Here is a 57,671-nt window from a genome sequence, read left to right on the forward strand (position 1 = left end):
ATTTAAAAAAATTGTTATTGCTGAAGTTTTTCGTCTTCATTTAAATGTTTATATTATTGACTTTTTATTACTTATTTCACTTGTTGGATTTTTCCGAAATGCTGGCCGTAACCTTATAAGGAACCTTCGATTTGTGCTCTCTTCATATGCTATTTTAGAAAGGGATATTATGATGAAAAAAAGTAGTATAAATATAAGCATATCAATTTTAATACCTATTTTATTTATGATATGTTTTATTAATATTAAATACAGAATCGTATTTACTGCATTATTTGGAGCTTCGATTTTTAATAAAACAAAAGATAATCCGTTAAATAAACAAAAAACCTTGCAAGATTTTTGTAAGGTTTTTTGAATTGGTATATACATTAAAGAGAAAAATTGAATTTCTAATTATAATTAAGACCAAACCCACTGATCATTTTGATAAGCTTGAGTGTTGGTTTCATCTACTTTTTGAATATTATCTATAACGGTTACATCTGCATCGATATTACCCCGTCCCAAAGCCAATTCCATATTAATTTTCACTTTTTCACCTAGTCTAAATTGTTGTCCTTGAGTTAAACGAACTTCGATAATTTCTTTTTGGCCATATTGATTAATATAAGGAACTATTACATAATTAAATTCATTAAATTTATTTCCAATTTCTATAATTTCGCCTGTTACATGGCCATTTACTTCACTATTCAAAACAGGGTTACTTTGTACCTGAGAATCATTAACCTTTTCAATTTCGTCTATTACCGACCACTCATTACTTCTTTCAGCGTTCGCCATATGCACTTTCACTTTTTCATCTGCATTAAATTTTTGACCTTTTGTCAAATAAACCGTAACATTTTTTTTTTGAACCCCATCTTTTCCAGTATATTGAACTATAACATAATCTAATGATTGAAATTTACCTACTTTTGTAATAGATCCTATTTCATATTCGTATGCGAAGACATGTTCTAAATAATCCCCCTGATGCAATGTATCAGTCCCTTGAACTTTTTCAATAGACTGTGCAATCATATAACTCTCAAAATTACGCATCATCGCACCAGTAGCTTTTATATCATCACCAACTTTTATATTAGGATTAAAGTTAGTTGTAGTAATACTAAAACGATTAGTATTATCAATATTCGTATTGGATCCTTTCACTTCAATATAGATAGTATTCCCTGAAACTTCCACTACACGTCCTTCTATTGATGAAACATTTGATTCAACAGCTGCACTTGCTTTTGTTACCTCTAATCCTGGTAAATTTGTTCCTGAAAGAGCTGCAATTCCTAATGCACCAGCTAAAATAATTTTTTTCATATCTTATAACATCTCCATTCCAGTTGTATTTAAATGCACAGTTAGGTTTAATCCGTAAATAACCTTCATATAACACCTAACATGTAACTATTATAGTTACAATAAGAATAATTATCAATTACAATTAAAATGCAATTTTGCATAATAATAAATTTTAGTTTCATGATTTATCTATTTACTAAGGTGAAGGTAAAAAAATATGTAAATGTATACCTTTTTAAACGAATGTCGATTTCTAAATAATTTATTTCATTAATTTATATAAATAAATTAATTAATTTCCTATGAAAAGATATTTGTAAGTACATTTATTTTACATAATAAAGATATCATGAATAAAATTTTACTAAAGGCATCTTTGGATAGCATAAGTGAACAAGGCTTGCTGGAATTAATGAACTAAGAGCAATATTTAAAATAAGATTGCAAAAAGCAGAGAGTTTAAAAGTTTAATAAAAATTTTATATTTGCCCTACATTTTATTTAATTAATTTTCTCTATCCTATATATATGTTGGAATTCATATAACACCTTTCTGTTAAAGAAGGAATTGTACTTAGCTAAGCATTAGATAAAAAAAGTGATAATGAAAGGTAAATGTATAATGAGAAAAATAAAAAAGTTAATTGTTCCAATTAGCTTCAGTTTATTGCTAATTGGATGTAGTGGTAAAGAGTTGAATGGGAATTGGAGATTAGCGGATAATGACACTACTTGTCCAGTTTCTTATCAGTTTGATAAAAAAATCGAAGTTAATCCAAAAACTAAAAAAAAGAAAACTATATGGTTAATAGAGATGCATACTCAAAAAATAGCAAATGAATATAAAAATTCAGGAACATACACTTGGCTTGATAATAAATGGATAAATATTGATTATGGAAACAATTTTACTCAAAAACAAAAAATGGTACAAGATAAAGACAAATTAACAATTTATTTTCCATGGGTGGAAAAAGTATGTACTTATAAAAAATCAAATTAAAATGCTTTCAAAATTATAGAAGAAACTATAGATTGATAAAGAAACTTTAGATGTATTGCTAAAAAGCAATTCCTACATTATATATATTTGATAGTATGTAATGGAATTCCAGCGGGTTTTGCTTTTTTTCCATTCAATGATACGTTATCCCAAACTTGACTGTATGGGATAACCCATATATATAATGGAGCTACATTTTCAACGAGGGAAAATATTAATATGACGCTAGTAAGGTATTTAAAAATATGTTTTATTAGAGGTATTCTGCGTTTCCCTCCTGAAAATGATAAGATTTCAATGTAGAAACGTGAAATTGTATAGCCATTCAGAAAATACTAAAAGGGTTTGTCTTCTTAAAGGAATAATAGGAATTCGAACTATTTTCAAAAAAGAATGAATTACAAATTATTAATTTTACAGATAAAATTAATAGAGCAATCAAGTTTTGTATTTGAATATAAGAAATTAAAAGGAGAGATAAAATAAAATGAAGCCGATTACAATTCTAATAGTTGATGATGACTTGGAGATTGCTGAATTAATTGAAATACATTTAAAAAAAGAGGGCTACCAGGTTATAAAAGCAACCGATGGAGAAGAAGCAATTGGAATTATTCAATCGCATTCAATTGATTTAGTAGTTCTAGACATCATGATGCCAAAAATGGATGGTTATGAGGTTACGCGTCAAATTCGTAGTAAACATCATATGCCAATTATTTTCTTAAGTGCGAAAACATCTGATTTTGATAAAGTGACAGGTCTTGTACTAGGCGCAGATGATTATATGACAAAACCCTTTACACCAATTGAATTGGTTGCACGTGTGAATGCTCAACTCCGCCGATTTCTTACGTTAAATCAACTGAAAGTACAAGAAGAGAAAACATCTGTTTTAGAGGCAAGTGGCGTTGTTATTGATGTTGAGAAACGAACAGTAGATGTATATGGAGAACGAATTGAATTAACACCAAAAGAGTTTGATATTTTATATTTATTGGCGAGTCATCCGAAAAAAGTATATAGTCTTGAAAATATATTTCATCAAGTATGGGCAAATGATGATTATGATGATAGTTATAGTACAGTTACGGTGCATGTTCGTACTTTACGAAAGAAACTTGGAGAAGATAAAAGAAAGGACAAGTTAATAAAGACGATATGGGGAGTAGGTTATACTTTCAATGGCTAAAATAGTGAAAAGTTTTCGATTTAAAATGATTGCTTTGTTCGCACTAAGTATGGTGTTAGCAGCTTGCGGAACATATATTATTTATAAAATATTAGGGTTTTCTTTAAGAATGATGATTAGTGATCAAGATTATGCAACCCACTTTTTATTACCGTTAAATAGTGTGAATGGTGATATGTATTTCTCTTTCCTTTCCTTCATCTTGCTATCTATTTTATTCTTTTTCTTTTTAACGAAACCTTATTTAAAGTATTTTGATGAGATTTCTAATGGTATTCATCATCTTGCTAAAGGAGATTTTACACATAAAGTTTATATTTCATCAAAAGATGAATTCAGCGATATTGCACGCGCAATTAATATTGCAAGTGAAAAATTAAAAGGGGCGGTTGAACGAGGAGAATTTGCAGAAAGTAGTAAAGATCAGCTTGTTGTTAACTTAGCTCATGATTTAAGAACCCCCTTAACATCTGTGCTAGGTTATTTAGATTTAATTCTCAAAGAGGAGAATTTAACGAAAGAGCAGATTGAATATTATTCTACGATTGCATTTGCGAAATCACAACGACTTGAAAGTTTAATTGATGAGTTGTTTGAAATCACAAGAATGAATTACGGTGTACAACAATTAGATAAAAAAACAATTAATATAAGTGAATTGCTCGTGCAATTAGATGAGGAATTATATCCATTATTAGGGAAAAATAAATTAGAGGCTAGATTACATGTTGAACCCCATTTAACTATCAACGGTGACGGGAATTTGTTAGCACGAGTATTTGAAAATCTTGTCACAAATGCGGTTCGATATGGAAATAATGGAAAGTTTGTTGATATGAATGGATACATTGAGGATGGAGACGTTGTTGTACAGATTATTAATTATGGAGAAAGTATTCCAGAAGAAGAGTTACCCTATCTTTTTGATATGTTTTATACAGGTGATAAAGCAAGAACCGTGCAGAAAAACAGTACAGGGCTTGGATTATATATTGCAAAAAACATTGTTGAACAACATGATGGGAAGATTTCTGCTGAGAGTAATGTAATTCGAACAATATTTGAAGTAAGATTGCCAAAAGAACAAACTTGAAAAATTTAATAAATATTTAATTTTTACCCCACTTTTTATTTAATTAATTTCTTCTATCCTATACATAGGTTAGGGAAAGGAGAAATTAAAAATAGCAAGTGGGGTTTTTATATTGCACACCGTATGTGCTGGGTTTATATAACAAGATGATTTTAAAAAGATATGTTTCTATTTTGAAGTCTAATATGTATCATTCCCGAAAAAAGTAAATTGTTCCCCAAAATACAATATAGAAAAAAGTGAGGATAATATGAAAAAAATAAATAAAGTAATTATCATTGGTGTGGTAACAATTGGTATAGGAGCTGGGGCGTATATGACGTTTGCCGGGAGTTCTGAACCAGTTATGACCTATAAAGTATCTGAAGTACTAGAGAAACAAATTGAGAATCAGCAAAAATTTGCTGGTGAAGTAATTCCAAATGGAATAGAGACCATTTCATTTGATCCAACAAAAGGTACGTATGATTTGGCTGTAAAAAAAGGGGATGAAGTAAAGAAAGGGCAACTTCTGTTTAAATACAATGATCCAACTGTTAAACAAGGTGTAACAGAAGTAGAAATGCAAAAGAAAATTGCCCAAAAAGAAGTAACATTACAGACAAAACAAATTAATGTAGCAAAACAAAAACTACAAAAAGATAAAAATGCTGGTCTTCCTGCGGAAGCAGTAAAAGCATCAGAGATAGAAATTCAACAATTAGAATCACAACTTGAAATGAAGAAGTTTGAAGTAGAAAAAGCGGATGAAATGATTAAAGCAGCAAAAGAGAAAGTAAACACACTTTCTGTTACGAGTCCTGCTGACGGTGTAATTGATGATATTGTTACAACTTCTAATGAAAGAAACGGTATGAGCGGGATTACACTTCGCCATGCAGGTCCATTTAAAGTGCAAGGTCAACTATCTGAATTTGAACTTGCTAATGTAAAAATTGGACAAGAAATAACAGTTTCATCAAAAACTGTAGCGGGTAAAACATGGACAGGAAAAGTAACAGAAATTGGTTCTACACCATTAAAAAGTATGGATGAAAACAAAACAGTTTCTAGTTATCCATTTACTGTGACGTTAGACAATAGTGAAGACTTACAAAATGGTTTCCACGTATACGTAGAAACTAAATCAGGCGAAGCAAAGGGCACAGTTATTCCAAAGACCAGCATTTTAAAAAAAGGTGATAAAAACGTTGTCTTTGTTGTAAAAGACGGAAAAGCAAAAGAACAAGTTGTTACGGTTGAATTTGAAACAGGTAATGAAGCAAAAATTTCTGGAGTGAAAAAAGGAGAAAAAATTATCTCTAGACCTACTGTAAATCTAAAAGATGGTATGGAGGTTGCCACGCAATGATTAATTTACAAGGTATTACAAAATCATTTCAAAATGGTGAAGAATCCATTCAAATATTGCACGGAATTGATGTAACGCTAAATCAAGGAGATTTCACTTCTATCATGGGGCCATCTGGTTCTGGTAAATCAACATTAATGAATATTATCGGGTGTTTAGATAAGCCTACGACAGGTTCCTATGAATTAGCTGGGCAAAATATTTCAAACATGTCTGAAACCGAGCTTGCACATGTTCGTAATAAAGAGATTGGATTCGTATTTCAAAACTTCATGTTACTGCCACGACTTACAGCGTTGCAAAACATTGAATTACCACTTATTTATGCAGGAGTCGATAAAAAAGAAAGACAAGAGCGTTCATTAGCAGCCTTAACAAAAGTCGGTTTAGCTGATCGCGCTACCCACCTTCCAAATGAATTGTCAGGTGGGCAAAAACAACGTGTTGCAGTTGCACGCGCAATTGTAAATAACCCGAAATTTATTTTAGCAGATGAACCAACAGGAGCACTAGATACGAAAACAAGTGAACAAATTGTAAATCTATTTTATGAATTAAACAAGCAAGGTTCAACGATAATCATGATTACTCATGATCGTGAAATCGGGGAAGCCGCAGCACGTCAAATTGTCATTCGTGATGGAAACATTGTTCAAGATTGGAGGAAATAAATTTGAATATAAATGAAAATATACGTATGGCTATCTCTTCTATCTTTGCCCATAAAATGCGATCCATTTTAACAATGCTGGGAATTATTATTGGAATCAGTGCGATTATTACAATTCTCGCAATGGGGGATGGGCAAACTGCAAAGATGCAAAAAGAGCTTGCAGATAGTCAGCAGTTGGATGAAATCAATATCGAATATGTTAATCCAGATTCTCCAACAGAGATCGCCAAAATCACACCAGAAATGGTAAAACAATTAGAAGTGATACCAGGTGTAAAGGGCGTATATCCAAAGGCACGTATGGACATAAAAGCATATACGGGGTCAAAAGATATTTCTTTTGGTTTAAATGTAGCAACAGGTAACTTTATGCAAGATTCTAAGTTAAAAATCGTACATGGACGTGAGCTAACAGAGGATGAACTGAAGAAAGCAACTCCCGTTGTGATTCTCCATGAAGATTTATTTACAAAGCTATTTGATACTTGGAAAGATGATTTGTATATAGATATAAAAGGAAAACCCTATAAGATTGCTGGAGTATATGAATATGAGGACAGTTTTCAGCGACAATTTAAATCGTATGAGGGATATACAGCGATTGATAATGCACCATTAATTTCGGGGATTGAGGAATATGATATGGTGAAAATCAAGTTATCTTCTGTTAACGATCGAGAAGTGGTAGAGAAACAAGCTGTATCTGTATTAAATGAATTGAAAGCACCGGAATTTGAGCATACATTTACAGTGGCAGATACAGGAGCATATAGTCAAGGGCTGGAAGAAAATGCCCGGATGATGAAAATGGTATTCGCTAGTATTGCCGGTATTTCTTTAATTGTAGGAGGTATTGGTGTGATGAATATCATGCTTGTATCTGTTACAGAGCGTACGAGAGAAATAGGTATTCGAAAAGCACTTGGTGCAACAAGAGGAAATATATTAATTCAATTTCTTATTGAAGCTTGTATTTTAACAGCATTAGGAGGAGTAATTGGTTTTGGATTAGGTATTTTCTTTGCTTGGGTGTCGGCAATCGTAGGTGAGTGGCCACTGGTTATTTCCGTAAATCTCGGTCTATTATCTGTTGGAATATCTATATTGATTGGCATTGCCTCTGGTATACTTCCAGCAAATAAAGCGGCTAAACTAGACCCAATTGATTGTCTACGATATGAATAATAGTGTAGGTGAAAGATAAGATGTTTTAGAAAAGAGTAAATACCCCTATGAGTATTTACTCTTTTTAGAAATAGGGATTTTCATGGTATAAGCAAAAATTTAAACAATCTTAATTCTAATTTTATATAGATTTCTTGGCTGTAAATATTAAAAAGAGAGAGGAATATAAAATGAAAACGGTGCTAGAAGCAAAAAATATTAAAAAAGTATATGACACAGGTGGAAATACATTTGAAGCATTGAAAGGGATTAACTTACAAGTAAAAGAAGGAGAATTTGTTGGAATTATGGGCCCTTCTGGTTCAGGTAAGACAACCCTTTTAAATGTTCTTTCGACAATTGATCATGTAACGAGTGGTGAGATATTAATAGATGGAAAAGATATTGTAAAGATGAGTGATGATACGTTGGCATTATTTCGCCGCAATCATTTAGGTTTCATTTTTCAAGATTATAACTTATTAGATACGTTAACGGTCAAAGAAAATATTGCTTTGCCTCTCGCTTTATCAAAGGTGAAGGTCAGTGAAATTGATCAGCTTGTTCTTGAAATCTCCAAGAAGTTTGGCATTGATCATATCTTAAGTCAATATCCATATCAAGTATCTGGGGGACAGAAACAACGCTGCGCAGCATCACGTGCCATGGTTACGAATCCGAGTATGATTTTTGGGGATGAGCCAACTGGGGCGCTTGACTCTAAAGCAGCAACGGATTTATTAGAAAGTATGAAGTCATTAAATGAATATGATAACTCAACCATATTAATGGTAACGCATGATGCGTTTGCGGCAAGTTATTGTAAACGAGTGATTATGATTAAAGATGGTGAATTATATAAAGAATTACACCGTGAAGAATTAACACGTAAGCAATTCTTCCAACAAGTCATTGATGTAATGTCTTCCATTTCTGAAGATAAAGCTGATGATCTTATCTAGTATGACTATTTATAACATAATGTGTGATTAAAACAAGGTATATTTTGCAGAAATAGTTTTTAGGAGGTTAAAATAAATGACTTTAATTGAAATCGTTCAACGAAATATAAGGCGAAATTTTAAGGAGTATATACTTTATTTTGTATCTTTAGCTTCGAGTATGCTGATTTATTTTATATTTGCGTCACTTCGATATAGTACGCAAATAAAAAAAGAAATGTTTAATAATGTAATGATTAATAGTGTTCTTCAGTCTTCAAAAGTGATACTCATTATTTTTATAGCCATATTTATTATTTACTCTACTAATTTTTTTATAAGAAAACGAAAAAAAGAGATAGGGTTATATTCTTTACTAGGTATTACTAAAAAACAAATTAGTACGATGTTATTTTGTGAAACATTAATAATGGGGGGCGTAGCTTTAATAATTGAGATATTGATTGGCAGTATAAGTTTTAAGTTATTTTTAGAACTTCTAATGAGTTTGATGAAATTAAATGTGCCAATTACGTTCGAGTTATCTATAAAGGCCATAATAGACACAATTATTGTCTTTTTATCTATTCTATTATATACAGCTTGGAAAAACTCGCGCTTAATTTATCAATTTCCATTAATTGAAATGTTTCAAGCGAATCATAAAGGAGAGAGTATGCCAAAAGGATCTAAATATTTGGCATATATAGGTCTTATTTTAATTGGGTTTGGTTATGTTTTAGCATTCTTTTTCCGCGAAGTCGTAAAATTTGTGCAGAACCCTGAGGACCCTATGCGTCCGCTAATGGATCCTAAAATAATCCCGTTATCTATTTTGATTGCGATTGTTCTTGCAACCTACTGTCTATTCACGTCTTATACAGTTATTGTATTAAAGAAAATTAAAAGTAAGAGCAATATCTATTTTAATGGTATGAATATACTAAATATTTCACAGTTGTTATATCGAGTAAAAGGAAATGCCAAATTACTTGCGACTATTGCTATCTTAAGTGCCACAGCTTTAACGGCAGTTAGTACAGTTGTATCAGGATATTATGTAGGGCAATCTGAAACAAATGAAGATTTTATGCAACTGTATGGAGTTACATTATTTATTGGAAGTTTTTTAGGGATTATATTTGTACTAGCAACTGGTTCCATAATTTATTATAAACAACTATCTGAAGCGCATGCTAATCAGAAATACTATGAGATTCTTCGTAAGATAGGTGTTACGAAAAAAGAAGTAAGAAAGTCAATTTCGAAACAAGTTAGCTTTAGTTTTATTTTACCTATAATAGTCGGACTTACGCATAGCTTATTTGCTTTACCAATAATAAACAACATGCCTATATATAGTATTATGATTCCCATTTCCATTAGTATTATTGCATATTGCATAATCTATTTTGGATATTATGTATTAACGGTGTATTCGTATCTTAGAATTGTGTATAAATAATAATTTTTTGATAGTGCGTAATAAAAATAGAAATAGGTAATAAAACTTACCAAGTTCTAAATAATATAGAATAATGGGATAAACAAAAGCTGATATCTTGTAACGTATAGGGTGTACTTTTGGTAGAGTGTCATCATTTATTACTGCTCATATTGATTTATTTGATAGTATGAGATATTTTTTAGTCTTTGTTTTTTAAAATGTAAGAAACTAGACGAAGGATCTCAAGATATAACCATACTAATGTCATCATAAGTCCGACTGCGCTGTACCATTCCATATACTTTGGTGCTCCACTATGAACACCATTTTCAATTGAATCGAAATCTAGTAATAAATCTAATGCTGCAACAATAATTACAATTGCACTTATTATGATACTAATTGTCCCACCTTGGTGAATATATGGAGCAGTTACCCCTAAGATGCCCAGTAAGAAAACAATAAGATACATAATAAGAATTCCAAATGTTGCAGCCATTACAACTGAACGGAATCTTTTCGTTACTTTTACTATTCGAGCTGCATATAACACTAACATGGCAAATAAAATCGAAATTGTTAGTAATACGGCAATTAAAGCGATAGAATCACCAAAGCGCATTGTATAATATGCTGAAATACTTCCTAATAAAACCCCTTGTAATACTGCGTAAATCGGTGCGCAAATTGGGGATATGCGCGGAATGAATATAACTACAAAAGCGATAATTAGAGTAACTATTATAATTCCAATTAACACGGGTATTTTCATTGCCCCTTGTGTCATCTGTACGTAGGAATAGACAGACGCTGCAAGAAGTAAGATAAGCAAAATGAATGTTTTTACTATCGTTCCGCCAATAGTCATCGTAGAAGCATTTGACTTCTCTTTATGAAATTTGTCTTTTTTTAATATTGGATTAGTTGTTCTCATTTTTTCCTCCTAGATACACTCTACCTTTAAAGCAGATCTTATATTTCTAATTTTTTATCAATGATACGACCTGTAATAGCTGTTAAGACAATTATGAATAAGCAAGTAAAACATACATCTAAAATAGTGAAGTCTTCACTAGGATACAGTGAAGTGTCAATAAAACCATTCTTATCTATAAACCACGTACTCTTTATGGTGATTGCATATTCTCCTAATTTACTTAAAAAATCCAATACTAATGTTTGTATGATTAAAAATAAAGCAAAGAAAGTTATTGATAAAAATCTTTTACTCACTGATGACTTTATAGGAATGAGTTTTATAATTACCATGATGAAATAACAGGAAATTAATATACTCATGAAATCGATTCCCCATAAACAAACGGAAAGTATGTGATGAAAAACTCCATATGCATATAACTTATGAAATTCTTGTTGGTAGCCTTCAGATGCTCTTGTTCCAAGGTTACTCTGAGAAAAATAGTATAGAAAAATTAAGCCTATTACTAATAAAAAGATAAACATTAATGTGAAAAAAAATAAATTTGCATATATATACTTTTTTCCTGAGATGGCTGTATAACGAATCATCGTATTTTTTAGCATTTTATAGAAAGAAGGCAAAGCTATTAAAAGTAGTAAAAATGCAGCGCCACCTATGATGAATATAAATATACCTAATGTTATATCCTTTGTAAGTTGATTTGTTACCTTTGATAATCCCACCATCTTAAATAAAAGAAGTAATGAAATAGTAATAAATCCAAGGTAAAATACAGCAATTCTTTTTCTATTGCAATTAAATAAATAGCGGAAAAGTGGGTTCATTTCTCAAAAACCTCCTTAAATAACTCATGTACTGCTTTACCATGATGAAAACGAATTTCTTCTACATTTTCATGTAATACAATCCCGCCGTCTTTTAAAAAGATTACCTCATCAAATATATTTTCGATTTCCTCTATTAAATGTGTTGAAATAAGAATGGTACTATCTTCACGATAAAATTTAAGAATTAAATCTAATACATGCTTTCTAGAAACAAGATCAATTCCACCTAATGGTTCGTCTAATACATATAACTTTGCTTTCCTTGAAAAAGTTAATATAAGCTGTAATATTCCTGTTGTTCCTTTTGATAAGATAGTTATGTTCTCTTCTAGAGGTATTTTAAACTCAACTATCAAATCTATTGCATGCTGTAAATTAAAATCAGCATACATATCTCGATAGAACAACAAGGCATCTTTTACAGTCATCCATGTTTCAAAAACGGGATTGTCGGGCATAAATGAAACGATTTCTTTGGTTGATAATCCCACCTTGTTATTTTCAATTCTAATACTTCCTTTAGAAGGAAAACGTAAACCCGAAATCATTTTTAATAATGTCGTTTTTCCACTACCATTTTCACCAACAAGACCGATAATTTTCCCTTCTGATATTGTTAGGCTTACATCTTGAATCACTGTTTTTAAATCATATTTTTTCGACAGATTTTCAATTTTCAATAATTCCTTCATTCATTTCCCTCCTTTTTATTTTCCAAAGAAGAACGGAGTATTAAGAGAAGCTCTTCTTCCGTAAACCCTAAGTTATTCATTCCATTTATAAAATTATCAAGCAACTCTTTTGCCATTTCTTTGCGTAGCTCTGTAATTTTTTCTTCATTCATAGTTACAAATCTTCCTGTTCCTCTACGTGTCTCTGCAATACCTTCCCGTTCTAGCTCTTGAAACGTACGTTGAATTGTATTTGGATTCACTTGTAATTCACTCGCTAATTCACGTACAGCAGGAATTTTTTCACCTGGTGCCAAACGTCCTGTTACAATTTCTTTTTTGATGTATTCCATTACCTGAACATAAATGGGGATATTAGGAGAAAACTCAGTTTTCATTTCTTTCCTCCTCTGTATTAGTGTACTAGACAAATAGTACACTAATGTAAATTATATGTAAATAGTTATTTTGAGGACTATATAAAAGTTAAATAGTATGTCATGACTTTATGATAAATAAAAAGAGGAGGGATTTTTATGTATGTGAGGGTACGAGAACTCCTTACAGCAGAAGAACGAAAGCGTTATATGCAAATCCCCGCTGATATTAGCGAATGGACATTAAGTACATACTTTACCTTCAGTCAGCATGATAAAAAAATCATTAATCGCCATCGGAGGAATTATAATCGACTGGGTTTTGTTATGCTATTAAGTGTTTTACGATATTTAGGTTGGACTTTATCGGATATTGAACACATTCCTAACGGAGTTTTAGAATTTGTATCGAGACAAATTGGTGCTAGTACAGAAGAATGGAGGCTATATGCCCAGCGGGAAGCTACAAGGTATGAACATGTGGAAGAAATTCGAAAGGAATATGGTTTGCGTAATTTTACAACTACAGATTATCGAAGATTATCTAAATTTCTTCAATCTCACGCATTAAATAATGGAACTACTACATATCTCATTGATACAGCATTGCAAGAATTACGTACGTGGCAAGTTATACTTCCTTCAATGGCAGTGATAGAACGAGCAATATGGGAAACGCGCAAAAGAGCTGAAGAAATTATATTTAAAACGCTTACATCCTCTTTATCTCTTTTACAAAAAGAAAAAATAAGCAGTTTACTTCACTGTATACCTAATTCTTCAAAAACTTATTTAGCTTGGTTAAAAGAAATACTTGGCCGATTTTCACCAGAATCTTTTTTAAAGGTAATTGAGAGTTTAAAGTATATAAAAGGCTTGTACTTTTTTTATTATGACTTAATGTAAGTTGTGATATAAATTTCTGTTTTGTAAACAAATGTGAACAGAATTTTAATTTTTCGTTTTGTTTATTTTTTCTGAATAATACATATTGACAAAACAATAGTAGCAATATAGAATTGGTTTTGTTCACCGGTGAACATTATGCAGGGTTTTTGTTTAGTATTATTTTTATTCATTATTTCTACATCAAGATATTCTATCTCTTTTTTATGTAGTTTGAAAGATTATTGGCTATTTAAAATCAATAAAACGGTTTATATTGATAAAATTATTTAAAGGAATGATTGTATGACGAATGCTATAGCGGTAAGAAATGTACGAAAGTTTAGTTCTCAACCCTTATCTACTAATTGTGCTGAAATATTAAAACGTAGTAAGCATGCAATAATAGGTATTAGTCCGTTTAATAGTAGATTTTCTGATGAATATATTAATAGACTCATTGAATGGGCATTACATACTTTTGATGATGTTAGTGTTTTATTAGCTGGAAAAGAAGCTGCAAATTTACTTGAGGCTCTAGGAACACCAAAAGGTAAAGCGGAAAGAAAAGTTAGAAAAGAAGTATCCCGAAATAGAAGATCAGCTGAAAAGGCACTAAAAGAGCATGGTGGTAATGTAAATGCTATCCATACTTTTTCTGATTTTAATGACAACAATGCATATAGCTGCATGAGGGCAGAAGCAGAACATATTTTTTTAAGCGAAACTGATTTTCGAAATGCTTGCTTAGAAATGTCACATGCGGCCATTTTAGGTAGGGCAAGGGGTACTAATATAAATATTGATCAAATATCAAATGATATGCTAAATATTGCAGTAGAATATGTAATTGCAGAACTCCCATTTTTCATTGGTGGAGCTGAAATTTTAGGAGCTCAAGAAGCTGTACTTATTTATCATAAACCATGGGAGCTTGGTGAACAGATAGTTAGAAATGATTTTTCTATCAGGATGAAACCAAATCAAGGATATTTAATGGTACAAGAAATGGAAGATTTATCTTAGCGAATAGTAAGTATCTAATACAAGGGGGAAGAAATATGTCAAATACTATACAAACGGTAAATATATTAACAGAGGAATTTCAAGAAAATCCATATAAGTATTTTTCATACCTACGTCAGAATGACCCAGTACATTATGAACCTGAGATTGATAGTTATTTTATTAGCAGATATCAAGATGTCCGTAATATATTGAATGATACTGAAACATTTACAACAAAATCATTAGCTGAACGTGCTGAGCCAGTAATGCGTGGACCAGTATTAGCACAAATGCGTGGAAAAGAGCATGTTGCGAAAAGAAAAATTGTTTTAAGAAGTTTTATGGGAGATGCTTTACAAAAATTAATGCCTTTAATTAAAAAGAATGCAGAAGATTTACTATTTCCACACCTTCCAAATGGAAAGATAGATTTAATTAATGATTTTGGCAGAACATTTGCTGTTTATGTAACAATGGATATGATTGGATTAGATAAGAAAGATCATAAGAAGATAGGAGAATGGCATAGCGGTGTAGCTGACTTTATTACCAGTATAAATCAACCACCAGAGGCAAAAAAACATTCTCTTTGGTGCAGTGAACAGTTAGCTAATTATTTAGAACCAATTATTAAAGAGCGAAGATTAAACCCACAGGAAGACTTAATTTCTAAATTATGCAGTGCAAAATATGAAGGAATAGCTATGACTGATACTGATATTCTAGCATTGATTTTAAATATATTATTAGCTGCAACAGAACCTGGTGATAAGACTCTTGCTTTATTAATTTATAATTTAATTAACCAACCGAAACAACTGCAAGATGTATTAAGTGATCGTTCATTAGTACCATTAGCTATTGCAGAAACTTTACGTTACAATCCACCAGTGCAATTGATCCCACGTCAATTGTCAAAAGATACGGAAATAAGTGGTATCCAACTATCCAAAGGAACTACGGTATTTTGTATGATTGGTGCAGCGAACCGTGACCCTAATGCATTTGAAAGACCTGATGAATTCAACATTTATCGTCCGGATCTTGATATTAAAAAGGCATTTAGTGGTGCTGCAAGACATCTTGCATTCGGATCAGGTATTCATAATTGCGTAGGGGCAGCGTTTGCGAAATCAGAAATTGAAATAGTTGTAAATGTAGTCTTAGATAATATGAAAAATATTAAATTAGAAGAAGATTTTCAATATGTTGAAAAAGGACTTTATACACGTGGACCTATTTCCATGCCTATTCTTTTTGATAAGTTAGTTTAAAAAAACATGGCTATTTTAGTTATTAATATACTTCAATTTTTACTAAGGGGCTAAAACCCCTTAGTTTTTCTATTTTTATGAGAAGGTCAACACATATACCTTCTAAGCTGATATAACAAAAAATTAAATACATTGTTTCCATGCTTCTAAAAATTTTGTTACAACTTGTAACTCGGAATCATTAAATTGTTGGAATAACTCACTGTAACGCTCATGTGCAATTTTGTGTAATTTTTTATGAACAATGGCTAACTGTATTCCCTTATCAGTTAAAGTATAAAAGATTTCCTTCTTATTATCTGTATTTTGATGCGTCAATAAAATTTTATTATCAATAAGAACGCGAATAGCTTTAGAGATGGTTGCTTTAGAAATATTAAGTTCCATAGATAGTAGAGTGTTATTCATTTGTTGTTTACTCTCATGAATAACCGAAACAATATGTAGTTGCGTTAGAGTCCAATTTTTATTTATATTTTCATATTCACTAACTAATTCTTTTATCATCTCTTGAGATGCATATTTTTTCTTTTCTCTTGTTATGACAAAGTCTTCAATAGCTTTTAAGGTTTGTTCATGGACAAAATTTGTCATAATAATTTCCCCTATCTAGAATTATTGTTTACCGGTTAACAATATAAAGTTTACCAGTAAACAATAATCAAGTCAACAATTTAAAAAAACGACTTTTATGCATTGAAACTAACTCTTTAATATAATAGGACTTTATTAGGGTAAATTGTGAAAAATAGATACATTAAAGGTTATTACATAATTAGTTAAATTTCAATTTAGCAATTGACAATTGCTAAATGAGGATATAAAATCAAAATAGTTTACCGGTAAACAAAAAATAAAATAGACAAAGAAGGGTAGAAACATTTAAATGAATAAGGGCATAAAACAGAAAATTTACGATAATTATCTACATTTGTTACATCTCAATGAACAAAAGGCAGATAAGGATATTGAGACTTTTTTTAAGCAAGCAAAAATGGAAGAAATAGAACATGTACCGACAAATATGACAAGTATACACGTAATTGCCTGTATTGGTGAAAATCAGCCAATAAATAATATTACAATTGCAAGGAAAATGAATTTATCTAAAGCGAATATCACAAAAATTAACACCAAATTAATAAAAGAAAATTTAATCACTCGTTTTCAGTCAGTTGATAACAAAAAAGAGGTATATTATCAACTTACTCCGGCAGGACAATCACTTTGTGAATTACATCAGAAAATTCATGACCAGAAAGAAAATGAATTTTATCAGTTCGTTGATTCATTTTCTGAAATTGAACAAAACGCAATATTGAAGTTTTTACAAAATATAAACGATAAAATGTTGGAGAAATAAATTTATTATAACTTAAATAAATTAGCTAATTATTAATAATCTTTTAGGAGGGATAGCATGAACCGTGTTAAATCAAGTGCTTCTTTTCTTTTATATTTGTTGTGTATTAGTGCTTTTTTCGCTTCTTTAAATCAAAATATATATTCTCCAATAATCCCCATAATTCGGGATTCATTCCAAGTATCTATAACAATGGTTAACCTTTCCGTTTCCATATTTATTTTTATTACGGCAATTATGCAAATTGTTTTTGGTTCTATAATTGATTTTAAAGGTGCTAGGACCATTCTTATTCCGAGTATTATTTTAACAATTATAGCGAGTATTGGTTGTGCAATTACAAGTAACTTTACAGTGTTTTTAATATGTAGAATTTTACAGGCTGTAGGGACAGCTGCAATACCACTTATTGCGGCAACTACAATTGGTACTGTATTTCAAGGAGAACAACGAGGAAGTGCAATGGGTACATATCAAACCATGTTATCCATTGCCCCTGCTGTTGCACCTGTGTTAGGAGGTTTTATTGGGGAAAAATATAATTACCCAGGTGTTTTCTGGCTACTTGTAGTAGTATCTATAATTCTGTTTATCATTAATTGGTTATATTTCCCTGAAGATCGTATGGGGAGTAAAAAAGAAATGAGTGGAAAAACACTTATATCTCACTATGCTTCTATATTTAAAAGCAAAGTGGGAAGCTCCATATTAATATTAAGTTTCTTTGCATTTTTTCTTTATTTCTCCTTCATTGTTTACTTACCAATTTTATTAACAGATCATTATCAATTAAGTTTACAGGTAGTGGGTTTACTTTACTTACCAATGGCTATAAGTTTAATAATTGGCAGTATGACCTTTAAAAAAATTCAATCAAAAATTTCACAAAAAAATCTTTTTATAACTGGAAATGTAGTCTTAGCTTTAAGCGTAATATTATTTGCTGTGACACACTCGAATACTTTAATTGGTGTAACAGTTGCTTTAATTCTCCACGGAATATCAATTGGTATCCTCACTCCTTTATTCGCTACTATGATTGCAAATGAATTTGAACATAATAGAGGAAGTGCAATGGGAATGTTTAACTTTATTAGATATATGGGAATGGCTGTCGGACCCATTGTTTCGGGATTATTATTAGCACATTTCAAGCCTTCAGTTGTATTTGCTCTATTTGGCGGATTTTTTATTTTTCTCTCTTTTGGTATGCTTATACGGATTAGTAAGAGATCTATTAAAATCGTGCCAAAACAAGAAAATCTAAAATAAGAAAATGATTTATTATAAAGAATTAATAGTATATAGACTTTATAGTTAAAACATTATTCATAATAATATTATGATAAACTAAAAAATAATCTTGTTCATAATAAAAGGTGTAATACATTGTTTCTTTTTAATTTTGAATAAGGTAATTAGAAATTTCAATAAGAGAAATTAGATTTAGTAAAGTAATAAAGAAGGTGTAGAAAGGTTTTATCTTAAAAAGACAATCAAGTTATTTAATTTTAAAACCTAAAACAAGCATAACCCCGTTCTAATTTTAGAACGGGGTTAAAATATAGTTGTTTAATTTTCAATATAAGATTTTACAGCTTGCAATAGGAATTCTTCCTGTCCCATACCAGCATCCGCTGCCATTTGCACTACTTTTTGCTTGAATTCATGATCTACATGAAAAGTTAATGGCTCTACATTACTTTTAAAGTAAATTCCTTCAACATGTGGTAGTATCGTACCGGATTTCATATGAGAATGTAAGTATTTAATCTCTTCTTGAAATTGCAATGGATCAACTTGTAATACGAAAGGTTTAGTTTCTAATTTAATAGTATCAGATGAAACACTCAATCGCATATTTGTGACACCTAGCTCTTTATAAAATAAATTTATTAGATTATAAGTAATGGAATTAAATAGCTGAGGTTTTTTAAATGAAAAGGATAAATACCCTCGTTTTGTAATTACAGCTTGCTTACGGAAAGGTTCAAAGGAGTAATCATGTTCTTTATACGTGGATAGAGGGAAAATTTCTTCGTCTTCTGTAAGAATCTTGCCGTCTGCTCCATTGACTTCTATTACTCTCGCTATTTTTCCGGTATGTTGATGTGTTAATAATTGATATAAATATATATCTTCGTCTTGAATCTTAGTAATGAATGTTTTTCGCTCTTTTGATGTAGTTTTTTCATAAGTAAGTTGAAAAGTTTCAAGGTCATCCTTATCAATGATATATACTTCTTTTCCGCGTTTTTCAACCTTTGAAGCAGGTAGTTTTCCAGATTTGATATATGTAAAGACAGTAGATGGTGCTACATTAAGAATCTCAGCTGCTTCTTTTGTACTATAACCCTCAATCTCTTCGCGATTTTTTAAACGTTCAATATCCTCTAAGTAGAAAATCTTACTACCAAATTGCTTCCAGTTATCTTTATATACACATTCTATTAATCCATCTTTTTCTTTCTTTAAAATTGTCTGTACTGTTACTCCTAATAAGTCGGCTGCCTCTTTTGTTGTTACAGTAGGTTTTGTAATGAACAATAAATCCTGTGTCATGCAAGGACACCTCCATAACTATTGTTTGCTAGTGTTTTATATATGTATATATCATAACAGAATATAAGATATATTTAAAATGAGAAATAAAATTTATTAAAGTTTTTATAAATTTTTATATTTTAAAATCATTTTTGATTTTATTTATCTCTTAATATATTTTTAAATTTATTTTATTTATAAAAGGGAGTTTCGATATAAGGTATTAACTGTTAAACAGTATCTATTTACTAATAAATTATAAAAAAATATAATTATAGGAAAATAGAGAAGAATGTAGTATTCTTACAGAAAGAAAATGAATTATCATTTGTATAATGTATAGAATTAAAATAAAATGATAAGTAAGGATAATAATGATAATTATATTCATAATCTTCAATAGGAGTGGTGAATTCGAATTATGGATAAACAAAATGAAAAAGAGAACTTACCTATAATAAAGAATAAAAGTGAAAATATAGATACATATGTAGAAAACATAAGAGATATGTTTCCATTCCTGCATGATAGTCGTTATGTAGATAAGGTGGAAGAAAAGATGGAGGTTGCAGAAAAAGAGGGAAAGAGTAAATATACGTATTTAAGTGATCTGGAAGTCATTTATCATTTCGTACATTTACAAAAAGATATGGATGAGAAGAAGAATAGAAAAGAGGATACGAAAAAGAGTTATGTTTCCGAAATCTTATCATTTTGTCAGTGCATGGTGCAGCATGCAGAGGAATTCGAATTGAATGGGGAAGAGGTACAGCAAAATGATTCGTTATTAAAAACATTAAAGCCTTGGCATATTCGTAAATATAATGCTTGGTTGAAGCAAGTAGAGAACGGGAGAAATGGAGATACGTACGCAGCCGCAACACTTGCAAAAAAATCAGTACTTATACGTTCTTTCCTAAAACATCTTCATGTATTTGCTTATATTGAAAGACCTCTTCATGAAGAACTGCAGCGCGCGAATGTAAATGAACAGGATCGGCCAAATCGAGACCTATCCTATGATGAAGTGATGAAAATTTTAGGGTTTTATAAAGAACAAGGGCATTTAGTAAACTATACAATTTTACTAGCTCTAGCAAGTACCGGCGCTAGAATTCAAGAGTTGTGCACCGCGAGAGTGAAAGACTTACATTATGACGGAAAGTATTGGTTAAAAGTCACGGGAAAAGGGGATAAAGTACGTGAACTTTTCATTCCTGAGCATTTATTCCAGTGTATTAGCGAAATGAGACGGAGAAGAGGGTTCCAAACGATATTGGATCGGGGAGATGAATGTCCTTTATTCGTAAATCAAAGAGGGAATTTATATAATTCGAAAACGTTATCAAATCAGGTAACAGACATGATAAAAAAGACAAATTTAGATTTCTTAAAGTATCGTGAAAATCCTGTAACGGCACATACATTCCGTCATGCATTTGCAATCATGGCAGTTGAACAAGGAAATGCGGATCTATATCATTTAATGCAAACACTAGGTCACGAAAATATCCAAACAACAAAAATCTATTTAGAAAAGCATATGAAAAGAAAGAATAATGTGGGGGCTTCATTTGCGGATATGTTGATGTAAGGTTTTAATATATGAACCTAATTTTATTATGTGGTTTTTATATGATTAACAAGGGTGTTATTCGTATGAAAAAACAATAAGTAAGTGATTCTATTGATAAAAAAATATATTCAATCAAAAGTACTTTTGTAGTTAAGCTTAGTGACAGCTTGTAAATTAGGAGCTACACTTGGAATAGATACCATTAGCACGTGCGATTGGTTCTGTCAGTGGAGAGAGCCAATCCCTCAATGATTAATAGTTGAAGCAAACGGACTTTTAGAATTAGGTATTTTCCTAATTAATTTCATTGCTATTTCCTATTTTGGGAGTGGGAGTCTTACTGTTTAATTTAAAGTTTAGGAAAATAAAAGAGCGTGTTTAAAGTAGGAAAACAGGCTTTAAGAGCTTAAATAAGAATTAAAAGTATGAATGTGTTTTTGGATGAAGAGGTGGGGGAATTGGGATATTTAATTTTAGCATTTGTGTTTGCAGTTAGCGTATATTTCCTAATTTTTGATAATCCTTATATAACTATATTCATTATATTTTTCATCATGGTAGGGAAGTCATTGTATGACAACAGAAAGAACAGAGAATAATCAGAGATACAGAGAGAGTATGTGAGTAAAATAGTGAAATATTGATACATTTTAATCATAAAGTAGGTGATGTTCGAAAATGATTTTTGAAAATGTTAGTACGATGGGTGCGCTTGTTTTTCTATTTTTGATGATTTATCTTGCGACGGATCCTAAAGATGTAAGTTTGCTTACAATCCCAGCTTACTTCGGTGGAATGTGGGTCACTAATTGGCTTACTGAAAATGGATTTCAAGGTACCTTTATGTATATGAGTTGGATAGCAATCTACGTCATTTTAATGTTTTACCTTATATTCGCTTCGATTCGTCTAGGCATACGTAACATAAAATATATTAAAGAGAAAATAAGAAAACGTAGAGCTATAAAAAAATAACGTAAAGAGAGACCGTCCTCAAGGGCGGTTTTATTGACATACTGAAGTACAATGTAGATTATTTAACATTTGAGGAGGGTTAATTATAGAATACTCAAGAATCTATAAATTAAGAAACGGCCAAGAAAAATCAATAAAGGTAGAGTCCTGGCGTTCATTTAGAGAAGAAATGAATGTATTAGGAATTCAGGATTCAGATATTTTTCAAGTTCAGTTAGTTGAATATGGGAAAGAGAAAACGAAAAAGAATTCTCCTAAAAATTCTAGAAGAAAATAGTCTACTTACGCATAAATATCATAATTAAGCACATGTTATATACAAATATAGTGGAGGTGCAATTATGAATATTCAAAGACACGAAAGTAAAAGTAATACAAATGAAATTCTTATTTCTGCTGCTGCAAGCGCTATTGAGCAAATGAAGTATGAAATTGCCCGTGAATTAGGAGTTACACTTGGACCTGATACATCATCACGTGCAAATGGCTCTGTCGGTGGAGAAATTACAAAACGCTTAGTTCGAATGGCTGAAGAGCAATTATCAGGACAACACAGATTACATTAAGTCAAAATAAAAGGAAAAATGTTACATAAAACGGATTATTTTTCCTTTTATTTGCACTGAATCCGAAAATTAGTTTTTATAACTTAAAAATGACCTCCCAGATTCCTTTATAAGAGGTTTTATTCAACGAGGGAATACAATAAGAGCTAATTTTAAGAAAAATCATTACAAGTGGATTAAGGGCTGTTTAACATTTTCTTATTATATTTTATTGTTTTTTTAATAGTTTATTAAAAACTTATAATTAGTGAAGTCATCGCTTTAATTTACCATTGATATTGATCGATAAATAGGGGGCACCATTTCCTACACCGTAGCCTTTAGAAAAAAGAAACAACCTTTTACTATAATTGACGTTGTATGAGCTTAGCTTGATAGCGATGTGGTGCTACCCCTTTATGGAAGATACACATCTATTTTACGTTTATGAAGACCTCGTTTTGAGTTCTTTCTTAGATTTAGTTTTGATTTAAAAGTATGTTGTTTGATACACTTCTTGCAAACTACTGGATTGTTTGGCATACCATAGCATCCACACTCGTAACTGCTACAACACACTTCAGGTTTATAGTCTTTTTCTACTACCGTAAGGTCTTGACAGATATCATATAACCAACCCTTTGTATCTTTTGTCTTTCTCCATCTTTGTTTCACCAAAACTCTATTTTCATTATTTTCCATTTTAGGAGGATTCTGTTGTATTAGCTTGATAGCGATGTGGTGGTACCCCTATTAGATTATGATAGTCGATATGCTTCCTATAGCCCAGAAAAGAACTAAAAACTCTAGTTAAATCCAAAGTACTTTTTCTCAGATTTTTGAAATTCTTTTATTAAAGGGGTACCGCCACATGCCCATCAAGCTAAGGGGGACAAGAGGGTATATGTGAATGTGTTTTTTGAAATTTTTACGACTACACTAAAGGTGTGCATAACAAATAAACCTATTAAATAGGTGTTTTTAAAAATATTATGCAACTTGGAAACCTTGTGACAACGTACAATCATACACAACACCTAAGATATCAAAGACTGTTTTCTTTTCATACCGGTGAGATTTTCGTCCGTTTTTTTCTAACTGGTAAAACAAACGCAATAAAATTTTTAATAATTCATGGATGCCCTTCTTTAGTCCCTCATAAAACAATAGATAATAATTCTTTATCATATAGATGGATTTGTATTCACTCAGCTCTTTCTTTTTCTTATCTAAGAGTAACTGACGCATTTTGAACATCGTCGATGAACAGAGTAAAATACTAATGAGTTGCCCATATAAATGGCATTCTAAGCGTTCTTTCTTAATTTCTTTGCACCTGTCAATTTTAAAAAAAGATTTCCATGTTTTGAACAAAATTTCAATTTGCCAGCGTAATGAATACAAGTCATGGATATGTTCCGTTGGAACATTTTCTGTAGAAAGATTCGTAATATACACGTTGATCCCACTCAACCGTTTACTTCGTTCTTTGTAGGTAATACCTTTCTTTTTTTCTTTTTTGGCTTGTTCCTTCAACCTTTTCTCTGTTTGTTCTTTTGTTAATCGATGAATAATAACACGAGCTGGTAATTTTTGATACTGTCCAATGTATGCCTCTGAAATCTCCATTGTTTGACCAGGGGACAATTGATTCATGATTTCTTCCATATCTAACTGAATATAGAGTGACCCTTTCTTCAGGGTCCCATTTCGAAAATACTCTGGCCTATCATTCTTACGATAGATTCGAGAATTTAATTTCAAACGTGAGATATAGTAAGCTCCTTTATCATGGATATTCTGTAAATCATGTAAGTCAAAATAGCCTAAATCTCTTATATACAAGTTTTTTGGTCGAATGGTTTGTAGGCTTGTTGAACCAAAGGCTTTATCATTTTCTCTTCCTTCTCCTACATAAACGTGCAGGAACTTCCCACTCAATAAGTCATACTCTAATTGAATTTTGACTCCTGCCGTATGGCTACTTCCACCCGAACCTTGATAATGTGAAGAAAATATATCTGGAAGCTGAAATGTTGTAGAATCTAGAATCCGAATGTGCTTAAAGGTCGTGGTGTATTGATGAATTATTTCTTGTGTTGAATGAATTCTTTGAGTTAGAAGTTTAGCTAGAACTTGTTCAAGAAACTGTACTGCGGAAGCATTAAATCGTTGGTTAAGCCCTTCAGGGCTGATAAGAACACCTGTAGATACTTCAAGACAGCTACATAATTGTGTGAGTGATGTACTTGCAACCTGTTGGCTAAGCCATACACATAAAGCAACTAATTCCTTTGCTTGATATTTACTCTTTCGATGAACGAATCCTATTTCTTTAGCTAAGTGCTCTAGAACATGGGGAGACATATATTGTTGTAATTCTTCAGCAATCGGTTGAAGTTCGTCAAGAATCGGAAGATCCATAAAAAAACGCCATCCTTTCCTATAATTCTACAAAAAGGATAACGTCTTTTTTTCTTTATGAATAGTGCAAAACCTTAGCTTGATAACGATGTGGCGGTACCCCATGCAAATTAATTTAAGAATTCAGGATTTTCCTAAAATGAAAAAATGAGGTTTTTTGTCACAAGTCAGCACAAAATTTCGTTTGGTTATTTGTTTTTTGGGGTTGATGAAGACGTGTTGCTACTCCTGTAAAGGTAGTACCAAGTAACTAATAAATTATGCCTGTTTTATATAATTTTCGCAAATCACTTTGACTCATTAATTGTTATCATTATAAAATAATATAAGGATATATTTTACTAGCAGTTATATGTTTTGGTATATCCTTTTTGTAATTATAAGAAAGAAATTTAAGTTAAGACTGAAACAATAAGTTAGGAAAACTAAACTACGCAGCAGACAATGCAAAAACTCATGAAGGTCTGTCTATTGTTGAAGAAAAGAATTACTAAGAGAAAAAGGGGATAAGTTTAAAATGAATATTAATAAATCATTTAAGGGTATCGCAATAGCAGGGTTAAGTGTTAGTTTCATGCTAGTAGGTTGCACATTAAATACATATGGACTTACACAGTCAGAGTATAGAAAAGTAGATAAGTATTATGATGCAGATAAAATGGTATCTGACCTAAAGAAATTACACTATAGTGATGAACAGATTGAAAATCAACTAAGAAACGCCTTGTCTAGAATTGAGTATGAAAAGGGAAGTAAGGAAGACGAATCAAGTAGTAAAGAAAGTAAATCAAATGTATCAGACACAGAAGGTGAAAACAAGGTAAAATTATCTGAAGAAGATTACCCTTATCGTTTGACTGAACTACACTTAGAATTCCAGTATCATTTTAAAAAATTAGAAAAGAAAACTGATGAATTATTTACAAAAGAGGGTGTCTACATAGGTGAGATAGATTCCTTAATTAGTCACATTAGTTTGGACATAAACCGTTTTGAAAAAATCAAACCACCTAAAAAGTATGAAGACTACCAATTTTTAATACAAGAAGGGGTAGAAGAGATTAGAAAACACCTAATAAAAATAGAAGATGCAGTTAGACAGTATGATGCCCGTAAGTATGATGGTGAATATGATAAGGATAAAGCAAAAGAAAGCATACAAAACGGTATGTTTGGGATAGATGATGGTGTTTCTAAATGGGAGACAGTATTTAATGGGATAAACGAGAAATACCCTGATGTAGAGCAAAAGGTAAAGGAAGAGAACCAGAAACATGCGAAAGAGGGTCATCGTGAGGAAGATTTAAACGACAAAGTTAGTGGTTCAGAAGTTGATAAATACAAAGCAGCCATCGTAGAAAATACAAATAAGATGGATGAAGTTATGAGAATGATACAAAATATAGGGCATTCAGATATAAAGGATTATGAGTCAAAGAAAAGTGAAATCCAATTGAGTTTGGATATGGCAAAAATACACGTAAGAGACATCAAATACCTTGAGGCACCTAAAGGGTTAGAAGTTGAACAAAAAAAGATAAAGCAGGCAATGGATAATTACTGGAATGCTCTGCAATTACTCTCAGATGCATTAGAAGAACAAAATGATAATAAGTTGGAACAGGCAGAAAACAAAGCAGAACAGGCAATGAAACTATTTAAAAAAGCAACTGAGAGTATTAAAAGTAAAACGAACTAATCATGAAAATGGGCATATGGCGGTAGCCCTATTGCAAATTAACAAATAAAAAAGATAAGATCTGAGATTAGGATTTTATCTTTTCACAAAGAGAAATATTTTGCAAAATATCTTATTATTCAATTTCTTGTTTCCTCTAATGCTTTTCTTCTTGGTTAAACATCTATTGCGTCATACGCAAATATGTACACTTGATTAGCCAATAGTTTCCTTATACGTTATATAGGCTAAAATAACGGAAAGGTTTACTCTGATAAAATCCAAATGACTACAAATATTCCTGTAACCGCCGCAGCTCCAAAAAATCCTAACAACATTTTCCCATAAGTACCAGTAACAACTTCTTTTAAATCTGCTTTTGCCTTTTTCTTGTCTTCTCCTGTTGAAAAGAGATAACTAATAAAATGTACGACTAGTGAAACTAATGCCGCGATTATTTCTATCATTACTTATGTACCTCCCTAATATATGCGAACTATTAATTAGCCAATAATTGTCTTATACATTATATCAGCTAGGGTACATGCAAATATAACAAATTATTTGCATAACTTATTTTTAAAATGGATATATTAAAAAATATACCTAATAATTCCTTGGCGTACGAAATTCTTGTTATGTTGGCAGGACCCCATCGCTATCAAGCCAAGAAAATATAACTACCCCCAGAACAATATTTTATGCTAATTTGTAATAAAAAAGCTCATTTTTTCGTTTTGGGGCTGATTTGTATTCTTAAGTTGATGGGCATGGGGTACCGCCAGCATTTCGGAAAAAAACCACGCTAAGAGAATTTATCTAAAAAAAGAGCCGAAATTTCCCCCGCTAAGAGTAAATCGGCTCTTTCTTATTTAAAGGGCGTAAAGATTGTAAACTTGTTGAATGTAATCCCTCAAACTTATATTCTCCTAAGAAATTGATGTGTTCCCAACCTAAAGGCCATATATACGGCATTAAATCTTCTCGAAATTCGCCTGTAAGTTTTAATTCTTCTACGGCTTTTTCCATATAGACCGTATTCCATACACTTATCGCATTAATAATAATGTTAAGTGCACTGGCCCGTTGCAATTGATCTTGAAGGGCTCTTTCTCTAAACTCTCCACTCTTTCCGAAAAATATAGCCCTGGCTAAGGCATTTGTGGCTTCACCTTTGTTTAAGCCTTTTTGTATTTTTCTCCTCACTGATTTACTTGAAATATAATCTAAGGTAAAAATCGTTTTTTCTATTCGCCCCATTTCACCAAGGGCGGTTGCTAATTTATTTTGTCTTGCATAAGATCCAAGTTTCCCCATTATAAGTGAGCTAGATACTTTACCTGTTCTTACGGAGTATGCTAACCGTAAAACATCATTGTAATTTTCTTGAATTACCTTTAAATTAATTTTACCTTTTAATAGTGCCTGAACATTTGGATGTTCAGGCACACCATTAATAGTAAAAAGTTTCGTATCCATTAAGTCACGAATACGTGGTGCAAAGCGGAAGCCTAGAAGATGTGTTAATCCGAAAACTTGATCTGTATATCCGGCGGTATCGGTATAATGTTCTTCAATCATGAGGTCTGTTTCATGATGAAGTAAACCATCAAGGACGTATAGTGCATCTCGGGCATTTGTATTAATTACTTTTAAATAAAAGGAAGCAAATTGATCACTTATAAATCTATAGATAGTTGCTCCTCTTCCGGTTCCATAATGCGGTTTTGAATCAGCATGTAAAGAGCGAACGCCAATAGGTACCCGCATTCCATCTGAGGACGATGTATTACCGTCTCCCCAATATGTTGCTAATTGTCGCCTGTGTTGAAAGTTAACTAGAACAGACTGCGCTCGAACCATAGCATCATCATACATTCTCCATTGTGAAGTGTTTGCCATTTGTCTATAAGAGATTCCAGGAGTAGCCTCTGCCATTTTTGTAAGACCAATATTTGTTCCCATTGCCATCAGAGTTGCTAATACTATATTCTTCTCTTCTTGATCAGGAGATTTGTTCGTTGAAGCATGAATAAATTGCTCATGAAATCCAGTCCAGCTGGCTACTTCTAATAGTAAATCTGTGAGCTTGATTCTTGGTAACATATTATGTAGGCGGATACTAAATACTTTTGCTTCTTCTGGAGTCCCTTTATCTAATCTCTCCATATATAGCTTTCCTTGGCTGATATCAACACCTTCTAATTTTTCACTGTTTTTTGATAACCAGTCCAAACGTTCGTTTAGTGAAGTAATCCTTTCTGTTAAGTACTCCTCGACCGTTAAAGGAACTGCCAAGTAATTTTCCGCATTTACTATGTTTCTCCAATCCTCTTCAGATATTAAGTAATCATCAAATGCCTTATGCTGTCTACTTCCTGAAACAAATATATCTCCTGATCTTATGTAATTTCGCAACTCTGTTAATGCTGCAAGTTCGTAATAATGTCGATTAACATTCCCTTCGTCGTCATACACATGTTTTTGCCAACGATTTGATACAAAATTCAAAGGTGCACTCATCGGTACTTTTCGCTTTCCGTTTATGTTTAAATTATGTATAGTATGAAGCGCTTGAAGTACTGGTTCTGCCGATTTAGTTGCTCCAAACTGGAGGACCCTTAATAGGGTAGGCGCATACCGTCTGATATAGGAATATCTAGTCTCCAATAAATCTAAATAATCATAACTTATAGGTCTTGATAACTGTTTGGCTTCCTCAACCGATTCCACCATTTTATCCCACGGCATAACGTCATCTAGAGCTGTAAAAGCATCTTTTCCTACCTCTTTCGCTTCAATAAGTGCTCCACATATCTTGATAAATTGTACAAGTTTTTCATTTAGTTTTTTACCATTTACTTTTTGCATCTCATCTTGTTATTTTTTTCCTTTTAGTTGAAGATTCATCATGATACGATCGTGTATTTCAATTGCATAATCGATTAAATCTTGTGTGATTTCCAGCATAAAAGCAACTAAAATACTGTATCTTCTTACTTCATCAAACCTTCTAAAGGCATATGGTTCATATTTTGATCCTAATCTTGCAAGCTGCCGAAGGCGGTTGGAATTAATCTTGCTTGTATCAACTATAAGCCCTATATCTTTTACATATTCAAATCGCTCCACAACCTTGAGAAAAGACTCTGGTGATGGTTGAGAGGGCAGTAGTTTTAACCAAGCCAATGGCGAAATTCCATTGTTTGTGGGTAGAAGTAAAGCATCTATTTTTTTCTTTTGCTCAGATGTTAAGTCGTCATACAAAATACTGTATACCTTTTGATCTGCTTGCTGTTTGGCTTCCCAAACTATATTTTCAATTACATACATGGCAGGAAGAATAACTTTTGATTTCCGTAACATGGACAGTGCTATTTCAATTAAATGAAGTGAATTGCTGTTTTCCATAGCTTGTTGTGTAAGATGTTTCAATAGATTCTCTTCATGTTTAGAAGAAAAGTTACTGTACTCATACTCTTCACGAATTTCACTAAGATGCTCCCATAATGTGTTGCTACGATTGGCATATTTAGAAAACTCTTCTGCAGGAATCTGTAGCTGTCTTGCGATATGCTTGATTACGGACATAGGAATATCTTTATACTCAGTTAAAGCCCATCCAGGATAACGAATTAATGCCAGTTGAAGAGCGAAACCTAAACGATTATATCCTCTACGATGCTTAAATATTAAATGTAAGTCATGTTTAGAAAATGTATGAAATGTTACCAAATCCCATTCTGTTAAACGTGATAAATCCATTAACTCATTTCGTTGTGCCTCCGACAGTAATTGTTTAACTCCCATTCTTTCCTTTTTCCTCTCTTTAAGAATTTATTTTTATTTTTTAGTTTAAATCTTTTAAAGTTATGGAGAACAATGTTGAATGTACGGTTAATCCTTTAATTACTTGTTGAAATATTTTTGGAGATACTATAGGGGAATATAAAAAGAGTCAAGTTATTTTAAACATTAATTTTTTTATTTTAAAATAGTCTATATTATAGCTGTATCTTACTGCTAATTATAGCACTTAATCCAAGATAATTTAATTAGCGCATATACATATGTAAAGTCATTTATTTAGAGTGAAATTCATAAAAAAGGAGCCCTATACTCTTTGGGCTCTCTCATAAATTCTTATTCAATATTAATCTTTTACAGCTAATCTTGTATGTTTAAAGTATTAATTGTTTTTAAACTGCAGTAGATATAAATACAGAGTATACAGCGCTTTGAGTAATTCCTAGAGTAATAAACAGTGAGATAGCATCTGTTCTTGCGACTGGATTACCAGGTATTGTACTATTCCAGGTAACAGTTGCAGGTGCCACTACTGGATTTGGATTGAATACCCTTACAGGTTGCGTTCCTTTTTTATTCAAATACGCTATTATTTTGATGTGTATTTAGCTCTTTCTGCTATTACACGTTTCCGAAATTTTAGAGAATATTTACAGCTGTAATTTTGCAAGTTGAAATAGCAAACCTAACGATTGTAGTTGGATTTATAGGTAAAGTACCTAGCACTATACCAAGTCCTGTTTGTTCCACGTTAAAATCTGCTGCAGTAGAGCCAGTACTTGCTAAAAGATTCACTGTAGAACCAATAAGCGTATCTAGTAATTCCCTAATTGGTCGTTCACGACAATCACATTCGCATCCTAAATCTACAGGTGGAAGTAATGTTATAGATGGTCCTGGAGGTAAAAATCCTACTCCTGTTACATCAGAAATATTAACTACAAAGGATGTTGAACCATCTGTAACTGTAACTAAAAAATCATTTACGGAAGTAATAGTAAATAAAAAGAAAAGAGGGGGGACGTTTGGCGCGTCTGCAATAGTGCCAAGAAGCACAGTTTCCCCAATAAGTTGTTGTAAAACATTTTGCATAGGTAAAACACAGCAATCACAAAGACAACCTTCAGTTTCTCCAGTAGGCCCCGTAATTCCAGTGGGACCTGTAAAGCCAGTAGGGCCTGTAACTCCAGTAGGACCTGTAACTCCAGTAGGACCTGTAACTCCAGTAGGACCTGTAATTCCAGTGGGACCTGTAACGCCAGTAGGGCCTGTAATTCCAGTAGATCCTGTAACCCCAGTAGGGCCTGTAACTCCAGTGGGACCTGTAACTCCAGTGGGACCTGTAACGCCAGTAGGGCCTGTAATTCCAGTGGGACCTGTAACGCCAGTGGGACCTGTAACTCCAGTAGGACCTGTAACTCCAGTAGGACCTGTAATTCCAGTGGGACCTGTAACGCCAGTAGGGCCTGTAATTCCAGTGGGACCTGTTGGTAATGTGAATGATGGAATTGTTGGCAATGTAGGACCTATAAGGGGTCACCATATCAAAAAAAGAAAATTGTACGTTTAGACACAATTTAGACATAAATTAACCGGTTACCTGTACGTTAAGGAACCGGTTTTTACTTTTATATTTGAGAAAGATGTGCATTACTAGGAGAAAGTTATTTTTAAATTTTAATAGATATCCCCTTTTTAGGCTTAATTATAGGGTAGCTTCTTTAGTTCGTTATGTCGCCTTTAACACTAATAAAATAGCAGTTTTTCTTTGTCCATGTACCATAAAAAATAATTTTTTATGGTACTCATTATATTTAGATTAACGAATAACGTTTTGGGTACTAACATTTTGTATCTATTTACATTAAATATTAATAATCTGACGGATTAAAACAGCGACCATGTGCTTAAGGAATTGGATTTTTCAGTTTATTCAAAAACTAAGGGGGTTTCCAATATGTGTTATAAAAAAATAAGTGAAGGTATGTAAAAGCAGAGATTACAAAACAGAACTATGAAATTTGGTTATTAAACCTTTCTTTACTTTATATTTATTGAAATTATGTATCTACTTAGCATTAAGAAAATATCTTGTAGATTATATTTTTCAGCTTTTGAATTATATTTAGTTAATTAAATATTACATGTGGTGTAATACAGATGTATAACATATAAAATTATAACCTAATTTTTATAGATAGAGAATACATTCGTGATGATTGTCGAGAAATTTACAAATATCTTGTCACAATTTATCCCAAATTAGAAATAATGATTTACTTTGTTGCTGCTTTTTTTTACATTCATTTTGTAAGATTTATAACATTATGACGAGGTGAATGTATGGAAAAGAATTGGGGCAAAAAACGATGGTATAAGTACTTAATACAACTCATGGTAGTTGCATTAATTGTTACTTCCATACCACTGAATGGGTTGGCTGAAACGGCACCACCGTTTACACCATCTCCAAATTCAGAACAGAGTCCAGAAGTAGAAAAGAAGGAGGAAAAAGAATTACCTTCTCCACATCCAAATCAGTTGAAGAAAAACAAAACAAAAAATCAGACAAATCCAACTGAAGTAGTGGAAGAAAGAACGGAAACAGAAAAAGTTTTCGATAATAATGATGGTACATTTACGAAAAAGGTATATACAGAACCCATTCATACAGAAAAAGATGGAAAATTAGAAGAGGTTTCTCCTAAATTAGTAACTGCACCAGATGAGAAGATTGTTACAGAAAATACAAAATTAAAACCAGAGTTTGAAAAAACAGCGCAAGATGGAAAATATGTTCAATTTAAAGTAAAAGACCATACAATTCAATATGAATTAATGAGTGCAAATGGTGAAAAAGGGGAAGTAAAACCATCACCAGTTACTGCAACACATGAAAATAATACAGTATGGTATAAGGGAATTTTCCCAAATATTGATTTAAAAAGTACGACATTTAATGAAAATGTGAAAGAAGACTTTGTATTACGTGAGTATACAGGGCATCATATTTTTACATTTGCATTACAAACAGATTTAACACCTAGTTTACAAGAAGATGGCTCTATTCATTTCCAAGATGAGAAGAAAGAAAACATCTTCACATTACCAAAACCGTATATGAATGATTCAAATGTCGATCAACAGTCGGGAGAAGCTGTAACGTCAGATGCTGTTCGTTACAATATTGAAAAAACAGATGAAAAAACATATACGTTAACTGTTACGGCAGATCCGAAGTGGTTACAAGCACCTGAACGTAAATATCCGGTAAATATAGATCCTTCTATTGAGATTGATAACTTTGAAAATGCATATGTATCTACTCTTAGCCCGAATAGAAATTATTCTGGAGGAGATTTATGGGATAGTGGTCAAAATGCTTATACATTAAAAGTAGGGTATTATGACGGATCAACTGGGACAAACTTTGCATTTATTAAACCGCAAATTTCAGATTTAAAAGGTGCACAAATTGAAAGTGCAACATTCCATGCGTATGCAGTATGGCATTACTATGGAAATCAGCCCAATGGTGTATGGCTAGATGAAGTTACAGGTGGCTGGAGTGTCGGAGGAGTAAATTGGAACAACAAGCCTGGTTCTAATAATATTGCCCATGCAGATGTAGGACGAGGACAATGGGCTAAGTTTAATGTAACAAATACAGTAAAAGCATGGGTAGAAGGCGCAAGGCCAAACAATGGATTTAAGTTACATACAAATGGAAATGGACAAAACCATTGGAAGAAGTTTATTGCAGCGGAAAATGGATCCAATGCACCTTATTTAGAAGTAAACTATTCGTATGCAAAACCAAATAAACCGAGAGTACAGTCGTATTCTAATGGAAGCAGTAGTAGTTCAGGTCACTTTAACCTACAGTGGGATGCAGTCCCAGGAGCAACAGGTTATAAAGTAGCAATCTTTAATGGATATGACTATGAATATATTCCTGTTGGTAATGTGACAAATTGGAGTACGAAAGATAAGAAGATATTCCCAACACCAGAAGAAATTGCACAAGGGCATTTTGAATTCCATGAAGATGGAAAAGGTGGAGAAGCGCCAGTTAATCCAGGACCAATTTATAAAAATGCTCATTTAGCGGGTAGCCCGTACGGAGATTATAGTGGTGCACGTGGATATTGGATTCGTATTGTCGCAGAGTATCCATTTGGTGATAGCCCAATTTCTGATGAAGCAATTATGTATATACCGTTAGAACAAGTTAAGAAACCGACAGGTTCAGCTTATATCAATGCAACCGACAAACAAACAGGATATGTTTCTTTAAAATGGGACGGTGTTCCTGAGGCTGCAGGTTATAAAGTATGGGTATATAACGGAAAAGATTATGAAGCGTTTGATGTAGGAAATGCGACAACATGGACGACGCAAGGACAAAATATTTGGCCAACAAAAGATGAAATTGCAAAAGGTCAATATCTTCTTCATCATGATAAAAAAGGTGTAGAGCTTGCCTTAGACCCATCTCCTGTTTATCGAAATTCCGGTGGAATTTATGGCGGATCTACAAACTATTGGTTCCGTGTAACAGCGTATAGTAAAGCTGGACATGCTGAAAGTGAGATTTCACAAGAATTCACGCCGAGGTTCTCACAAGACTTTGGATTCTTAGGTATGTTAGACTACTGGGCATCCATTGATGTGTTAAACGGGAAAGTCAATGCGACAAATGGTAACTTCCTGATGGATGAAAAAGATATGTCCTTATCAGGGCGTGGGCCAGATGTAGCCATTGAAAGAACATATAATAGTCAGAGTAAACATATTGGCTTATTCGGTAAAGGTTGGCATAGTAGTTTAGAAGAACGCATTTGGAAAGATGCAGAAGGAAACTTACTTCTGATTTCTGCAGATGGTGCGCAAATTACATTTACCCGCACGGGAGATGGAACGTACCAAGCACCTACAGGTGTGTATTTAGATATGAAGGAAACATCGGAAGGGTATGAAGTCAAAGACAAAGATCAAACGGTTACGTTTTATACCAAAAAAGAGAATTCTGGTCGTATGGAATATGTAAAAGATAAATATGGAAATACGACAACATATGAATATGATGGTGAATTCCGATTAGCTAAAGTAAAGAATGCATCTGGAAAAGAATTGTTACTACAATATGAAGGAGCAAATAAAAAAGTTTCCAAAGTGACGGGACCAGATAATAAAGTTATTACGTTTACTTACAAAGGAGACTTACTTGTTTCTTCTACAACACCAGAAGGAAAAGCGTATCGATATGGATATGAGAATGACTTGCTCACTCATGTATATGATCCGAAGCATACAGATGAAAAGCCATATCAAACGATTTACACATATGAGAATAATAGATTAGTAAAAGTAACGGACCCATTAGGGAAAGCGACAACATTAGCATATAATACGGATACGAAAGAAGTTACGTTAACGAATCCAAAAGGACGTAAGACGGTCTATACGTATAATGATGCTGGTAATCCCGTGAAAACGATTGTAGATGCTGGGCGTCTGAACTTAACAACAACGTATGAATACAGCGCAAATAATTTAGTAAAAACAACAACACCGAAAAATCAAACAGAGTCCTTTACGTACGATAATAATGGAAACGTAACATCTGCGACGGATGAAATGGGAACTGAGAAGTTCGAATACAATAAAGATAATGGAATTATAAAAGAAACGAATAATGAAGGTCGTGAAACAACGGTTGCTTATAAAGCAGCAAACACAGAAGTATCACAAACAGATCAAGCGGCTCATACGTCTTCTTTCACACAGAATGATAAATACGGAAATCCGATTGAAACAAGTAAAGAGTTAGGAACAGGGGAAAACCTGATTCAAAATCCAAGCTTTGAAATGGATGGTACGGAAAAATGGGTACCAGTAAATGCGAATAATTCCGGATCTATTGCAAAAGATGCAACACCGGCACCAGGTGGTCTGGGCGGAGAATCATCACTTAAAATTTCAACAACAGCAACAAATAATGATTGGGGCTATATTGCTGCAATTCAAGAAGTAATGTTAGAACCAAATACAACGTATACGTTAAGCGGTATGATGAAAACGGATTTAGCCAATGGTGCTGCTTTCTTCAATGTACAGTTATTAAATGAAGACGGTGCTGGTGTAGATGGTGGATGGCATGATACTCGTCACAATAAAGTTCAAGGAACGAGGGATTGGGTTAACCGTCAAGTTACTTTTAAAACAACAGAACAAACGAGAAAAGTAAAAATCTATTTACAAGTAGAAAATGGCGGTTCTGCTACGAGTGGTTCTGTCTGGTTTGATAAGATTCAACTAGAAAAAGGTGAAGTTTCTTCTAGTTTTAATCCAATTGAAAATAGTAGTTTAGAAAATATGGCGGGAAATGGCTGTGTGCCAGGTTGGATTCGAGGAGATGGAACAAGCTGTGATCCAAAAGATGTTTCTCAGCAAGAGAGCTTTACGGGACATTCATCTATTGTATTAGAACGTAGCCAATATGGTGGTTCAAATGTAGGATATGGCAAGCATGTAACTGTAAATCAGAAAAAAGCAGAGCCAATTACACTAACAGGGATGTCTAAATCTGAAAATGTAGAGAATGATGCGCCAGATAAACTTTCTCGAGACTATGCAATTTGGGCGGATGTACATTATCAAGATGGTAGTGGTGCCAATTATCAGGCTAAATTCCCAAGTGGGACAAATGATTGGAATCGTAGTGCGGTTGTAATCCCAGCAACGAAACCAATTAAACGTATGGAAATCTATCTTCTTTTCAGACATAACAACAAAGGAAAAGTTTGGTTTGATGATATACGTCTATTAGAAGGAAATGCTCTTGTAAAAAATGAGTACGACAACGATGGAAATGTTGTTGCCATGTATGATGAAGAAGGACAGAAAAACACCTTCACATATGATGCATCAGGAAATAAAAAGAGCGAGACAGATGAAAAAGGAAATACAAAACTATATGATTACAACCAGGATAATCTATTAACGAAGGTTACATTAAAAAATGGTACTTCTGTAAATTATCTTTATGATCATACTGGAAATACAACAGAGAAATCTGTCATGTTTGGCGGAAAAACGCAAACACACAAATATGAATATGATGTAGATAATAAAAATACAGTGTATATTGATGCGTTAAACCGTCGTATTGAACATACGTATGATGAAAATGCAAACAAGATTAAAACAAAAATGCCAAACGGCTCTATTTTAGAATCTGTATATGATACAGCAGATCGCGTCGTTGGTGAAAAACGTAATGGAAAAGATTCATTTACATTCGAACGTGACCAAAATGGACAAGTTACGAAAGTAAAAGACCATGTCAACGGTGTAGAACGAACAAAAACATACGATAAGGCAGACCGCGTCACAAGCGCAACAGATAGCCGAGGCGGAAAAATTGATTGGGCATACCACGACAAAGCAAACAGTAAGACAGAAAAACTAAAAGAACAAACAGTAACGCAAGGCGGATACACAAATAAAGTATCGTATGACTACAACACGTTAGATCAAAACATTCGTGTGACAGACGGTTCTCAAACGTATCGCTTTGATTATGACGATCAAGGAAATGTTCGTACGTATACAGCTGGTAATGGTTCAGGTTCTACCTTTAACTATGACCATGCGAATAAAATTAAAGATTTAGTAGTAGGTACATCAAATAGTATTCTTCTTTCTGAACGATATGAATATGATCAAGCGGGCAACCGTACGAAGATTAAACATGAAGGTGCGGGCGGGAAAGTAACAGAAACAAACTTTGTATATGACCCGATTAACCAACTATTAAACGAGGCATTACCAAACGGAACAACTAAATCTTACACATACGATGGATTTGGAAACCGTACGAGTGTGAAAGTTGTAGAGAACGGAAAAGAAACAAAATCTATAGCGGCAACATTCAATGAAGGAAATCAGCTTGTCAAATTCGGGAATGAATCGTTAACGTATGATGCGAATGGAAATCGTACGTCTGATGGAAAGTACAAGTATACATGGAATGAAGATGACCAGATCGTAGCTATCACAAAACAAGGTGAGAGCAATGCATTTGCGACTTATAAGTATGATGAAGATAATCGTCGTATTGAAAAGAGTGTAAATGGTCAAGTAACACGCTACTTCTATGATGGAGACAGCATTAATCCAGTGTATGAAACTGATGGCAATGGAAACGTACTTCGCCAATATGTATACTCTACAAGTGGCGTACGACTAGCAATGAAGTCAAAAGGACAAACATTATACTACCACTATAATCCTCGTGGTGATGTAGTTGCAATGACGAATCAAGATAAAGAAGTTGTAGCAACATATGAATATGATTCGTGGGGTAATGTATTAAAGAGCGACGCAAAAGATATCGCAGCAGACAACCCATTTGGATATGCAGGATACATGTATGATAAAGAAATTGGCATGTATTATCTGATTGCGCGCTATTATAACCCAGAGCATGGTGTGTTCTTATCGGTGGATCCTGATCCAGGTGATGAAGATGACCCAATTACAATGAATGGGTATACGTATAGTGATAACAATCCGGTTATGAATGTGGATCCGGATGGTCATTGGGTATGGATTGCAGTTAATGCTGGATTTGCAGCATATGATGGGTATAAAGCATATAAAGCAGGTGGAAACTGGAAGCAAGTCGGATGGGCAGTTGCTTCGAATTATGTTAAGCCTTTAAAAATAGCTAAAAAGGCTGTTGGTTTTGCTGCAAAAGGTGTTAGAAATGCTAATACTAGAAATGCTGCAAGGGCTGGACAGCGTGCGCATAAATATATTCAACAAAGGGATAAGGCAAAGTGGAAACCTGAAGTCCCAATAACTTTACCCAATGGAAAAAAGGTTAGAAAAGATGGAGTATTACGGACGAATCCGAATGTGGTTAGAATTATAAAACCTAATACTCGTACAGGGAGAAAAGCAGCATCAAAACGCGCAAAATTAATGAAAAAATACGGATATCAAACAGTAGTAACCTTATATAGACCAAAAGATTTTATGTAGTAAAAAAAGCAATGTGTTTTCACATTGCTTTTTCTGTTAGTAACTGTTTAATATGTTTATCAACCGCTGGAAATTCTATTAAAGATTCGTTTTCAGAATTTTCATAGACACCAAGGTTGAGGTATTGATTTAAATATAAGTCAGCATCTTGATATTGTTCAAGTTTATAGAAAGAAAAACATTTTAAGAGTAAGTAAAGCTTTTCTTTTAAAATAGGTACCGTAGCTAAAACTGGACAAATTGATTGTGAATCTACATTCGCAAGCTTCTTATACGAAGACCATTCTTTAAACCAATTATTTATAACTGTTATATACGTAGGGATGTCAGTTTGGTCATAAAAATCATTAATAGGTATTCTAATTGAGTCTTCTTGAATCTTTAAGGTTTCTATTCGATTAAACAGTATACAATCTTCGATTTTAGGATTATGAGGTATATTTAAGTTAGTTGTTGTCAAAAGTTGTGGGAAATCTACAGGATGAATCCCAATATTAATATAAAAATTATCTCCAAAGTCACTTTTTTGAAAATTTATTATTTGGTGAAAATTAGAATCTGATTTAATGAATGTGAATTTCTTTTTTTTAAACCCTAATGGTTTTAAATGATGATGAATTGCCGTTACGAACTCTTTAATTAGTATTCCCTCATTTCTAAAATAAAATATTTTATTTTATTATACATGTTTATGCACATGTTAGAAATCCTTTTAGGGTTGAAATTTATAATAAAAAAAAGGGACTAACGTTAAGCTCTTCCTTTCGTTTATATTGTAAATTCGAATTAAGTACTAAGAGATTTATTAGAGGGAATTTATATGGATGAATGCAGATTATAGTTCACTGAATTTTAAGGTAATATTAAATTATATAACTGAAGTTATGGGTTCTGGTGCAAAAAAACTCTTAAACTTGGACATACTGATATTACTACTATAGAAAAGGTGTGTGATCAGTATGGAAAAGGAAAATTTGTTCAAATGGAAGCATTATCAGTCCGATATAATTTTGTTAACGGTACAACCTTAGTTTTCGTGATGTAGTGGGAATGATGGAGGAACGGGGTTTATACATTTCTCATACAACGATTATGCGTTGGGTCCATCAGTACGGTCCTGAAGGGGTACCGCCAGCATTTCGGAAAAAACCACGCTAAGAAAAATAGATATTAAAAAGCTAATTCTATACCCATGTATAAGATAGAATTAGCTTTTCTAATGTATTAAACTATGTAATTGGGGTCACAATACATGCCCATCAACTTAACATTTTGAAGTATCCCCCAAATGAAAAAAATTGCACTGTTAAAGGTAAATATAGAATTAGAATGTAGATTATCAAGAATTAATAATTAGTAAAGTAGAAGATTTTAATAAAAATTGGTAAAATAGTAACCAAGTATTGAAATTAAAAATAGGACTGTGTTAAAAAAGGAGATTCTATACTATGGAGCAAATTATTTCAAACAATAAGAACGGATCTACAGAGATATATTATAAATTATTCTCTATGTTATCTTTGTTAACTTTTCATAAGATCACATCCATTGAAAAGAAAAAGAAAAGCCTTAAGCTTTCCCTTGAAAAAGAATTAAAAAATTTAACAAAGAATAATCCTTATAAATTATAATACGGTTCCCAAAGATTAAACTCTATAAGAGAATTTATAGGATTTTATTAAACCAATATAATCTCATATTAATTTGACCTTAAAAACGCTATTCTTTTTGTAGAAATATACAGTGGTCTGACCCCATTTGGTGAGACAAAGAAAAAACACCTAGATAACATGTTGAACTGACCCACGAATTTGGTACATGAAAAAAACACCTATGCTACCTGTTTCTTATATTCTATAGGAGACAGGTAGTTTAACTTTTCTTGAATACGTTCCGTATTATAATACTCAATGTAATCGTGAATGAGTTGTTTGAGAGTAGAGGTTGAATGTATTTGTTTTTCTTGGGAGTAAAACAATTCAGATTTCAATGAGGAATGAAAAGATTCTATTACGGCATTATCATGACAATTTCCTTTACGGGACATACTTGTGGTAATGCCATTCTCTTTAGATAACGTTTGGAAAGCGTAGGAGGTATACACGGCCCCTTGATCACTATGTAGTATAATTTGAGTCTTTTGTTTTAGTTTGATCGCCTTCTCAACTGTGTTTAAGACAAGTGTTACGTCTTGTCTGTTACTTATTTCATACGCAATGATTTCATTGTTATATAAATCCATAATACTTGATAAATACAACATCTCTGTACCAAATGGCAAATATGTAATATCTGTAACCCATTTTTCATTTGGCTTGTTAGCTTGAAAATTTCTATTTAAGAGATTCTCTACAACAATTCTACTTTCCCCATTGATCCAGGTTCTTCTCTTTCTTTTAACCCTACATTGTAAATTTTTCTTTTGCATTATTTTTTGTACGGTTTTTCGATTTAGGTGATAATTATATTTTCGTTTCAATAAAGCAGTAACTTTTCGATGTCCATATCGAAAGTGATTTGTCATACAAATTTTCAAAATAGCCTGTTCTAATTTTGCTTCCTTTACATCTTTCACTTTATTTTTCCATCGATAATAAGTAGAACGAGGTATACCAATTAATATACATATCTCTTTAATGGAGTACTCATCTTTCATCAACTCCACTACTTCTACAACTACTTCTTTAACCAACTCCTCTCGATTTCTTGGTACTTTTTTAAAATATCTAGTTGCATTTTTAATTTCCGATTCTCTATCTGAAGTTTCTCGATTTCAGTTATACCTCCTTCACTAGCCTTTTGTAGCGTACTTTGTTTTCCTACAGGGCGACTAAAACGATACGTTTCACCTTCACGATGCCACTTCATCCAAGTTTTAATCTGTGCTTTATTTTTAATTCCTAATTGTTCCATAATTTCTTTATTTGTGTATCCTTGTTTTTTCAGCTCGATTGCTTTCCATTTAATTTCTTCTGAATAAGATTTTCTCGTCCCCATAAAAGAAACACCTCCGTATATTCGTATTTAAATTAAATACGGTATAAGAGGTGTTTTTTCCTTGTCTTATTTCATTGGGTCACTTCAGTTCACTCCATACAGAAAGGGTGGCGTTTTTTATGAATCTTTCGATTCAAGGTGAACTACAATCATTTGCTGAAGAGTTGCATCAACATCTTACTCCCTCATTTTTAGAGAATCTTGCTAGGGAACTAACTTTTGTACAACGAAAGCGTAAATTTTCAGGTCATGATTTAGCTATTATCTGTGTCTGGGTTAGTCAACGTGTTGCGAGTGATTCATTAGTTCGACTGTGTAGTCAACTTCATGCTGTTACAGGAACTCTTATGAGTCCAGAAGGACTCAATAAACGTTTCAATAAGAAGGCGGTTTGCTTTTTAAAACATATTTTCTCCACATTATTAAAAAATAAAATTTGTGAAACATCATTGATTCCAAGCTCTTCAATCACCTATTTTCAACGGATTCGTATTTTAGATGCAACGATTTTTCAAGTACCAAAACATTTAGCTAATGTGTATCCTGGGTCAGGTGGTTGTGCACAAACAGCGGGTATAAAGATTCAATTAGAATATGATTTACATAGCGGACAGTTTTTAAATTTTCAAGTTGAACCGGGGAAGAACAATGATAAGACCTTTGGAACAGAATGTTTAGCGACATTACGACCTGGCGATCTATGTATTCGGGATTTAGGCTATTATTCACTGGATGATTTAGATCAAATGGACCAACGTGGCGTGTATTATATATCGCGGCTTAAACTAAATAATATGGTGTATATCAAAAATGAGTTTCCTGAATACTTTCGAAACGGGACAGTAAAAAAACAATCTCAGTACATCAAAGTTGATTTAGAACACATTATGAATACCTTAAAACCAGGACAGGTCCATGAAATAACAGAAGCTTATATTGGAAAGGATAAAAAACTATTTACACGAGTTATTATATATCGATTAACTGAAAAGCAACTTCGAGAACGTAAGAAAAAACAAGTGTATACGGAAAGTAAAAAGGGTATTACGTACTCAGAGAAAAGTAAACGCTTAGCTGGTATGAACATTTATGTTACCAATACACCTTTGGAATGGGTACCGATGGAACAAATACATGATTTTTATTCTCTTCGCTGGCAGATTGAAATTATCTTTAAAACTTGGAAATCCTTATTTCAAATTCATGATTGGCAAAATATCAAACGAGAGCGATTAGAATGCCACATTTATGGAAAACTCATCGCTATTTTTCTATGTTCTTCTACTATGTTTAAGATGCGACAATTAATTTTACAAAAGAAGAAAAGAGAATTAAGTGAATATAAAGCCATTGGAATGATTCAAGACCATCTATACATTCTTTATCAAGCTATACAGCAAAACACCCGAGAAATAACAAGGATTTTAATCCGCTTATTCCATCTTCTACAGAAGAATGGACGAAAATCTCACAGATATGAGAAGAAAACTGTCTTTGATATTCTGGGTGTTGTCTATGAGTATACTGGATTGATAAAACAAAAGAAAATTGCATAATAAAAAAAGCGAAACCCGTTAGGGTTTATTTGTTATACGCATTTTTAAGAATATACTTCTATTTTAAGAAAGTTTTGACCTGGCTGAATGAAGGTTCAGTTTGTTTCCCCCTTAAGTTGATGGGCATGTATGGTGACCCCTATAAGGTTAGGATCGAGTGCTCCAGCAGATATAAACTCATCTAGATTTAATCCTGCTGAATCATTTTCACTTTCGTTTGACATGTATACACCTCCCTTCTCTAAAAAATTTATTCAATGTACGGCTTGTACATACTAAAAAATAATAAATTACTAAGCTTTCAAACTATTGATAATTATGGTTACTCTTATAGGTAATGTATAAAAAAATCTATTGAAAGGAATATTACCAAAAACTAATGTTTTTGTAACATTTCTCACCCCAATTATGTTTCTATATTTATAAGGTTTTCAGATTACAAAAAATAGTTACCAAAAGTATTACCAAATACCTTTACAATAAATGCACCTAAAGTACAATGAATTTATATAATTGTACAGGAGGAAACAAATGATTATTGGTTATGCAAGGGTATCTACTATTGATCAAAATTTAGATCGTCAAATTCATTCGCTTACTGAATATGGGTGTGAAAAAATCATTCAAGAAAAATTTACAGGAACAATTCGAGAAAGACAGGGTCTTATAAAATTGTTTGATGTGATAAGAGAAGGTAGATACCATTGTAGTTGAAAGTATTTCACGTTTAGGACGCAAAACTCTAGATATTCTAAGTATTATCCAACAGTTCGAAGAAATAGGAATTCAATTTGTATCATTAAAGGAAAATATGGATACAGGCACACCGACAGGTAAAGCTATGTTACAAATGATGTGTGTTATTGCTGAATTAGAAAGGAATTTAATTGCTGAACGAGTAAAAGAAGAAATAGAAGCGAGTAAAAAACGGGGAAAAAAATTAGGGAGACCGAAACTAGAAAAAGAAAAACTTTCAATTGCATTACGTATGTATGATAGTAACGAATATTCCATTAAAGAAATCATAGAAGGAACTGGAATATCACAGGGCTCTCTTTATCGAGCAATTAACAAACGAAAATTTGAAAAAACACAGAAGTAAAAATACTTTGTGTTTCTTCAAGTTATATTATCTTATTTAAATACACTATCAGATTTCTGGAACGACTATTCTTTTTACTTAGTTTTACAGAAAAAAGATAGCATACCAAAGTGATAATAGAAAAGTCCATCCAACTACAAAGAATACGTATTTTTAAAATTTCAAAAACTTATTTTAAGTTTATTTTATACTAAGGATAGCATTTTAGGTTTGTTAGTATGAATTTATCAATTTCTGATGAATTACAATTGTATTCTAGAGAATTACGTCAATATATATCATCACATACTCTGAATCATTTACCTAAAAAAGTGAAATTTATTCAACGAAGAAGTAAACTTCGTGTGCAAGACTTAAAAGTTATCTAATCGATTAAAATATAAGATTGTGTTAGACTTACCAAGCGAATTAAATAATTTATATGTTAGAGCTATTCTTAAAGAGAGATAGCTCTTTTTCTCGTATATATTTATTTGTATTAGTGAAATCTAATTAAAAACTTATTGAAAGGAAGTTAAATGGGTGAATTTGTTGAAGCTAGAGTTAGACTGCTCAAATTGATGAGACAAACAATTGGTTTCATAGGTGGTTATATAATTGGAGAATTGGTAGTGAATGCAAGGATTATAAATCTGGTCTTATATGGTGCGACCTCGTAGTGATTAATATTGCAGTTACTGCGGTTACTACATTTTAAATTCCTCATATATAGCATTGCAATTAGGTATCGGATTTTATTTACTTTGTATTTTTGCTAATAGTGACTGTTTGGGGATTATATGGACTCATTTTAGCTCTTATTGCACTTGTGATTCATATTACAAATTTATGATTGTTAGTATTCTTTTTACAACGTCTATTGCTTCTTAATCTTATAAAGATAGGAAAGAAGAAATTATTCGTCTCCCAAAATCAATGTTGAAAGAAAGACGGGAAGTTTACAAATAATCAATTTTACAATCCATTTAAAGGAACGAGATAGTGTTATGCAAACTTTATTTTTAGAAGGTTGGATTAATATGAGGTTTGCTGTGCTAGCACCTTTCTAGGTTTTTATTTTATATAAAATAAAATGGAGGAATCGTTGGAATGAAATACCTTCTTAAAATTATTATAGTTACGCTATTAGTTGGATCTATCAGTGGTTGCTCTGAGTTAGTAGAAATAGAAGAAAGAGGATTTGTAGTAGGAGCTGCTTACGATATTTTGAAGGAAAAGCAATCAAACCCAATTATGAAAGGGACGTATCAGGTGGTACTCCCTCAGGCAACACAACAAGGAGGACAAGGTGATGGAAATCGTGATAATTATATTAATGTGAGTGCAAAAGCAGATAGCGTATTTGAACAAATACGAATTATCGCTAAAAAACTTAGTCGCACATTATTTTTTCCACATATAAAAGTGATCATTTTCTCAGAAGAATTACTCTCGAGTCCATATATTTTAAAAAATACGCTAGATGTATATATTCGAGATCATGAAATGAGACGAAATATCCACTTATTTGTTTCTGAGAAAAATGCAGAAACTATCTTGAACCAAAGTGCAAAACCCGAAAATTTACCGGCACAGTATATTGATATGTTAGCTGGACATCTTCCAAAAAATGCTCAAATGGTTGAGGTAGCAAGAATTGGTGACGTGGAGGAAAAGTTAATCTCAAAAAGAAGTTTTGTACTACCTGTCTTAAGGTCAACAAAACAAGGGATACAAATGGAAGGGGCTGCGTTATTTCGTGGAAAGGATAACAAGTATATTGGAACGTTAAGCGGCGAACAAACAACGGGAATTAATTATATAATAGGCAGAAAAATTGGAGGTTTTTTTACTATACGTAAAAAAAATCAGCTTATTACATATGATATTCATAAACTACACCGAAAAACAAAGATATGCACTGAAAATACTATAAAACCGAAGTTTGATATTCATTTATCTTTGGAGGGTACATTGGCTGAGTTGCACTTTAGTAATCATAAAAAATTTCTGAATGAAAAGCGTTTAGAGAAAGATATTTCTAGGGAAATGGAGAAGCGCATCCAAAGTTCTATTAAGCTTGTTCAAAAAAAATATAAGGTAGATGTATTAGAATTAGGAGAAGTATATAAGCGGCATAATTATAAAGAATGGAAAAAAATCAGTAAGAATTGGGATCAAGGTGAAAATTATTTTAGTGATGCTGAAATTACTGTTCATGTTCATCCGACTATTCAACATTCAGGTTCAGCTTTACCCAAGAGAGTAAAATAAGGTAATTTGAGCCCTTACCATATTAGACATTAGCTGCACAATATTATTAGTGGGAAGACAATACTGGGAGAAGATATCCCAAAGAGTAGTAGAAGCTGGTGAATTATATAATTATGAATAAACAACCGGTGTCGATTGAACAGATCAAATTTCTATAACAGAAACAACTGAAATAGCAATAGGCACAGATTTATCAACAGCCATTACAAAGACACTATCCGTTACTAAAAGTACAGCAACCACGGAATCAGTGACGGATTCCAATCCATTTATGTATACAATAACACGTGAAAAAGACATGCTAATTAACGAATACTATGTAACGCGTGCAAATGGACAAATGATAACATCAGGGGATACAGCCTATTGAAAAGTACCAAATCTAAACCAAACAGTTACAAGAATTATTCCTCAATTATAATACCAAGTTGTATTTTACAAGATGTAAAACAAAAGAAGTTGCTATTTGGGATTCTTCTTTTATTTTTTCTAAATTGTATCTAAACGTACAATTTTCTTTTTTGGATATGGTCACCCCTTGTAGAACAAGTTTTATCTCATACACTTGGAGATGCTTTTGATGCCTCAGCGCAATCTGCCGGCATGTGCGGATGTACACCTTTATCACGTGATGAAGTCATAGCGGCCATTCATGAGAAAGGCTTAAAATCTCCAAAAGAAGTACGAAACGTTCTTGGTTTTGCGCATGAAGACGGCTGTTCAAAATGTCGCCCTGCTTTAAACTACTATTTACGTATGACGATTCCAGAAGAATATGAAGATGATAAATCGTCCCGTTTTGTTAATGAGAGAATGAATGGTAACATCCAGCACGATGGTACATTCTCTGTTATTCCACGTATGTACGGAGGCGTGACAACAGCAGATGATTTAATGAAAATTGCTGAATTTGCAAAAAAGTACGATGTTCCACTTGTTAAAATTACAGGTGCGAGCCGAATTGGTTTATATGGTGTTAAGAAACAAGATTTACCTAACGTATGGGCTGAATTAAATATGACTTCGGGATATGCGTATTCAAAATCTCTTCGTAATGTAAAATCATGTGTTGGGTCTCGCTTCTGCCGTTTTGGTACGAAGGATTCATTAGGACTTGGTATGTTACTTGAACAATCATTAGAAATGGTAGATACACCTCATAAAATAAAGATGGGTGTAACCGGTTGTCCACGTAACTGTGCGGAAGTACTGACGAAAGATTTTGGCATTGTTTGTGTCGAAAATGGATACCAACTTTATATTGGTGGAAATGGCGGTACAGAAGTACGTGAAGCTGATTTTGTAATGATTGTCCCTACTGAAGACGATGTCCTTCGCATCGCTACAGCTTACATGCAATATTATCGTGAAACTGGTATTTACGGAGAGCGTACTGCCTACTGGACAGAACGATTAGGCTTCGATCACATAAAAGAAATACTGCAAGATGCAAATATGGTCACTAAGTTAAATGAACGTTTCCAAACAGCTCGTGGCACATATAAAGAGGCATGGGGACAAGCACTAGAAACGAAATCATTAAAGGCGATGTATGGAGTAGAAACTGTAAAATAAGGAGCGTGCACTATATGTTACAATCGAAAGAGAAATTTAAAATTATGCGTGCGGAAGACCTTCCTTTTCAAATTGGTAAGGAGGTACAAATGAAAGGTATATCTATCATCTTATTTCGTCTTTTAAATGGTGATATTCGAGCTGTAGAAAATCATTGCCCTCATAAAAATGGACCATTAGCAGAAGGCATTGTCTCCGGTGAGTTCGTCTTTTGTCCACTACATGATTGGAAGATTTCATTGGTAACAGGTGAAGTCCAAAAACCTGATGACGGTTGTATTCAAACGTATGAAGTAGAAGTTATTGATGGCGACATTTATATATATATGTAATTTACAAAAGGAAGCCTCCCTGGCTTCCTTTTTAATAAATTAATCTAATTTTTTACCATTAGGGGCACCATGTCAAAAAAGCTTGTAGCTTGGATAATATCCAAACTACAAGCTTTAATTTAATTACTGCCACCAAATCCAAGCCCAAAGGTAATTTCGTACATTTCGAGGAGTAATGCGAATGAAGCGTTCACCGTCAAAGAAGCAATTTAAATTTGGAAGTGTTTCATCTGGATTTTCTGGAACAAAAGTGACGATGTTTTCGTTACTTGTAACGGTTACTGTAATTGGTGGGTCGGTAGGCGAGACTTGAAGTTGTAACGAAATATTGGCCGTATTTTTAAACTCATTAGTAACAGGTGGACCTATTACTTGTACTGTGAATAACACGATAATTGTTTCGTTTGGTTCCAAATTAGTAGCGACTAGGAAACCGAAATTCGGATTCGCTAGTGGAGAGCGTTCGCCATTAATGAAGACAGTGCCATTTATAAATTGTAAACCTGCTGGAATGGTATCTTGTAAAGAAATATTTGAGAGTGAAATTTCGGAAGTATTTGTAATACGCACCGTGTAATCAAAATATTGATTTAAATAAGCTGAGCTGACGGAAGCACCTTTCGTGACGGTTGCAGTTACAAATTCAACTGGTATACGAACAATATTTGAATTAACAATGAAAGTAATAATTGGATCCTGTGGCGTCAACTGGAAAGCAGCGGTAACTGTTGCAGAATTTACAATTGTACTGTTTGAAGGAATAGAAGTTACGAGAACTTGAAATGTTATAGTTGCTACTGAATCTGCAGGTAAAGAGCCGATATTAATACCAGTGTCTGGACGAATATTTGGAACTGGAGTACCGTTAATTGTTACACTGTTTTCTATAAATGTTGTACCAGCTGGAATTGTGTCTATAACAGAAGTACTAATTGTCGGAATTGGGGAATGATTAAATACCGCTAATGTGAATGTAATGATATCTCCTATAACGACAATAGATTTGTCAGCTGTTTTTTCAATGCGAACCATCGGATCAATAACTGTCGTTGTAACGGTATTTGTTTGTTTTGTAATTGTAATAGGTGGTTTTGTTGGATCAATGATAACGGTATAGGAAACAGAAGCATCATTATTAATTGTAGATTGAAGAGTAGAAGAAGATATTGTCACTTGGAACGTAATAATAACAAATTCATTAGGAGCAAGATTTCCTAACGTAATACCATTTTCAGGATTCTCATTAGGCTGATTGATTCCGTTAATCGTAACACTACCAGCAACAAAAGTCGTATCTATTGGTACGGCGTCTATGGCAAGAAGGTCTTCAATCGTTACATTACCGCTATTCGTAATCGTAATTGTATACGTTAAAGTTTGACCAGGTAAGGCATTCGTTACATCAACAGATTTTATGGCAATGACATTATCATTTTGGACAGTAGTTTTGACAGTATTTGTTGTAGTCGTATTTGTAACAGGTACGTTATTTGGGTTGACTATATAGTTAAAAGTAGTAATTGCGTTGTTGTTTAGTTCATTTGGTGTTGGAATAGAAGTCACAGTTACTTGGAATGAAACGATAGCATCTCCACCAATAGTTATAGTACCAATTGGTATGCCGCTTACTGGATTCACTCCTGAAAGAGTTTCTCCGTTTACAATGACGCTATTTTCTATAAACGTAGTACCTTGAGGAATAATATCTTGAATGATTACATCATTTACTGCAACATTGCCGGTTTGATTTAGTGTAATCGTATACGTTAACGTATCACCAACCGTTGCAAATGCAAGGTCAACAGCTTTATTACTATTCAAATTCGCATGATTAATTTCTGTTAAAGCAGCTGATGAAATAATAGTTTCGGTAATAGGTGGTCGATTTGGTACCGTGTATTCATATTCAATTGTACTCGTGTTAGAGATTGGATTTGTTTGTGGAATCGAAGTAACCCGTACTTGGAATAGAATGGTTGCTGTCGTATTAGGCGGAATGTTATCAATTTGTATACCGTTAAGTGGATTGTCATTTGGCCGAGCGTTGCCATTCACGATAACACTATTCTCTATAAAGCTCGTATTTGCTGGGATGATATCTGTAACAATAATGTTTTCTACTTGTATATTCCCATTGTTTGTAATGGAAATAGTGTAAGGGATAATAGTTTGTAGGTCAGCATATTGGATAGGTGTTGTTTTTGTCGCAATTACATTAGCAGAAATAACTTCAGTGAAGGTAATATTGCTAGTGGATATTTGTTCTTCCACGTTTATTGTATACCGAGAAGTTGATTGATTTTGAACATGGCCGCTAGCAGGAAGAGCTACGACGGTAACAGAAAATGTGACTGGGATAGAAATATTAGGAGCAATCGTTCCCACAAGTATACCTGCACTTGGGTTGGCATTAAGCTGAGGAATGTTATTTACTAAAACGCTACCGTCAATAAAGGTTGTTCCATTAGGAATATTGTCTGTAAATACAACAGCAGTCGCATCCGTATTCCCTGTATTCGTTAAAGTTGTTGTATAAGTTAAAATGTCACCAATCGTTACAGAGGTTAAATCAACAGTTTTAAGTGAAACGATGTCAGCATCATTAATTTGAACAAAAGTAGTATTGGAAGTAGTAGATTTTTGAATTGGTGCAAAGTCAGGATTGAAAATAAAGTCGTAGACGACGTTTGCAGTATTAGGTGTTGGATTTACAGCAGGTAAATTCGTAACGGAAACTTGGAATGTTATTGTAGCCATTTGACCTGCTGCGACATTAGGAATGGAAAAGCCGATATTCGGATCTGCTGCAGGAAGTACAGTATTATTAACTACTACACTTCCTGGAATAAATACTGTTCCATCCGCTATAGTATCTGTAAAAAAGATGGAGTTAGTTGTAGCCGATCCATTATTTTGAATGAATACTGTATATTCAATGGTTTCATCAATGTTAGCTAATACAGTATTAGTGGACTTTGTAGCAATAAGAATAGCATCAATAAATTGTATGTTTGTAGCATTGGAAGAGGTCGTTTCTGAAATTGGTGGTGTGCTTGGGTCTGGTCGATACTCATAGTGAATGACGGCGATATTATTAATGTTATTTTGTGGCGGTATAGAGACTACGCTTACTTGGAACGTAACAATAATCGTATTATTTGGAAGAATTATATCAAGATTGATACCTGTAATTGGATTTTCGTTAAGTCTTGGTACGCCATCTACAAGAATGCTATTTGGAACGAATGTGGTGCCAGCAGCAATTGCGTCAATGAGGAGAGTATTTGTAATAGGTACTGTACCAGCGTTTGTAACTGCGATTGTATATGTGATGATTTGACCGATACGTGTAATAGATCTGTTAGCGGATTTAATTGCACTAACATTTGCCGTCCGCACTTCAGTATTTACTGCATTTGATAACGACCTGCGCTGAATAATCGGAGAACTAGGATCAATTTGGTATTCATACGAAGTGTCTGAAATGTTAATGACTGCGTTGCCCTCTGGTATACTTATAAGTTGTACTTGGAATGAAATAGTGGCTGTTTCATCTGGTTGTATCGTGCCAAGAGTTACTCCATTTTCAGGGTTCGCACCAGGCTGAATTATATTATTTATTGCTAAGCTATCTTCAATGAATATAGTACCTTCTGGAATGTTGTCAATGAACACCGTATTGTTAGCTGGAACAGTTCCTATATTTTGTAGTGTATTTGTGTACGTAATATTTTGCCCGGTGGATACGAAAGTAACATCCGCCTGTTTAACAGAAATAATATTTGCATTTTGAAGTGATGTTGTAACGATATTAGAATTTGCAGTGCGATTCACTGGTGGAGCTGTAGGGATACTTACATATTGGTAATTTACAGATGATTCATTTATAATTTCGGTTTCAGTTGGTGGGTTATTTGTTTGTACTTGAAATAGTATTGTTTTGGAACTGTTTGGTGGAATCATTCCAATTGGCATTCCATTTTCTGGATTTACATCAGGCTGAAGTACACCGTTAATTGTGACACTGTCTGGAACGAATGTAGTCCCAGCTGGAATCGCATCTGTAAAAATAATATTTATTGCTTCAACATTGCCGATATTTTTCACTTCAGAAATATAAAGTATAGTTCCGCCAATATCTACAGTTATTGGATTGGACGTTTTTGTAATTGTTAATTGTGCTAGCACGAAATTTGTAATGACAATATTACTTGTAGATGTTTCAGTAATAGGCGGTTGTCCTGGGTCCGGTTGAATTGTATATGTTGTATTAGACTGATTTGTAATGGATTGTTGTGAGAATGAATCGTTAATAAGGATTTGGAATGAAATCAGGTGAGTAGCGTTTGCTGCTAGGTTAGGCAAAGTAACACCTGCATTTGGATTTGCACCAAGTATAGCTGTTCCGTTAAGTGTAAAACTATTTTCTACGAATGTAGTCCCTTCTGGGATCGTATCTGAAAATAATAGATTAGTAGCTGGAATATTTCCGGTATTTTCTAGTGTTATCGTATAGGTCAAAATATCGCCTGTTGTCGCTTGTTGTGCATTGACTGCTTTTAAAGAAAGAACATTTGCATCCGAAATTTGTGTGAAAGCTGGATTAGACGTAATGGTTCGAGCGATGATAGGAGCAGTTGGATCGGCGATAAAAGCATAGTCAATACGAGCTATATTAGAAATTGGATTCACGCTTGGAATGGATTGAACGATAACTTGGAATGTGACGGTGACGATTTCTGAAGGTGCAATGGCGTTTAAGGGGATTCCTACGTTCGGATCGGCACCTGGGGCTGAAACGCCATTAATGGTCACGCTATTTGGAATAAATGCAGTTCCTTCTGGGACTAAATCTGTTAAAGTAACTGTATTTGCAGTTGTATTCCCATTATTTTGAACGACTACAGTGTAAGTGATTGTACCGTCAGTAGACTGTACGAGGGAATCTGTATTTTTAATTACAGATAGTGATGCATCAACGACAGCTGTATTTACCGTATTAGATGAAGAAGTTGCTGTAACTGGAGGTTGACTTGGGTCGACAATATACGTGTAACTTGTAAGTGCTTGATTTATAATCGCTCCTTGCGGTGGAATAGAACTTGCAAGAAATTGGAACGTAATAGTAGCAGAATCACCTGGTGCGATGATACCAACTGGAATACCAAGAGTTGGACTTGCATCTGGAAGTGAAATCCCGTTAAGTGTGACACTATTTGGAACAAATAATGCCCCTTCAGGAACGCCGTTAATGAGTAATACAGAATTTGCAGGGAAGTTTCCAGTATTCGTTAATGTTGCTGTATACGTAATGATATCTCCGATAGATACGATTGTACGATTTGCTTCTAAAACAGTTATAACAGTCGCGTTATTAATTTGTGTGGAAGCAATATTAGAATTTATTGTACCTGTAACAGGAGGAGAGGCCGGATTAACTATAAATTCGTATTGAATAGATGCAACGTTTGTAATTGGATTCGAAGGTGGAGTAGATGTAACTATGACTTGGAACGTAACGGTTGAGGAACTACCAGCATTCACGGTTCCGATATTCACTCCGCTATTTGGATTTGCACCTGGAATGGTACTTCCATTTACAGTGAAACTATTTTCAATAAAGGTTGTTCCTGTTGGAATCGAATCTGAGAAACTTACATTTGTAGCGTCTGTATTGCCGCTATTTTGAATTAAAACTGTATAAGTGATCGTGTCACCGATATTCGCAAAGGCTGTATTAGCAGTTTTTATGGCCGAGAGTATTGCTGAGTTAATAGAAGTAACGAAGACGTTCGTTTCCACATTGCCAGGCTGAGCTTGTAATGCACTTCCTACGTTGTATTGGAAGTTCACAAATCCTAAGTTTTGTAGTTCCGGTGTAAAAGTTGTTGGATTGCTTACAATTTGAACTTGGAATATGATTGTTACAGTTTGATTTGGAATGATTGTATTTATGCCAATACCGTCAATGATAGAAGCGGATGCTAATGGAGTGCCATCTACAATAACTGATCCTGCAACAAATTGTGTCCACGATGGTATCGGGTCTGAGAAAATAACGTTATTAGCAGGAATATTTCCTGTGTTCGTAATCGTAGTTGTATACGTAATCGTATCACCAATCGTTGCAAAAGCTTTATCTCCGATTTTAGTAGTAGTTAAAATAGCACTTTCAATTGATGTTGTAACACTATTTGAAGTAATGTTTTTTGAAACAGGAGGATTAGCTGGATTAACGATATGCTGGAAGCTAACGCTAGCTTGATTGGTAATTGGATTTATAGGCGGAATTTCATCGGCACTAATATGAAATGTTACGATGACAGACTGGTTTGGCGCGATATCACCAATTGGAACGCCTGTAATTAGGTCTGCATTTGGGATGGTAGTTCCGTTCAGTGTAAAGCTATTCGGTTCAAAGGAAGTTCCGTCTGGAATAAGGTCGGTAAAAATAACATTCGTTGCACTAACATTTCCGCTATTTGTAATTGTAACGGTGTAGGTAATATCCTGCCCAATATCTACTGTTGACACATTTGAATTTTTTTGTGCAGTAAGGATAGCACTATTAATTTGCGCTGTCGTTGTATTAGATTGATTAGAAGTTGAAATGAATGGCTGATCAGGATCAACAATATAACGGTAAGTGGTAAGAGCCGAATTAGAAATAGGATTGTTGATTGGGAGCATTGAAACGATGGCTTGGAATGTGACAATTGATGTGCTTCCACCATTAATGGAGCCGATATTTACACCAGTAGATAAATCAGCGTTTGGAATGGTTTGCCCATTAACTGTGAAACTATTTGGAACGAAACTTAAATTACTATCAAGAATGTCAATAATAGTTACATCAGTTGCAGTCACATTCCCGGTATTAGGGAGGTTAAGTGTAAATGTTATTGTATTACCAACATCCGCGAAAGTAAGATCTGCTGTTTTTGTGCTAATAATAGTTGCGTTGTTTATTTGAAGGAGTGTAGTGTTGGAAGTAGCTGTACTCGATACTGGCGGATTACCTGGATCAACAGTAAACTCATACGTCGTTGATGCTGTATTTGGTGCTGGGTTACTAGGGGGAATACTGTTCACTGTCACTTGAAAGACGATATTATATATTTCATTTGGTGGAAGTGTTGCAAGTAATACACCTGTATTTGGATTCGCGTTAGGTTGTAAAACGCCATTGACAGTTAATGTGTTAGGAACAAATGTGAATCCGCTTGGTAATGCATCTGTGAAAACAATGTTAGTTGCATCGGTATTTCCTACATTGGTAATAGAAGTAGTATAAAAAGCAGTTTGCCCGATATCTGCAAAGGATACACTTTCATTTTTCGTCATGGATAATATGGTTTCTTTAATTTGCGTTGAAACAGGATTGCTAATTGAAGTTTCTGCATCAGGTGGTGAGACTAATTGGTACGATGTTGATGAGAAATTTACAATGGGGTTTTCCGTTGGTAATGACGTTACAGTAACTTGGAACGAAACGGTTACTGTAGTCCCGACTGTTATAGTCCCAATATTCACACCATTCGATGGATCCGCACCACTTTGAGGAACCCCATTAATAGAGAATGTGTTTGCAATAAATGTAGTTCCACTTGGCACGGTATCTGTGAATATAACATTTTGTGCAGATGAGTTTCCATTGTTTGTTAAAGCGACAGTATAAGTGAGTGTGTCCCCAATACGACTAAAGGATTTATCGACTTGTTTTAATGAAAGAATGGTAGCTG

Annotated in this window: 37 protein-coding genes and 7 pseudogenes (1 of these 44 only partly in view); 27 read left to right on the forward strand and 17 right to left on the reverse strand. The window is 33.2% G+C overall.

Translation table 11 applies throughout. The features are described 5' to 3' along the window. Nucleotides 1–1,002 precede the first annotated feature (1,002 nt). Nucleotides 1,003–1,320: pseudogene (locus MKY38_RS29410) on the reverse strand (hypothetical protein); the annotation flags it as partial. Between the two features lie 604 nt (nt 1,321–1,924). Between MKY38_RS29410 and MKY38_RS27425 the strand changes: the two are divergent. From MKY38_RS27425 to MKY38_RS27460, 8 genes are all read left to right on the forward strand, one after another. Further along, nucleotides 1,925–2,305 carry a hypothetical protein gene (locus tag MKY38_RS27425; protein WP_137072775.1) on the forward strand — a complete coding sequence of 127 codons (381 nt, stop codon included), beginning with the start codon at nt 1,925–1,927 and terminating at the stop codon, nt 2,303–2,305. Nucleotides 2,306–2,792: 487 nt separating this feature from the next. Continuing rightward, nucleotides 2,793–3,497 carry a response regulator transcription factor gene (locus tag MKY38_RS27430; protein ID WP_137072773.1) on the forward strand — a complete coding sequence of 235 codons (705 nt, stop codon included), beginning with the start codon at nt 2,793–2,795 and terminating at the stop codon, nt 3,495–3,497. Next, the gene (locus MKY38_RS27435; RefSeq protein ID WP_341050675.1) at nt 3,490–4,590 is read left to right on the forward strand and encodes a HAMP domain-containing sensor histidine kinase; all 1,101 of its coding nucleotides are present in this window, start codon (nt 3,490–3,492) and stop codon (nt 4,588–4,590) included. The genes MKY38_RS27430 and MKY38_RS27435 overlap by 8 nt, the downstream gene beginning before the upstream one ends. A 250-nt stretch (nt 4,591–4,840) precedes the next feature. Further along, the gene (locus tag MKY38_RS27440) at nt 4,841–5,941 is read left to right on the forward strand and encodes an efflux RND transporter periplasmic adaptor subunit (protein WP_200462706.1); all 1,101 of its coding nucleotides are present in this window, start codon (nt 4,841–4,843) and stop codon (nt 5,939–5,941) included. After that, a complete protein-coding gene (locus MKY38_RS27445) occupies nt 5,938–6,612 on the forward strand; it encodes an ATP-binding cassette domain-containing protein (protein WP_200462705.1) in 675 nt (224 codons plus the stop codon). Before MKY38_RS27440 ends, MKY38_RS27445 begins: the two co-directional genes overlap by 4 nt. Before the next feature lie 2 nt (nt 6,613–6,614). After that, complete coding sequence (locus MKY38_RS27450; protein WP_200462704.1) at nt 6,615–7,799, forward strand: ABC transporter permease; 1,185 nt, start codon at nt 6,615–6,617, stop codon at nt 7,797–7,799. 170 nt (nt 7,800–7,969) lie between these two features. Further along, on the forward strand, nt 7,970–8,740 hold the full coding sequence (locus tag MKY38_RS27455; RefSeq protein ID WP_200462703.1) for an ATP-binding cassette domain-containing protein: 771 nt from the start codon (nt 7,970–7,972) through the stop codon (nt 8,738–8,740). A 76-nt stretch (nt 8,741–8,816) separates the two neighbouring features. Continuing rightward, nucleotides 8,817–10,184: an FtsX-like permease family protein gene (locus MKY38_RS27460; protein WP_341050681.1), complete on the forward strand. Its 1,368-nt coding sequence runs from the start codon at nt 8,817–8,819 to the stop codon at nt 10,182–10,184. A 181-nt stretch (nt 10,185–10,365) separates the two neighbouring features. Here the strand turns inward: MKY38_RS27460 and MKY38_RS27465 are convergent, their stop codons facing one another. Genes MKY38_RS27465 through MKY38_RS27480 form a run of 4 tightly spaced genes read right to left on the reverse strand, consistent with a single transcriptional unit; the run spans nt 10,366 to nt 13,005 of the window. Further along, entirely contained in the window at nt 10,366–11,100 is a 735-nt protein-coding gene (locus MKY38_RS27465; RefSeq protein ID WP_137071855.1) for a Bax inhibitor-1/YccA family protein, read from the reverse strand. Nucleotides 11,101–11,138: 38 nt separating this feature from the next. After that, nucleotides 11,139–11,933: an ABC transporter permease gene (locus MKY38_RS27470; protein WP_137071854.1), complete on the reverse strand. Its 795-nt coding sequence runs from the start codon at nt 11,931–11,933 to the stop codon at nt 11,139–11,141. Further along, a complete protein-coding gene (locus tag MKY38_RS27475) occupies nt 11,930–12,628 on the reverse strand; it encodes an ABC transporter ATP-binding protein (RefSeq protein WP_137071853.1) in 699 nt (232 codons plus the stop codon). The genes MKY38_RS27470 and MKY38_RS27475 overlap by 4 nt, the downstream gene beginning before the upstream one ends. Then, complete coding sequence (locus MKY38_RS27480) at nt 12,625–13,005, reverse strand: GntR family transcriptional regulator (RefSeq protein ID WP_137071852.1); 381 nt, start codon at nt 13,003–13,005, stop codon at nt 12,625–12,627. Before MKY38_RS27480 ends, MKY38_RS27475 begins: the two co-directional genes overlap by 4 nt. A gap of 138 nt (nt 13,006–13,143) precedes the next feature. On the opposite strand from MKY38_RS27480, the pseudogene MKY38_RS27485 reads away from it, so the two are divergent. From MKY38_RS27485 to MKY38_RS27495, 3 genes and pseudogenes are all read left to right on the forward strand, one after another. Further along, nucleotides 13,144–13,863, forward strand: a pseudogene (locus tag MKY38_RS27485) (DUF4158 domain-containing protein); the annotation flags it as partial. A 312-nt stretch (nt 13,864–14,175) separates the two neighbouring features. Next, nucleotides 14,176–14,895: a tRNA-dependent cyclodipeptide synthase gene (locus tag MKY38_RS27490; protein WP_137071851.1), complete on the forward strand. Its 720-nt coding sequence runs from the start codon at nt 14,176–14,178 to the stop codon at nt 14,893–14,895. Between the two features lie 35 nt (nt 14,896–14,930). Then, the gene (locus MKY38_RS27495; protein ID WP_200462736.1) at nt 14,931–16,151 is read left to right on the forward strand and encodes a cytochrome P450, cyclodipeptide synthase-associated; all 1,221 of its coding nucleotides are present in this window, start codon (nt 14,931–14,933) and stop codon (nt 16,149–16,151) included. Between the two features lie 123 nt (nt 16,152–16,274). On the opposite strand, the gene MKY38_RS27500 is transcribed toward MKY38_RS27495, so the two are convergent. Then, nucleotides 16,275–16,745: a MarR family transcriptional regulator gene (locus MKY38_RS27500; RefSeq protein ID WP_048530229.1), complete on the reverse strand. Its 471-nt coding sequence runs from the start codon at nt 16,743–16,745 to the stop codon at nt 16,275–16,277. Nucleotides 16,746–17,037: 292 nt separating this feature from the next. Here MKY38_RS27500 and MKY38_RS27505 point away from each other — a divergent pair, with 292 nt between their 5' ends. Together MKY38_RS27505 and MKY38_RS27510 are read left to right on the forward strand one after the other, a co-directional pair. Then, nucleotides 17,038–17,514: a MarR family transcriptional regulator gene (locus tag MKY38_RS27505; protein ID WP_001032351.1), complete on the forward strand. Its 477-nt coding sequence runs from the start codon at nt 17,038–17,040 to the stop codon at nt 17,512–17,514. A gap of 57 nt (nt 17,515–17,571) precedes the next feature. Beyond that, a complete protein-coding gene (locus tag MKY38_RS27510) occupies nt 17,572–18,786 on the forward strand; it encodes an MFS transporter (protein WP_137071848.1) in 1,215 nt (404 codons plus the stop codon). A gap of 300 nt (nt 18,787–19,086) precedes the next feature. Here the strand turns inward: MKY38_RS27510 and MKY38_RS27515 are convergent, their stop codons facing one another. Beyond that, a complete protein-coding gene (locus MKY38_RS27515) occupies nt 19,087–20,076 on the reverse strand; it encodes a helix-turn-helix domain-containing protein (RefSeq protein ID WP_025967126.1) in 990 nt (329 codons plus the stop codon). A gap of 403 nt (nt 20,077–20,479) precedes the next feature. Here MKY38_RS27515 and MKY38_RS27520 point away from each other — a divergent pair, with 403 nt between their 5' ends. The 4 genes from MKY38_RS27520 to MKY38_RS27535 all read left to right on the forward strand — a co-directional run bounded on the left by MKY38_RS27520 (nt 20,480) and on the right by MKY38_RS27535 (nt 23,175). Further along, nucleotides 20,480–21,652 (forward strand): tyrosine-type recombinase/integrase, encoded by a 1,173-nt coding sequence (locus MKY38_RS27520; RefSeq protein WP_341050695.1) that lies wholly within the window; start codon nt 20,480–20,482, stop codon nt 21,650–21,652. A gap of 660 nt (nt 21,653–22,312) precedes the next feature. Continuing rightward, nucleotides 22,313–22,609 carry a hypothetical protein gene (locus MKY38_RS27525; protein ID WP_086397469.1) on the forward strand — a complete coding sequence of 99 codons (297 nt, stop codon included), beginning with the start codon at nt 22,313–22,315 and terminating at the stop codon, nt 22,607–22,609. An 82-nt stretch (nt 22,610–22,691) separates the two neighbouring features. Then, on the forward strand, nt 22,692–22,886 hold the full coding sequence (locus MKY38_RS27530) for a hypothetical protein (RefSeq protein WP_341050811.1): 195 nt from the start codon (nt 22,692–22,694) through the stop codon (nt 22,884–22,886). Nucleotides 22,887–22,950: 64 nt separating this feature from the next. After that, entirely contained in the window at nt 22,951–23,175 is a 225-nt protein-coding gene (locus tag MKY38_RS27535; protein WP_341050700.1) for an alpha/beta-type small acid-soluble spore protein, read from the forward strand. Between the two features lie 396 nt (nt 23,176–23,571). On the opposite strand, the gene MKY38_RS27540 is transcribed toward MKY38_RS27535, so the two are convergent. Together MKY38_RS27540 and MKY38_RS27545 are read right to left on the reverse strand one after the other, a co-directional pair. Continuing rightward, nucleotides 23,572–23,856: a hypothetical protein gene (locus MKY38_RS27540; protein ID WP_341050703.1), complete on the reverse strand. Its 285-nt coding sequence runs from the start codon at nt 23,854–23,856 to the stop codon at nt 23,572–23,574. A 288-nt stretch (nt 23,857–24,144) separates the two neighbouring features. Next, nucleotides 24,145–25,578, reverse strand: coding sequence for an IS4 family transposase (locus tag MKY38_RS27545; protein WP_000365467.1), 1,434 nt, complete (start codon nt 25,576–25,578; stop codon nt 24,145–24,147). Between the two features lie 517 nt (nt 25,579–26,095). Between MKY38_RS27545 and MKY38_RS27550 the strand changes: the two genes are divergently transcribed. Beyond that, on the forward strand, nt 26,096–27,277 hold the full coding sequence (locus MKY38_RS27550; protein ID WP_341050707.1) for a DUF7018 domain-containing (lipo)protein: 1,182 nt from the start codon (nt 26,096–26,098) through the stop codon (nt 27,275–27,277). A 245-nt stretch (nt 27,278–27,522) separates the two neighbouring features. Here the strand turns inward: MKY38_RS27550 and MKY38_RS27555 are convergent, their stop codons facing one another. The 4 genes and pseudogenes from MKY38_RS27555 to MKY38_RS27570 all read right to left on the reverse strand — a co-directional run bounded on the left by MKY38_RS27555 (nt 27,523) and on the right by MKY38_RS27570 (nt 32,593). Beyond that, a complete protein-coding gene (locus tag MKY38_RS27555; protein ID WP_000569755.1) occupies nt 27,523–27,723 on the reverse strand; it encodes a hypothetical protein in 201 nt (66 codons plus the stop codon). Between the two features lie 379 nt (nt 27,724–28,102). After that, nucleotides 28,103–31,066, reverse strand: a pseudogene (locus tag MKY38_RS27560) (Tn3 family transposase). 389 nt (nt 31,067–31,455) lie between these two features. Continuing rightward, the gene (locus MKY38_RS27565; RefSeq protein ID WP_341050820.1) at nt 31,456–31,593 is read right to left on the reverse strand and encodes a hypothetical protein; all 138 of its coding nucleotides are present in this window, start codon (nt 31,591–31,593) and stop codon (nt 31,456–31,458) included. A gap of 109 nt (nt 31,594–31,702) precedes the next feature. Beyond that, nucleotides 31,703–32,593: an exosporium leader peptide-containing protein gene (locus tag MKY38_RS27570; RefSeq protein WP_341050814.1), complete on the reverse strand. Its 891-nt coding sequence runs from the start codon at nt 32,591–32,593 to the stop codon at nt 31,703–31,705. Nucleotides 32,594–33,406: 813 nt separating this feature from the next. Between MKY38_RS27570 and MKY38_RS27575 the strand changes: the two genes are divergently transcribed. Next, on the forward strand, nt 33,407–40,114 hold the full coding sequence (locus MKY38_RS27575; RefSeq protein WP_341050709.1) for a DNRLRE domain-containing protein: 6,708 nt from the start codon (nt 33,407–33,409) through the stop codon (nt 40,112–40,114). A 19-nt stretch (nt 40,115–40,133) separates the two neighbouring features. On the opposite strand, the gene MKY38_RS27580 is transcribed toward MKY38_RS27575, so the two are convergent. Beyond that, complete coding sequence (locus tag MKY38_RS27580) at nt 40,134–40,784, reverse strand: DUF4304 domain-containing protein (RefSeq protein ID WP_341050817.1); 651 nt, start codon at nt 40,782–40,784, stop codon at nt 40,134–40,136. A 289-nt stretch (nt 40,785–41,073) separates the two neighbouring features. Between MKY38_RS27580 and MKY38_RS27585 the strand changes: the two are divergent. Together MKY38_RS27585 and MKY38_RS27590 are read left to right on the forward strand one after the other, a co-directional pair. Further along, nucleotides 41,074–41,236 (forward strand): annotated as a pseudogene (locus MKY38_RS27585) (IS6 family transposase); the annotation flags it as partial. A 326-nt stretch (nt 41,237–41,562) separates the two neighbouring features. Further along, on the forward strand, nt 41,563–41,745 hold the full coding sequence (locus MKY38_RS27590) for a hypothetical protein (RefSeq protein WP_042512152.1): 183 nt from the start codon (nt 41,563–41,565) through the stop codon (nt 41,743–41,745). Nucleotides 41,746–41,945: 200 nt separating this feature from the next. Here the strand turns inward: MKY38_RS27590 and MKY38_RS27595 are convergent. Further along, nucleotides 41,946–43,111 (reverse strand): IS3 family transposase gene (locus tag MKY38_RS27595; protein ID WP_170965754.1). Its coding sequence is split into 2 segments (ribosomal slippage): nt 41,946–42,814 and nt 42,814–43,111, totalling 1,167 coding nucleotides; the frame shifts between segments, so codons are not numbered across the junction. A 119-nt stretch (nt 43,112–43,230) separates the two neighbouring features. Between MKY38_RS27595 and MKY38_RS27600 the strand changes: the two genes are divergently transcribed. Continuing rightward, nucleotides 43,231–44,667 (forward strand): IS4-like element IS231E family transposase, encoded by a 1,437-nt coding sequence (locus MKY38_RS27600; RefSeq protein ID WP_150159208.1) that lies wholly within the window; start codon nt 43,231–43,233, stop codon nt 44,665–44,667. Between the two features lie 95 nt (nt 44,668–44,762). On the opposite strand, the gene MKY38_RS27605 is transcribed toward MKY38_RS27600, so the two are convergent. Next, nucleotides 44,763–44,891 (reverse strand): hypothetical protein, encoded by a 129-nt coding sequence (locus MKY38_RS27605; RefSeq protein ID WP_341050712.1) that lies wholly within the window; start codon nt 44,889–44,891, stop codon nt 44,763–44,765. Nucleotides 44,892–45,198: 307 nt separating this feature from the next. On the opposite strand from MKY38_RS27605, the pseudogene MKY38_RS27610 reads away from it, so the two are divergent. The 5 genes and pseudogenes from MKY38_RS27610 (at nt 45,199) to nirD (ending at nt 49,929) form a co-directional block, all read left to right on the forward strand. After that, nucleotides 45,199–45,769, forward strand: a pseudogene (locus MKY38_RS27610) (recombinase family protein). 533 nt (nt 45,770–46,302) lie between these two features. Further along, nucleotides 46,303–46,749, forward strand: a pseudogene (locus tag MKY38_RS29415) (spore germination protein); the annotation flags it as partial. A gap of 109 nt (nt 46,750–46,858) precedes the next feature. Next, entirely contained in the window at nt 46,859–48,022 is a 1,164-nt protein-coding gene (locus MKY38_RS27615; protein WP_137072798.1) for a Ger(x)C family spore germination protein, read from the forward strand. A 534-nt stretch (nt 48,023–48,556) separates the two neighbouring features. After that, nucleotides 48,557–49,597: pseudogene (gene nirB / locus MKY38_RS27620) on the forward strand (NADPH-nitrite reductase large subunit); the annotation flags it as partial. Nucleotides 49,598–49,611: 14 nt separating this feature from the next. Continuing rightward, complete coding sequence (gene nirD, locus MKY38_RS27625) at nt 49,612–49,929, forward strand: nitrite reductase small subunit NirD (protein ID WP_200462087.1); 318 nt, start codon at nt 49,612–49,614, stop codon at nt 49,927–49,929. A 123-nt stretch (nt 49,930–50,052) separates the two neighbouring features. Here the strand turns inward: nirD and MKY38_RS27630 are convergent, their stop codons facing one another. Continuing rightward, nucleotides 50,053–57,671: the 3' portion of a DUF11 domain-containing protein gene (locus tag MKY38_RS27630; protein WP_341050715.1), read on the reverse strand. The gene runs 7,414 nt beyond the window's last position; 7,619 of the gene's 15,033 nt are visible here — the last part of the coding sequence; its start codon lies beyond the right edge, outside the window; the stop codon is at nt 50,053–50,055.

The organism is Bacillus sp. FSL R5-0585, assembly GCF_038004545.1.
GTDB classification, from domain to species: domain Bacteria; phylum Bacillota; class Bacilli; order Bacillales; family Bacillaceae_G; genus Bacillus_A; species Bacillus_A cereus.

What these genes read in the sequence shown, in the direction of transcription:
- MKY38_RS27605 (WP_341050712.1), bottom strand. Translation starts at nt 44,891, where the DNA reads ATGTCAAACGAAAGTGAAAATGATTCAGCAGGATTAAATCTAGATGAG.
- MKY38_RS27435 (WP_341050675.1), top strand. Translation starts at nt 3,490, where the DNA reads ATGGCTAAAATAGTGAAAAGTTTTCGATTTAAAATGATTGCTTTGTTC.
- MKY38_RS27515 (WP_025967126.1), bottom strand. Translation starts at nt 20,076, where the DNA reads ATGACACAGGATTTATTGTTCATTACAAAACCTACTGTAACAACAAAA.
- MKY38_RS27500 (WP_048530229.1), bottom strand. Translation starts at nt 16,745, where the DNA reads ATGACAAATTTTGTCCATGAACAAACCTTAAAAGCTATTGAAGACTTT.
- MKY38_RS27455 (WP_200462703.1), top strand. Translation starts at nt 7,970, where the DNA reads ATGAAAACGGTGCTAGAAGCAAAAAATATTAAAAAAGTATATGACACA.
- MKY38_RS27460 (WP_341050681.1), top strand. Translation starts at nt 8,817, where the DNA reads ATGACTTTAATTGAAATCGTTCAACGAAATATAAGGCGAAATTTTAAG.
- MKY38_RS27545 (WP_000365467.1), bottom strand. Translation starts at nt 25,578, where the DNA reads ATGGATCTTCCGATTCTTGACGAACTTCAACCGATTGCTGAAGAATTA.
- MKY38_RS27480 (WP_137071852.1), bottom strand. Translation starts at nt 13,005, where the DNA reads ATGAAAACTGAGTTTTCTCCTAATATCCCCATTTATGTTCAGGTAATG.
- MKY38_RS27615 (WP_137072798.1), top strand. Translation starts at nt 46,859, where the DNA reads ATGAAATACCTTCTTAAAATTATTATAGTTACGCTATTAGTTGGATCT.
- MKY38_RS27600 (WP_150159208.1), top strand. Translation starts at nt 43,231, where the DNA reads ATGAATCTTTCGATTCAAGGTGAACTACAATCATTTGCTGAAGAGTTG.
- MKY38_RS27425 (WP_137072775.1), top strand. Translation starts at nt 1,925, where the DNA reads ATGAGAAAAATAAAAAAGTTAATTGTTCCAATTAGCTTCAGTTTATTG.
- MKY38_RS27520 (WP_341050695.1), top strand. Translation starts at nt 20,480, where the DNA reads ATGGATAAACAAAATGAAAAAGAGAACTTACCTATAATAAAGAATAAA.
- nirD (WP_200462087.1), top strand. Translation starts at nt 49,612, where the DNA reads ATGTTACAATCGAAAGAGAAATTTAAAATTATGCGTGCGGAAGACCTT.
- MKY38_RS27535 (WP_341050700.1), top strand. Translation starts at nt 22,951, where the DNA reads ATGAATATTCAAAGACACGAAAGTAAAAGTAATACAAATGAAATTCTT.
- MKY38_RS27470 (WP_137071854.1), bottom strand. Translation starts at nt 11,933, where the DNA reads ATGAACCCACTTTTCCGCTATTTATTTAATTGCAATAGAAAAAGAATT.
- MKY38_RS27495 (WP_200462736.1), top strand. Translation starts at nt 14,931, where the DNA reads ATGTCAAATACTATACAAACGGTAAATATATTAACAGAGGAATTTCAA.
- MKY38_RS27440 (WP_200462706.1), top strand. Translation starts at nt 4,841, where the DNA reads ATGAAAAAAATAAATAAAGTAATTATCATTGGTGTGGTAACAATTGGT.
- MKY38_RS27490 (WP_137071851.1), top strand. Translation starts at nt 14,176, where the DNA reads ATGACGAATGCTATAGCGGTAAGAAATGTACGAAAGTTTAGTTCTCAA.
- MKY38_RS27445 (WP_200462705.1), top strand. Translation starts at nt 5,938, where the DNA reads ATGATTAATTTACAAGGTATTACAAAATCATTTCAAAATGGTGAAGAA.
- MKY38_RS27550 (WP_341050707.1), top strand. Translation starts at nt 26,096, where the DNA reads ATGAATATTAATAAATCATTTAAGGGTATCGCAATAGCAGGGTTAAGT.
- MKY38_RS27540 (WP_341050703.1), bottom strand. Translation starts at nt 23,856, where the DNA reads ATGGAAAATAATGAAAATAGAGTTTTGGTGAAACAAAGATGGAGAAAG.
- MKY38_RS27465 (WP_137071855.1), bottom strand. Translation starts at nt 11,100, where the DNA reads ATGAGAACAACTAATCCAATATTAAAAAAAGACAAATTTCATAAAGAG.
- MKY38_RS27510 (WP_137071848.1), top strand. Translation starts at nt 17,572, where the DNA reads ATGAACCGTGTTAAATCAAGTGCTTCTTTTCTTTTATATTTGTTGTGT.
- MKY38_RS27575 (WP_341050709.1), top strand. Translation starts at nt 33,407, where the DNA reads ATGGAAAAGAATTGGGGCAAAAAACGATGGTATAAGTACTTAATACAA.
- MKY38_RS27430 (WP_137072773.1), top strand. Translation starts at nt 2,793, where the DNA reads ATGAAGCCGATTACAATTCTAATAGTTGATGATGACTTGGAGATTGCT.
- MKY38_RS27555 (WP_000569755.1), bottom strand. Translation starts at nt 27,723, where the DNA reads ATGATAGAAATAATCGCGGCATTAGTTTCACTAGTCGTACATTTTATT.
- MKY38_RS27475 (WP_137071853.1), bottom strand. Translation starts at nt 12,628, where the DNA reads ATGAAGGAATTATTGAAAATTGAAAATCTGTCGAAAAAATATGATTTA.
- MKY38_RS27505 (WP_001032351.1), top strand. Translation starts at nt 17,038, where the DNA reads ATGAATAAGGGCATAAAACAGAAAATTTACGATAATTATCTACATTTG.
- MKY38_RS27525 (WP_086397469.1), top strand. Translation starts at nt 22,313, where the DNA reads ATGATTTTTGAAAATGTTAGTACGATGGGTGCGCTTGTTTTTCTATTT.
- MKY38_RS27590 (WP_042512152.1), top strand. Translation starts at nt 41,563, where the DNA reads ATGGAGCAAATTATTTCAAACAATAAGAACGGATCTACAGAGATATAT.